57 protein-coding genes and 1 pseudogene (2 of these 58 running past the window's edge) are annotated in these 57,671 nt (G+C 42.1%); 51 read left to right on the forward strand and 7 right to left on the reverse strand.

Annotation, left to right across the window (positions count from 1 at the left end; translation table 11 throughout):
• Positions 1-332, forward strand: the final stretch of a protein-coding gene (locus tag KP625_RS00490; protein ID WP_238298612.1) for an FHA domain-containing protein. 2,236 nt of this gene lie to the left of the window's left edge; 332 of the gene's 2,568 nt are visible here — the last part of the coding sequence; the start codon falls outside the window, past its left edge; the stop codon is at positions 330-332.
• A gap of 198 nt (positions 333-530) precedes the next feature.
• Here the strand turns inward: KP625_RS00490 and KP625_RS00495 are convergent, their stop codons facing one another.
• Positions 531-1,613, reverse strand: a complete 1,083-nt coding sequence (locus KP625_RS00495; RefSeq protein WP_238298614.1) for a lytic transglycosylase domain-containing protein — start codon at positions 1,611-1,613, stop codon at positions 531-533.
• Positions 1,614-1,804: 191 nt separating this feature from the next.
• On the opposite strand from KP625_RS00495, the gene KP625_RS00500 reads away from it, so the two are divergent.
• The 8 genes from KP625_RS00500 to KP625_RS00535 all read left to right on the forward strand — a co-directional run bounded on the left by KP625_RS00500 (position 1,805) and on the right by KP625_RS00535 (position 8,397).
• Positions 1,805-3,313, forward strand: a complete 1,509-nt coding sequence (locus KP625_RS00500) for an NAD(P)H-hydrate dehydratase (protein WP_177969782.1) — start codon at positions 1,805-1,807, stop codon at positions 3,311-3,313.
• Positions 3,314-3,427: 114 nt separating this feature from the next.
• On the forward strand, positions 3,428-3,769 hold the full coding sequence (locus tag KP625_RS00505) for a type II toxin-antitoxin system PemK/MazF family toxin (protein WP_021985263.1): 342 nt from the start codon (positions 3,428-3,430) through the stop codon (positions 3,767-3,769).
• A gap of 17 nt (positions 3,770-3,786) precedes the next feature.
• Positions 3,787-4,617 (forward strand): hemolysin family protein, encoded by an 831-nt coding sequence (locus KP625_RS00510; RefSeq protein ID WP_177969783.1) that lies wholly within the window; start codon positions 3,787-3,789, stop codon positions 4,615-4,617.
• A gap of 6 nt (positions 4,618-4,623) precedes the next feature.
• Entirely contained in the window at positions 4,624-5,352 is a 729-nt protein-coding gene (locus tag KP625_RS00515) for a YebC/PmpR family DNA-binding transcriptional regulator (protein WP_177969784.1), read from the forward strand.
• A 233-nt stretch (positions 5,353-5,585) separates the two neighbouring features.
• Entirely contained in the window at positions 5,586-6,494 is a 909-nt protein-coding gene (locus tag KP625_RS00520) for a tyrosine-type recombinase/integrase (RefSeq protein WP_238298616.1), read from the forward strand.
• 261 nt (positions 6,495-6,755) lie between these two features.
• Positions 6,756-7,172, forward strand: coding sequence for a hypothetical protein (locus tag KP625_RS00525; RefSeq protein ID WP_238298618.1), 417 nt, complete (start codon positions 6,756-6,758; stop codon positions 7,170-7,172).
• A gap of 30 nt (positions 7,173-7,202) precedes the next feature.
• Positions 7,203-7,661: a hypothetical protein gene (locus tag KP625_RS00530; protein ID WP_238298620.1), complete on the forward strand. Its 459-nt coding sequence runs from the start codon at positions 7,203-7,205 to the stop codon at positions 7,659-7,661.
• Positions 7,662-7,740: 79 nt separating this feature from the next.
• Positions 7,741-8,397: a hypothetical protein gene (locus KP625_RS00535; RefSeq protein ID WP_238298622.1), complete on the forward strand. Its 657-nt coding sequence runs from the start codon at positions 7,741-7,743 to the stop codon at positions 8,395-8,397.
• A gap of 40 nt (positions 8,398-8,437) precedes the next feature.
• Here KP625_RS00535 and KP625_RS00540 read toward each other — a convergent pair whose 3' ends face one another.
• Entirely contained in the window at positions 8,438-8,662 is a 225-nt protein-coding gene (locus KP625_RS00540; RefSeq protein WP_238298623.1) for a helix-turn-helix domain-containing protein, read from the reverse strand.
• A gap of 95 nt (positions 8,663-8,757) precedes the next feature.
• Here KP625_RS00540 and KP625_RS00545 point away from each other — a divergent pair, with 95 nt between their 5' ends.
• The 9 genes and pseudogenes from KP625_RS00545 (at position 8,758) to KP625_RS00585 (ending at position 15,848) form a co-directional block, all read left to right on the forward strand.
• The gene (locus KP625_RS00545; RefSeq protein ID WP_238298625.1) at positions 8,758-9,453 is read left to right on the forward strand and encodes a hypothetical protein; all 696 of its coding nucleotides are present in this window, start codon (positions 8,758-8,760) and stop codon (positions 9,451-9,453) included.
• Between the two features lie 230 nt (positions 9,454-9,683).
• Positions 9,684-10,244 (forward strand): recombinase family protein, encoded by a 561-nt coding sequence (locus tag KP625_RS00550; protein WP_238298627.1) that lies wholly within the window; start codon positions 9,684-9,686, stop codon positions 10,242-10,244.
• A gap of 336 nt (positions 10,245-10,580) precedes the next feature.
• Positions 10,581-10,784, forward strand: coding sequence for a hypothetical protein (locus KP625_RS00555; protein WP_238298629.1), 204 nt, complete (start codon positions 10,581-10,583; stop codon positions 10,782-10,784).
• Between the two features lie 96 nt (positions 10,785-10,880).
• Positions 10,881-11,459, forward strand: a complete 579-nt coding sequence (locus KP625_RS00560) for an NUMOD4 domain-containing protein (protein WP_238298631.1) — start codon at positions 10,881-10,883, stop codon at positions 11,457-11,459.
• Positions 11,456-11,878: a hypothetical protein gene (locus KP625_RS00565; RefSeq protein ID WP_238298633.1), complete on the forward strand. Its 423-nt coding sequence runs from the start codon at positions 11,456-11,458 to the stop codon at positions 11,876-11,878. The genes KP625_RS00560 and KP625_RS00565 overlap by 4 nt, the downstream gene beginning before the upstream one ends.
• 57 nt (positions 11,879-11,935) lie before the next feature.
• Complete coding sequence (locus KP625_RS00570; protein ID WP_238298635.1) at positions 11,936-13,042, forward strand: helix-turn-helix transcriptional regulator; 1,107 nt, start codon at positions 11,936-11,938, stop codon at positions 13,040-13,042.
• A gap of 150 nt (positions 13,043-13,192) precedes the next feature.
• A pseudogene (locus KP625_RS00575) lies at positions 13,193-13,369 on the forward strand (YebC/PmpR family DNA-binding transcriptional regulator); the annotation flags it as partial.
• Between the two features lie 197 nt (positions 13,370-13,566).
• A complete protein-coding gene (locus KP625_RS00580; RefSeq protein ID WP_238298636.1) occupies positions 13,567-14,331 on the forward strand; it encodes a hypothetical protein in 765 nt (254 codons plus the stop codon).
• A 179-nt stretch (positions 14,332-14,510) separates the two neighbouring features.
• Positions 14,511-15,848 carry an IS4 family transposase gene (locus KP625_RS00585; RefSeq protein ID WP_238298638.1) on the forward strand — a complete coding sequence of 446 codons (1,338 nt, stop codon included), beginning with the start codon at positions 14,511-14,513 and terminating at the stop codon, positions 15,846-15,848.
• A 218-nt stretch (positions 15,849-16,066) separates the two neighbouring features.
• Here KP625_RS00585 and KP625_RS00590 read toward each other — a convergent pair whose 3' ends face one another.
• Positions 16,067-18,370: a clostripain-related cysteine peptidase gene (locus tag KP625_RS00590; protein ID WP_238298640.1), complete on the reverse strand. Its 2,304-nt coding sequence runs from the start codon at positions 18,368-18,370 to the stop codon at positions 16,067-16,069.
• A 139-nt stretch (positions 18,371-18,509) separates the two neighbouring features.
• Between KP625_RS00590 and KP625_RS00595 the strand changes: the two genes are divergently transcribed.
• The 5 genes from KP625_RS00595 (at position 18,510) to KP625_RS00615 (ending at position 23,579) form a co-directional block, all read left to right on the forward strand.
• Entirely contained in the window at positions 18,510-19,454 is a 945-nt protein-coding gene (locus tag KP625_RS00595; RefSeq protein WP_238298642.1) for an AAA family ATPase, read from the forward strand.
• Positions 19,451-20,572: a DUF58 domain-containing protein gene (locus KP625_RS00600; protein WP_238298644.1), complete on the forward strand. Its 1,122-nt coding sequence runs from the start codon at positions 19,451-19,453 to the stop codon at positions 20,570-20,572. Before KP625_RS00595 ends, KP625_RS00600 begins: the two co-directional genes overlap by 4 nt.
• Entirely contained in the window at positions 20,562-21,791 is a 1,230-nt protein-coding gene (locus KP625_RS00605) for a DUF4129 domain-containing protein (protein ID WP_238298646.1), read from the forward strand. Before KP625_RS00600 ends, KP625_RS00605 begins: the two co-directional genes overlap by 11 nt.
• A gap of 120 nt (positions 21,792-21,911) precedes the next feature.
• Positions 21,912-23,351 (forward strand): glycogen synthase GlgA, encoded by a 1,440-nt coding sequence (glgA, locus tag KP625_RS00610; protein WP_238298648.1) that lies wholly within the window; start codon positions 21,912-21,914, stop codon positions 23,349-23,351.
• A gap of 45 nt (positions 23,352-23,396) precedes the next feature.
• Positions 23,397-23,579, forward strand: a complete 183-nt coding sequence (locus tag KP625_RS00615; RefSeq protein WP_238298650.1) for a hypothetical protein — start codon at positions 23,397-23,399, stop codon at positions 23,577-23,579.
• 291 nt (positions 23,580-23,870) lie between these two features.
• On the opposite strand, the gene KP625_RS00620 is transcribed toward KP625_RS00615, so the two are convergent.
• From KP625_RS00620 to argH, 3 genes are all read right to left on the reverse strand, one after another.
• Complete coding sequence (locus tag KP625_RS00620) at positions 23,871-24,953, reverse strand: GGDEF domain-containing protein (protein WP_238298652.1); 1,083 nt, start codon at positions 24,951-24,953, stop codon at positions 23,871-23,873.
• A 265-nt stretch (positions 24,954-25,218) separates the two neighbouring features.
• Entirely contained in the window at positions 25,219-25,413 is a 195-nt protein-coding gene (locus KP625_RS00625; RefSeq protein ID WP_238298654.1) for a hypothetical protein, read from the reverse strand.
• 76 nt (positions 25,414-25,489) lie between these two features.
• A complete protein-coding gene (argH, locus tag KP625_RS00630) occupies positions 25,490-26,869 on the reverse strand; it encodes an argininosuccinate lyase (RefSeq protein ID WP_238298656.1) in 1,380 nt (459 codons plus the stop codon).
• A 157-nt stretch (positions 26,870-27,026) separates the two neighbouring features.
• Between argH and KP625_RS00635 the strand changes: the two genes are divergently transcribed.
• The 21 genes from KP625_RS00635 (at position 27,027) to KP625_RS00735 (ending at position 49,895) form a co-directional block, all read left to right on the forward strand.
• Complete coding sequence (locus KP625_RS00635; RefSeq protein WP_238298658.1) at positions 27,027-27,203, forward strand: hypothetical protein; 177 nt, start codon at positions 27,027-27,029, stop codon at positions 27,201-27,203.
• Positions 27,204-28,283 carry a transglutaminase domain-containing protein gene (locus tag KP625_RS00640; RefSeq protein WP_238298660.1) on the forward strand — a complete coding sequence of 360 codons (1,080 nt, stop codon included), beginning with the start codon at positions 27,204-27,206 and terminating at the stop codon, positions 28,281-28,283.
• Positions 28,284-28,286: 3 nt separating this feature from the next.
• Positions 28,287-28,751, forward strand: a complete 465-nt coding sequence (locus tag KP625_RS00645) for a DUF5721 family protein (protein ID WP_238298662.1) — start codon at positions 28,287-28,289, stop codon at positions 28,749-28,751.
• A gap of 162 nt (positions 28,752-28,913) precedes the next feature.
• Positions 28,914-30,902, forward strand: a complete 1,989-nt coding sequence (gene htpG, locus KP625_RS00650) for a molecular chaperone HtpG (protein ID WP_238298664.1) — start codon at positions 28,914-28,916, stop codon at positions 30,900-30,902.
• A gap of 323 nt (positions 30,903-31,225) precedes the next feature.
• Positions 31,226-33,010: an Rqc2 family fibronectin-binding protein gene (locus tag KP625_RS00655; RefSeq protein WP_238298666.1), complete on the forward strand. Its 1,785-nt coding sequence runs from the start codon at positions 31,226-31,228 to the stop codon at positions 33,008-33,010.
• Positions 33,011-33,182: 172 nt separating this feature from the next.
• Complete coding sequence (locus KP625_RS00660; RefSeq protein ID WP_238298668.1) at positions 33,183-34,061, forward strand: YicC/YloC family endoribonuclease; 879 nt, start codon at positions 33,183-33,185, stop codon at positions 34,059-34,061.
• A gap of 15 nt (positions 34,062-34,076) precedes the next feature.
• Positions 34,077-34,694, forward strand: coding sequence for a guanylate kinase (gmk, locus tag KP625_RS00665; protein ID WP_177969814.1), 618 nt, complete (start codon positions 34,077-34,079; stop codon positions 34,692-34,694).
• A gap of 44 nt (positions 34,695-34,738) precedes the next feature.
• On the forward strand, positions 34,739-34,945 hold the full coding sequence (rpoZ, locus tag KP625_RS00670) for a DNA-directed RNA polymerase subunit omega (protein ID WP_370641379.1): 207 nt from the start codon (positions 34,739-34,741) through the stop codon (positions 34,943-34,945).
• An 85-nt stretch (positions 34,946-35,030) separates the two neighbouring features.
• Entirely contained in the window at positions 35,031-36,530 is a 1,500-nt protein-coding gene (locus tag KP625_RS00675) for a UDP-N-acetylmuramoyl-L-alanyl-D-glutamate--2,6-diaminopimelate ligase (protein ID WP_177969812.1), read from the forward strand.
• Positions 36,487-38,517 (forward strand): replication restart helicase PriA, encoded by a 2,031-nt coding sequence (gene priA / locus KP625_RS00680; protein ID WP_238298669.1) that lies wholly within the window; start codon positions 36,487-36,489, stop codon positions 38,515-38,517. Before KP625_RS00675 ends, priA begins: the two co-directional genes overlap by 44 nt.
• 47 nt (positions 38,518-38,564) lie before the next feature.
• A complete protein-coding gene (def, locus tag KP625_RS00685; RefSeq protein ID WP_177969810.1) occupies positions 38,565-39,044 on the forward strand; it encodes a peptide deformylase in 480 nt (159 codons plus the stop codon).
• Between the two features lie 42 nt (positions 39,045-39,086).
• Complete coding sequence (gene fmt / locus KP625_RS00690; RefSeq protein ID WP_238298671.1) at positions 39,087-40,061, forward strand: methionyl-tRNA formyltransferase; 975 nt, start codon at positions 39,087-39,089, stop codon at positions 40,059-40,061.
• A gap of 13 nt (positions 40,062-40,074) precedes the next feature.
• Positions 40,075-41,382, forward strand: a complete 1,308-nt coding sequence (gene rsmB, locus KP625_RS00695) for a 16S rRNA (cytosine(967)-C(5))-methyltransferase RsmB (protein WP_238298673.1) — start codon at positions 40,075-40,077, stop codon at positions 41,380-41,382.
• A gap of 37 nt (positions 41,383-41,419) precedes the next feature.
• Positions 41,420-42,466, forward strand: a complete 1,047-nt coding sequence (gene rlmN, locus KP625_RS00700) for a 23S rRNA (adenine(2503)-C(2))-methyltransferase RlmN (RefSeq protein WP_238298675.1) — start codon at positions 41,420-41,422, stop codon at positions 42,464-42,466.
• On the forward strand, positions 42,456-43,178 hold the full coding sequence (locus KP625_RS00705; protein ID WP_177969806.1) for a Stp1/IreP family PP2C-type Ser/Thr phosphatase: 723 nt from the start codon (positions 42,456-42,458) through the stop codon (positions 43,176-43,178). The genes rlmN and KP625_RS00705 overlap by 11 nt, the downstream gene beginning before the upstream one ends.
• A gap of 41 nt (positions 43,179-43,219) precedes the next feature.
• Positions 43,220-45,439: a Stk1 family PASTA domain-containing Ser/Thr kinase gene (gene pknB, locus KP625_RS00710; protein WP_238298677.1), complete on the forward strand. Its 2,220-nt coding sequence runs from the start codon at positions 43,220-43,222 to the stop codon at positions 45,437-45,439.
• A gap of 18 nt (positions 45,440-45,457) precedes the next feature.
• The gene (rsgA, locus tag KP625_RS00715; protein ID WP_238298679.1) at positions 45,458-46,342 is read left to right on the forward strand and encodes a ribosome small subunit-dependent GTPase A; all 885 of its coding nucleotides are present in this window, start codon (positions 45,458-45,460) and stop codon (positions 46,340-46,342) included.
• Positions 46,343-46,344: 2 nt separating this feature from the next.
• Positions 46,345-46,998, forward strand: a complete 654-nt coding sequence (gene rpe / locus KP625_RS00720; RefSeq protein ID WP_238298681.1) for a ribulose-phosphate 3-epimerase — start codon at positions 46,345-46,347, stop codon at positions 46,996-46,998.
• A 13-nt stretch (positions 46,999-47,011) separates the two neighbouring features.
• The gene (locus KP625_RS00725) at positions 47,012-47,692 is read left to right on the forward strand and encodes a thiamine diphosphokinase (protein WP_238298683.1); all 681 of its coding nucleotides are present in this window, start codon (positions 47,012-47,014) and stop codon (positions 47,690-47,692) included.
• A complete protein-coding gene (putP, locus tag KP625_RS00730) occupies positions 47,693-49,243 on the forward strand; it encodes a sodium/proline symporter PutP (RefSeq protein WP_238298685.1) in 1,551 nt (516 codons plus the stop codon).
• Between the two features lie 193 nt (positions 49,244-49,436).
• Positions 49,437-49,895 (forward strand): 23S rRNA (pseudouridine(1915)-N(3))-methyltransferase RlmH, encoded by a 459-nt coding sequence (locus KP625_RS00735; protein ID WP_238298687.1) that lies wholly within the window; start codon positions 49,437-49,439, stop codon positions 49,893-49,895.
• On the opposite strand, the gene KP625_RS00740 is transcribed toward KP625_RS00735, so the two are convergent.
• Complete coding sequence (locus KP625_RS00740; protein WP_238298689.1) at positions 49,879-50,316, reverse strand: 23S rRNA (pseudouridine(1915)-N(3))-methyltransferase RlmH; 438 nt, start codon at positions 50,314-50,316, stop codon at positions 49,879-49,881. The two genes, KP625_RS00735 and KP625_RS00740, sit on opposite strands and share 17 nt — an antisense overlap.
• A 138-nt stretch (positions 50,317-50,454) precedes the next feature.
• Here KP625_RS00740 and KP625_RS00745 point away from each other — a divergent pair, with 138 nt between their 5' ends.
• The 7 genes in view from KP625_RS00745 to KP625_RS00775 are tightly spaced (at most 58 nt apart) and all read left to right on the forward strand, a layout consistent with a single transcriptional unit that may run on beyond the window.
• Positions 50,455-51,264 carry a Cof-type HAD-IIB family hydrolase gene (locus tag KP625_RS00745; RefSeq protein ID WP_238298691.1) on the forward strand — a complete coding sequence of 270 codons (810 nt, stop codon included), beginning with the start codon at positions 50,455-50,457 and terminating at the stop codon, positions 51,262-51,264.
• 26 nt (positions 51,265-51,290) lie between these two features.
• Entirely contained in the window at positions 51,291-53,648 is a 2,358-nt protein-coding gene (locus KP625_RS00750; protein WP_238298693.1) for a PEP-utilizing enzyme, read from the forward strand.
• A 58-nt stretch (positions 53,649-53,706) separates the two neighbouring features.
• A complete protein-coding gene (locus KP625_RS00755) occupies positions 53,707-54,864 on the forward strand; it encodes a polymer-forming cytoskeletal protein (RefSeq protein ID WP_238298695.1) in 1,158 nt (385 codons plus the stop codon).
• A gap of 20 nt (positions 54,865-54,884) precedes the next feature.
• On the forward strand, positions 54,885-55,589 hold the full coding sequence (gene pyrH, locus KP625_RS00760) for a UMP kinase (RefSeq protein ID WP_441316602.1): 705 nt from the start codon (positions 54,885-54,887) through the stop codon (positions 55,587-55,589).
• A 30-nt stretch (positions 55,590-55,619) separates the two neighbouring features.
• Positions 55,620-56,165: a ribosome recycling factor gene (frr, locus tag KP625_RS00765; protein WP_238298698.1), complete on the forward strand. Its 546-nt coding sequence runs from the start codon at positions 55,620-55,622 to the stop codon at positions 56,163-56,165.
• A 5-nt stretch (positions 56,166-56,170) separates the two neighbouring features.
• Entirely contained in the window at positions 56,171-56,899 is a 729-nt protein-coding gene (locus KP625_RS00770; protein WP_238298699.1) for an isoprenyl transferase, read from the forward strand.
• A 3-nt stretch (positions 56,900-56,902) separates the two neighbouring features.
• Positions 56,903-57,671, forward strand: partial view of a phosphatidate cytidylyltransferase gene (locus tag KP625_RS00775; RefSeq protein ID WP_238298701.1) — the 5' portion only. 53 nt of this gene lie beyond the right edge of the window; 769 of the gene's 822 nt are visible here — the first part of the coding sequence; the start codon lies at positions 56,903-56,905; its stop codon lies off the right edge, out of view.

The following is a 57,671-nucleotide window of genomic DNA, read 5'->3' on the forward strand; positions in this document are numbered from 1 at the left end:
GCGTGGAAGAACAGTTTGACGATCTTGTAGCTACCTGTAATGATGCGATTGCAGAGATGCAGGAAGCTTATGATGCACAGATCAATGAATTACAGGATGCGGTTGAGACATATTCCGCATTAGCGAATAATCCGCAGACATTCGAAGAGTATACATCAGAGCCACAGACAATCGAGGCAGAATATGAAGCTGCTGAGACAGAAGAAAACAAGATGTATGTTCGCTCGAAGGCAAGAACTGCCCGTGCATGGCTGATTCTGTATGGTTCAACATTTCTGTGCGCAGGAATCAGTGTGTTAGTGTTACGAAAATTGAAAGATGAACAGAGATAACAGAATAGAATAAGATAAGGGGGATTTGTTTCCCTGTAAAGTGTAAAAAGAGTTGGTTGTTTCATTCATATTCTAAAGCAGACCGTTGAAGCACGTCGGTACTTAATGAGCGCGAAGCACGAATTTAGTACCGCTACGTGCTGAACCGAGCGGGAGCACGTCTGCGTAGAATTGAATGGACAACCAACTCTTTGTATTTTATAGAAGGGAAGTAGAATTCCCCATGACGTTTATGACTTTACGCATATTTTGCTGTGTCGCAAGTTCGAATAGATGCGACAGGGAGTCGTCCGAATCACTGTCAGAGCTTAAGCTTGTGCTGCCGAGGACGGAGATGATATCAACCATGTTCGCATAGTGACTGGTGAGTAACTGGTATTCTGCATAGGATAATACCTTTTGCAGGCTGTCAGTGTCCGTTGTATCTACATTCTGCAAGGATGACAGAATCGTAGAAATCGGATTCCCATAGGAGGAAAGCAGACTGCCTGCACTGAAATCGGAAGCGGATGTTCCGTTTAATGCAGAAAGTCCGCTCTGTAAATATGTATTTGAATATGTGCTTTGATTTGCCGTAAGTGTGGAAATGGCAGAGATGATCTCTTTAATCTCTGCGACGATTTCCGCATTTTTTTTCGCTGTTTCTGCGGAAACCGTGGTTTCGTTAGTTGTATTGAAATTTCCGCCTGTTGCCGTTTGGGTATTGAAAGCGGTATTTGCGGAAGGAGTTACGGTGACTGTGTTTGCCGGAACTGATACACCGGTCTGCATCAGACTCGTCACCTTAGCAACATAGTTCTGTGTTTCTGTATATGGTGGTATGCCGCCATATTTTTTTACATTGCCACATCCGGCATTATAGCCTGCAATCGCAAGCGACTGGTTTCCTTGAAACATATTCAGAAGATCCTTTAAGACGGCTGCGCCTCCCATGATATTCTGGTAGGCATCGTAAGGATCAGATACCCCATATGCGCTTGCTGTGCTTGGCATGAGCTGCATGATTCCCATTGCACCCGAAGAGGAGGTAATGTTTGATTGAAAACCGGACTCTGTATAGGCAATTGCTTTTAAGAGACGTTCAGACACGCCATATTTATCTGCGGCTTCTTTGAAAATGGAATCAAGGTTTGTTGTGATGGATGCCTGATTCAATTTATCCGTCTCTGTGCGAAGCATACCATCAAATTTCGTTGTTGTTTCCGATACTGCCTGGGTACGATTCGGAACTGCAACGGCACTGCTGTCGTTCACATAACCAACACCTTCGATAAATACCATGATTCCTTCCTCCCTTCGTGTCCTTTATAGATACTTCAAAAGTAACTTAGTTCCTAAGAATTGTCAAGGCGAAAATCGACAAAAATGTAGGGGAAATGCAGAGAAAATAGGGATTCCAAAACCGGATATTGTATTTATGCGACAATTGGGGTAAAATGCCTATATACTTAGTCAATTCGGGGGACGAAGAAATGAGATACATTGCAACTGGACAGGAAGTGTTCAGAATTGATGAATTTACAACCAATGTAATAGGAATTCCACAGCTCGTACTGATGGAGCGTGCGGCACTCCGGATCGCGGAGCATGTCAAGGAACGGTTCCCGGCAGGTGCGCATGTCCTGATCGTAGTTGAGAGCGGAAATAATGGTGGAGATGGAATCGCAGCCGGAAGAATCCTCATGATGGAAGGATATGATGTCGAGATCTACTGGGTAGACGGATTGAAGTCAGCCAGTACCGGTTTTGATGCACAGTATGCGATTGCCAAGAAGCTGAATATGAAGTTTGTGGATGAGCTTGTGAATGCCGGATATGATGTGATTATCGACGGCATCTTCGGTGTAGGTCTGTCACGTGCCGTGATGGGTAAGCAGGCAGAAGTGATCAAGGCATTAAATGATATGGATGGTTATAAGTTAGCCATTGATGTACCATCTGGAATCGATGCGACAACCGGGTTCCTGCTCGGTACGGCGTTTCATGCGGATGCGACTGTGACATTTGGCCTGATGAAGCTCGGACTTCTCATGGGTATGGGATATGAGTACGCAGGAGAAGTATCTGTGGTGGATATCGGGTTCCCGAAGCAGGCGATTGATTTTGTAGAGCCGCGGTTATACACCTATGATGCAAAGGATGCAGAAGAACTGCTTCCACATAGAAAAAGGGATTCCCACAAAGGAACCTACGGTAAGGTCGGAATCATCGCGGGCAGCAAGAATATGGCAGGTGCGGCACTGTTTTCCGCAGAGGCTGCTTACCGTATGGGCTGTGGACTGGTGCGCGTGTGCACCGTAGAGGAAAATCGCGAGATTATCCAGTCGAGACTTCCGGAGGCATTGCTTACGACATACAGAGAAGATGATATCGACACGATGCGCAGTGCGATGAAGATGGTCATGGGCTGGGCAGATGTGCTTGTGTTAGGTCCGGGACTTGGAACCGGGGAGGCGGCACAGTATCTGGTTGACAAGGTACTTCGAAGCTTCGATGGTACAGTTGTTTTAGATGCCGATGGTATCAATGTGTTATCCGAGCATATGGATTTGTTTGAGACGATGCATTCGAAGCTGATCCTGACACCTCATCTGATGGAGATGTCAAGACTTACGAATCAGTCAGTGACAGATATCAAGGCGAACAAATACGATCTTGCAAGAGAGTTTGCCAAGCGCCATAATGTGGTCGTTGCATTAAAAGATGCGCGTACGGTGGTGTCCGATGGTGGGCTTCAGGCATATATTAATATAACAGGTACGAACGGCATGGCAACAGGCGGATCCGGTGATGTGTTAACCGGAATAATCGCAGGTCTTCTGGCACAGGGAATGGATCGGTTTGAAGCGACAAAACTTGGTGTCTGCATGCATGGGATGGCAGGGCAGGCTGCCGCAGAAGAAAAGGGACAGTACAGCATGATTGCCGGAGATATTGTACGAAGCATCGAGCAGATTTTAGCGAAGGAAGCAGCAGAGTAAAATAAAGGCTGGAAGAATACACAGTTTGATAATATAGTTTTAAATGGTTGCATACACAGAAGAATTGTTGGAAATACTTGTAATAGTTTGAACAACAATAGGAGTGTGATGGCATTGATTATCAGACGTGGAGATATTTATTATGCAGACCTGCGCCCGGTCGTAGGATCTGAACAGGGTGGTGTCCGCCCGGTACTTATTATTCAAAATGAAGCGGGAAACAAATACAGTTCCACTGTGATTATTGCGGCAATCACGTCGCAGATGCACAAGGCAAAGCTTCCAACGCATGTAGAACTTGATTCCAGGTATTGCGATATTGCCAAGGATTCTGTTATACTGTTAGAACAGGTGCGCACGATTGACAAACAGAGACTGAAAGAAAAAGTCTGTCATCTGGACAATACGATTATTCGCCGCGTGAATGAGGCGTTGCGTATCAGCTTAGAATTATAAAAGGAGAAACAATAACTATGTCACAGAGTGGCCCCAGTGGTTTTCGGAAGTTTTTTTCGAAGAAGGTGGACGAAGACAAAGTAGAAGAAGAGATTCTTTCCATGGTTGAGGAAGGACATGAACAAGGCTTGATCGAAGAAGGCGAGATGGAGCTTATTAACAATATCTTTGAATTCGGAGATAAAGAAGCGAAGGATATCATGACACCGCGGCAGAAGATTGTTGCCGTAGAGAACACCCAGACGGTGGAGCAGGCGTTGCAGCTTGCAGTCGAAAATAGTTTTTCAAGATATCCGGTTTATGAGGAGGATTTGGATAATATCATCGGACTTGTACATATCAAAGATCTGATCGCGGTGTATATGAAAGATCCAAAATCACCGATTGCGGGAATTGTTGATAAGGCAATTGTCACACATCCGACGAAGGATGTGTCAGAGCTTTTACAGCGGATGCAACGTGAGAAGATTCATATGGCAGTCGTGGTGGACGAATACGGTCAGACTGAGGGTATTGTCACGATGGAGGACATCTTAGAAGAGATTGTCGGAAATATATTGGATGAACACGATGAGGAACAGCCGGAGGAGATTCAGAAAAAGTCCGAGGACGAATATCTGGTCGATGGCGGAGCAACGTTAGAAGATCTGGAGGATCTGCTTGGAATCGAATTTCCCGATGAGGATTTCGAGACGGTAAATGGATTTTTGCTCTATGAGCATGGACGGTTGCCGGAAGAGGGTGAATCCTTTAAGATAGAATATCAGGGATATGAATTTATCCCGGTAAAAATAGAAGATAACAGGATTATCACTGTTAAAATTACGAAACTAAAGGAAGAGGAGTAACAAACAATGTCAGGACATTCAAAATTTGCGAACATTAAGCACAAGAAAGAGAAAAACGACGCTGCAAAAGGAAAAGTATTTACGATTATTGGTCGTGAGATCGCAGTTGCCGTAAAGGAAGGTGGACCGGATCCGGCGAACAATAGCAAGTTGCGTGATGTCATTGCAAAGGCAAAAGCAAATAATATGCCAAACGACACGATCGATCGCGGTATCAAGAAGGCAGCCGGTGATGCAAATTCCGTAAACTATGTAACGATTACATATGAAGGCTATGGTCCAAGCGGAACTGCAATTATCGTAAATGCGCTTACAGATAACAAGAACCGTACAGCATCCAATGTAAGAAATGCATTCACAAAGGGTGGCGGAAATGTCGGAACCACAGGTTGTGTATCTTATATGTTTGATGAGAAGGGACAGATTATCATCGCGAAAGAGGACTGCGATATGGACGCAGATGATCTGATGATGATCGCACTTGATGCAGGTGCAGAAGACTTCAATGAGGAAGAAGACAGCTTTGAGATTTTAACTTCTCCGGAAGAGTTCACTGCTGTACGTGAAGCCCTTGAGAAAGAGAATATCCCGATGGCTGAGGCAGACGTTACAATGATTCCGCAGAACTACGTAGAGCTTACATCTGAGGATGACATCAAGAAGATGAACCGCATCCTTGATATGCTTGAAATGGATGACGACGTCCAGGACGTGTACCACAACTGGGATGAGTAAAAAGAGTAGCAATTTTTATACAACAAAAGAACGAAAAAACAACGTGTTTTCAACGTTTTTTAACATCTTTTCATCAACTTTTTAACAACTTTTTTAATCAAAATTGAGTGAAAAAATCGCTCAGTGATGATAAACAAAAGGAAAAAAGATAGATTGAATGATGGATGTACAAATGAGATGCCTCTTTCTAATTTGGTTTATATAATTCACAAATTAGAAGGAGGTTTTTTTATATGATTTTACAGGATGTTTTGAAGGAGTTTTTATTTGATTGCCGCTTGCGGAAGTTGAGCGATCGGACATTAAAAGGATATCGGAATAATAATCTGGCTTTGTTCCGGTATCTGAAATCGGAGTATCAAGTGACAATGTTGGAGGATGTTTTGTATCAGATGATTCAGAGTTATATTGAATTGTTGATGAATAAGGGATTGAAGGAAACATACATCAATGGATTGATAAAATGTTTCCGTGCTTTTTTCAGTTATTGTGTAGATGAAACATATATACCTAAAAATCCTATGGATAAAGTAAAGTTTCAAAAGCAGCCAATCACATTGATACATACATTCTCAGACAGAGAAGTGGGAGATATGGTGACGTATTATTCTGGAAGTCGATATTTGGATGTACGGAATAAATTGATTATGATATTGCTTTTTGACACCGGTATTCGTAATTCAGAACTGTGTGGATTGAAAATGAGCGATATTCAAGGAACACATATCAATATTATTGGAAAAGGTAATAAACAACGCTTTGTGCCGATCACACCAATGATTAACAAATATCTGATAAAATATCTTAGAGTGCGGGAACAGTATATAAAAGATAAATTTCGATATGAAACGGAATATTTGCTGCTTTCCCAGAAGGGCAGGAAATTAACTATTGAAACAATAGAAAGATTAGTATTGGATGCGGGAACCGGCGTAGGGGTTCATAACGGTGTCAGAATCAGTCCGCATACATGTAGACATTTTTATGCACAGGCACAGCTTAGAAACGGATGTGATCTATATACGTTATCGAAGCTGCTGGGGCATAGCAATATCAATATAACAAAGATTTATCTACAATCAATGGATGATGAAAATTTCCTCAATATGGCGATTCGTACAAGTCCGTTAGAAAATTTATGATAATTATTTTGAGTGCTTATTATTTTAATAGGCACTCTTTTTTATTTATATATACATGTGCCATTATAATGACTTGTTTTAGAATGCAGGATGATATTATAAATACATAAGGAACAGAGATACAGAAAAGGAGGTAACAAAAGAAAAAAACAAAATGCAAATAATAAATCAGTACCATTAAAGTGACTGATAAAGAAGAACCAAGTGATATGATAAACATGTAAACAAAAAGAAAATCAATTTTGAAAAGGAGATTTAATTATGGAAAAGATGAATGGTATTAAGGTTATTAACAAGAATCGTGTGATTGAGATTACAAAGAAGTTTGAGAAGGCAGCAAGCTACTATGGAACAGAAGAGTATGTGGCTTTGCAGGAGATTAGAAGAGACTATCCAAAGTATCGGATTACGGTTAAGAAAACGGCTAAGAAAACCAAGGATACTTGTAAGGGGTTGACATATAAGTATATGGAGTTGTACATCAAAAACCATGATGATGAGGGTTCTATCATGGAAATGTATCGCAATAGACGCGAAAGAGGTGATGAGGTGGATGAGAAACCATATACATATGCTCAGATGAAAAAATGGTTCTTGGAAACTTATCCGAAAATGGCAGAGTTTTCTAAAAACAAAAGCAATGTATTTGAGAATACAACAAATAATGTAGCAGCTTAAATATAAAAATAAAAGAAAGAGGTGTTTAGTATGTGTAAGGGTAAGAAGAGTGGTTTAAGAATTGATATGGTTCATGGAGAGATTGTTATGAATGCTTCGTTTGCAAAGCAGGCTGAGATTTTCGGTACATATGAGTACGAGTGTTTGCAGGAAGCGCGAACGGCATATCATGAATACAGTGTGGTTCGTAGACAGATTAAGAAAAATAGCTCACAGCAGAGATATAAGGGGTTGAACTACGATTTTATGAGAGACTATATTTGGACACATGAACCTGTTGAAGAGCGGTTGAAGGTGTTGGATGGATTTGAGGATTTGGTTATTCGCACAAAGTGTCATAGTGCGGCATTCCGATATCCGTATGTCAAGCGTTGGTTCCTCAATCGCTATCCGGAGGTTGCAACGTTGGAATTTAGAACTATCGGACAGGAGAATGCTGCTGCCGCAGCATTCTCGTTAGAATCATCAAGAGAAGGAACAGCAGCATAGGGAAATTAGATCATGCATTTAACATCATATATAGATATGTTATATCATGTTAAGAGTTTGATTCAAAAAAGGAGGTTTTATGTTAGAATTAAAAAGCTATACCATAAATGAATTAGCAAATGAACTGAATAAAAATGCTTCTAGGCAATCATTGAAAAAATGTTTAGATCGGTATGAGGTGGCATATGAGATTGAAGGGCGCGGAAGCGCATGTATATTCAAAATTCAATCAATCAAAAACTCATTCAAAGTATTTTGTATCACAGAATTGAATATCCCTGCAACAAGTGATTTTGATAGAATGTTGTATTTTTATCATTGTTTCTTGGGGGATGATGAATTTCCGAATTTGACAAATGAGGAAATGCAAGATTATTTAGATAAGAATTATGAGCGGGTTTCAAGACAAACTATTCGACATTGGATTGGATATTTAGAAGAAGCTGGATGGTATCATGCCTCTTGTGATTTCATTTATTACTTTTCAAAAGAGGGTACACATTTTAGAACCACAAAAGAAAAATATTGTGAAGCGTGGAGATTATATTTTTATTATACATACCAAGGCGAAGAGTGCGGAAAGGCGATGGGAATTGTGTATCAAAAATATAATGGTGTTCCAAGAAAAAAAGCAATTATGCAACAAAATATTTTTTATACAGAAAAACTTGAAGCATTTATGGATGTTATATGTGCGGAAGTTGAGAAGAAAATAAAAACAACAGAAAATTTATAATCAGACATTTAACACGATATAAGATAATAATTATATGGTGTTAAGTGTCTGATTTATTTATATCAGAGGAAGGAAGAAATTGCATAATATCCTCCACGTTGCAATGTAATATTTCACAGAACATATCAATCGTATGTGTGCTAACACTTTCATTTCTTTTTAGTCTTGTGATCTGTGCAGGACTTATCCCATATTTTTTTATAAGAGCATATTGAGAAACGCCCTTTTCTTTCATGGTTTCCCATAATCGATCATAACGAATCATTTTATCACCACCTATTACTTGAATATTAACCGCATATGGTGTATATTAGTATTTACCAATATCGGTTAATGCAAAAGAATATGAGGAGGGAAAACATGAAGAAGAGAATTTTGTGTTTATTGATTGGAGTAACAATGTTGTTTTCTGTTGGTTGTGGAAAGAAGGAGGAAGAAATAGATCCTATTGCACAAGATACAATAGATAAAATTGAAACATTGGGCGACATTACTTTAGATGATGAGGATATGATTGTGAAACTTGAAAAAACATATTCTGAAATGACAGAAAAACAAAAGAATCAAGTGAAAAATTATATTGATCTGAAAAATGCGCGGGAAGAGTTGGATGAGTTAAAAGAGCAAGAAGAAGCCGAAAAGGAAGCAGAAAAAGATGCATCTTTTGAAGCTATAAGACCGTATTATCCTAATGTAAGCAAGATGATAAAGAAATTAAAAAGTCAATTATCAAATCCGTCATCATTAGATATTAAAACTATTGTATATATTACACATGAGAATACTACGGAAGCAGATATGATTGTAGTTGCATATGTCGCTCAGAACAGCTTTGGAGCAGAAATAGATGAGCTTGCAAGATATATGGTTGCGAGTGATTCTATATCTTTTGATGAGAAATATGATGATTTTGAAATTCAAATTGTCACAGGAGATAATGAAAAATATGGTTATACTTCGACAGATGGTGTGATGTATAAACAAACGGATGGTTCTGCTATAATGTTTATGATTGATTTGGACGATTACCAAGAGCAGGGAAATTCTTTGAAATAAAAAAATGTGACAATGTACCGACTATCAAATGCTAGATTATTGATCTGGCTTTTGATAGTCGGTTTTTTGTTAAATAAGAGTATAATCTAGCTTTACGCATAAAATGCCTCCAAAAACGTAAAATATAAATATAAAAATGATTTATTTTACCAAACGTAAAGAAAATGCTTGAATTATAATTTACACTATGATATATTATAGAAAAGGAAACAAAGGAGCGTGTAAAGAGTATGAATGTTGCGTATGTTAGAGTAAGTACAGTTGAACAGAATGAGAGCCGCCAAGTAGAGGCTTTGGAAAAGTATAAGATAGATAAATGGTTTACTGAGAAGGTAAGTGGAAAAGACACCAATAGACCACAGTTGCAGGCAATGATGGATTTTGTGCGGGAAGGTGATACCGTATATATACATGAATTTAGCAGACTTGCGAGAAGCACAAAGGATTTGCTTGAAATTGTAGAAGCTATGAATAACAAAGGCGTGCAGCTTGTAAGTAATAAAGAAAATTTAGATACAAGCACACCAACCGGAAAATTGATGTTGACTATGATTGGTGCGATTGCAGAGTTTGAAAGACAGCAGATTTTGGAGAGACAGAGAGAGGGTATTGCGATCGCTAAGCGTGAGGGGAAATATAAAGGCAGACAGGTAAAGGCGATTGATGAAGATAAGTTTTCATCATATTATAAAGAATATCAGACACGTAAAATAAATAAGAAACAGTTTGCAGAGGCTTTGAATGTAAGCCGACCTACATTGGATAAGTTACTGAGAGATAGAGGGGTATAGATGTAAAGGGCGGCGTTGCCGCCTTGCTTTTTATAGGAAAGTTGGGTAGAAAAAATGAATTTGAATGATATCGGCTATTATATATTTATGGAAAAGCAGGAATAGGTGCGAAAACAAGAAAAATCTAATGTAATACAAGAGCGCTATTTGGAGGACACACAGACCACCAAAGACGAAAATACAGAGAAACAATAGAAAAATCCTATAATATACCCTCCGTAGGTAAATAGGTATATAAAGGCTGCTGCCGCATGATAGATCAAAAAACTATTATGCGGCTTTTGTTATTTCGTGAATACATTAGATTTTTATAGAAAACAGAGGGGAGACAGAAAAATGGATAAAAAATTATATAATAGACAATTAAGACAACAGGTTCGCATGGTAGTAGCATTGAATGATGATTATAATTACAAAATGCTTGCATCTGAAATAGATATAACGCAAGCTGCTTTTTATAATTGGCTTGCAGATTATTATGATTTTGGATGGAGCAGAGCGAGAAAATTATATAATCTAACGATTGATTTATTAGATTAAGATGCCGGATTTATTATAAAAAATCATAAATATTAGGGCAAATTCATATAAATAAAAATTTGCATTTTTCACATTCCTTTGAGAGGAGTGTGTGAAATGGAAAAAATAAATGATAGCTTTTGTTCTTACTATTATTTTGATCGAGAGAAAAATATGATCTATAACAGCAGGACAAACAAATATCTTAAATTTGATAATAATACACGAAGCATCAAATTAAAAACAATAGATAACAAATATAAAAGAATCAATTTGAAACTGATTTATCAGTTATTATACAATGAGAACTATTGTATTGATAATGTGAAGAATTTAGAACATGAAGAATGGAGAGAAATTGAAGGAACGAAAAAGGCATATTATGTTAGTAATAAAGGCAGAGTAAAAAGCATGTTGGGATATGAAGCAATAATATTAAAACCTTTGAATTTGAATGGTTATTTAAGAGTTGATTTAATGATAGAAGGGCATAAGCAATCAAAGCTGATAAGTAGGTTGGTTGCTTATGCTTTTTTAGATAGACCAACACCAATGCAGACAAATTTACATCACAAGGATAGAAACAAGAAAAATAATTCGGTGGAAAATTTGTTGTGGTGTACACCACAGGAACATAAAAAAATACATATGCAGTTAGAACAAGAGAACATGAGAAGGGAGAATAACGAAGAATGAATGTAAGCAGACATGTAAATAACCTGAGAAGAGCGGCGGGTGTAGCGGTTAGTGGTACAAATGGAAGGTATGAGGTTATCACAAACACGGATGAATTAACAAAGGCATTTTTGCAAAGTAAATCTGATCTTGCTTATTCTTTGAAGAAAGAACGGACGCGAGATCGTTACGTGGCAAATAGAGCAGGTTTAGAAAAAGCAATAGCAGATGTAGTAAATCGAGAATTACAAGGTGCGGCATCGGATTTGTCACAGTATACGGCAGCAGAACTTGTAGACAATATCAATGAGGCTTTCGGAGCGACAAGCGGAAACCGCAATAAAACAAATTCGTTTGAGACAGCCATAGGCAGAACATTTGGAAAAGCAATAATTGAATTACCATTAAATCTGTTAGATGATATTCTCAATGATGAATGATAAACGTTTGAGATTTGCTATTGTGAGTGCTAGAATGGCTTTGTATGGAGGTGTGTTATGAAAGAAACAAGTGGGAGAAGATCAAACCAAAAGATGAAGCCATATCTGGTGTATCAATATTTGCTTAAAGAATCTGATGAGAACAATGTTGTAACAGCACAGGAAATAGTTGCTTATTTGCAGGAAAAGGGCATTGATGCTGAAAGACGGTCTATTTATCGAGATATAGATGAGATTAACAAGGCTTTATATATGATTGAATATGAGGCAGATTTGGACGAGGCAGAAGAGGCGTTTGAAACAGATGAGTATGACACAGAAAAAGCAATTATATATGATAAACATAAAAAGGGATTTTATGTACGGCAAAGACATTATGAGGTATCGGATATACGTTTGATTTCAGAGTGCATATATTCATCAAAATACATATCCCAAGAAGAATCAAAAAGGTTAGTGGATATTATGCGGGAGTTTGTGAGTGAGAAGCAGGCAGAGACAATCCGAACCGATGCACTTGTTACATCAAGAGTAAAAACATTAAATAAGTCTACGCTTGGTAATGTATCAACGATTTATGATGCTATGAGTAAAAAAATTGAAGGGGAAAAGCACGTACCGGAAAAAATAAGTTTTCAATATCTGAAATATTCAATCAATGATTTGAATAAGCAGATTGAAAGAAAACATGGAGCGCGGTATTTAGTCAGTCCGTATAAGCTGATTATAAATGATGGAAACTATTATTTGCTTGCTTTTGATGATGATTCACAGGCAACCAGAACTTATCGTGTAGATCGAATGAAGAGCCTAAAACGAACCGGACAGCCGCGCGAAGGGGCAGCGCAGTTTGCGGAAATTGATCTAAACAGTTACACCCAAAGAGTGTTTTCTATGTTCCAAGGAGAAGATGAACGTGTGAGACTTCGATTTACCAACTATCTGTTAGATACGGCGGTGGAACGATTTGGAAGAAGCGAAAAGGTTGTGTACACAAAAGCAGATGATACACATTTTATGGTGTTTGCAGATGTAGAGATAAGCGATCAGTTTTTCGGATGGCTTTGTGGGTTTGGAAATAAGGTTGAAATTGTAGCACCAGAACATGTTAGAAATCAGTTTGTTAAATTTATAGATAAGATTCGATCAAATTATGATGAATAGTTGTAGAAAAGTTGTTAAAAAGTTGTAGGAAAGACGTTAGAAAGTTCTAATAAAATTGTATGTATTTCATCACTGAGAAGATTGTTTTGCACGTTCAGTTATGATATACTATCACTCAGATGTGTATTATATAAACTATTCAGTTATGGTGTACGTGAAGCCCTTGAGAAAGAGAATATCCCAATGGCAGAGGCAGAGGTTACAATGATTCCACAGAACTACGTAGAGCTTACATCGGAGGATGACATCAAGAAGATGAACCGCATCCTTGATATGCTTGAAATGGATGACGACGTCCAGGACGTGTACCACAACTGGGATGAGTAAAAAAATGCGGCTTGCCAGCATTTTTTTACGAAGACCTTTCTTACCAGCGTAAGCTGGTAAGAGGGATGAGTAGGTAAAGGAGTAACATGCCACTTTTATTTATATTCTTTATTTGGTATGGAATGTATGGCAGAAACAACCCGAAGATATACAGTAAATTGCACGACAAATTTGGTTTGATCGTCTTTTTGCTATTTATGATCAGTAGTCTGACGAGTTTTAGTTCTGGTTTTGGCGTATTGTTGATGGTTTCGTTAATCATAGCTGTTGTCGGTGCCCCGATTTGGCTTATTGCATGGCTGATTGCAAAATCAGCCAAGGGAAAAGCCAGACAGAAGCAGAATGACTATGATTATTATAAGCAGCATTACAATCAGGCGGCAACCGCGAATACCGGAACCACGGTAACAGGACTTACAAAGGCTGTACCAAAGCGAAGAAAGATTGTTCAAAAATTTAATCAGAAGTATGATTTGTATCTGACCAATGAGGAGATTGACCGGATCGTGGATGCATCGTATATGTCAAACTGCTGGGAACGTGAGATTTTTGACATGGATCAAAAGTACGATACCGTCTCACAGTGGTATCGCGGAGATTCCGCATGGTTAAGGGCATATCTGCATGCATTTCCGGTGCAGAATGTCACTTCAGATTTTGAGAGTCAGAGAAGTATTTGCCTTGACACTTTTTATCAGGTGTTTGCAGAGATCGATCCTGGTAAGTACGAGAGCATCGAGAGTTGTGTCAAAGAGATCAATAATCGGTATATGACGAATTTTGATGATATTACATTCTCAGTTGCACATCGTTTCTTAGCGGACAATGGTTATAAGTTTGAATTACCACATTATGATGTACATGGAGTCAAATCAGATATAGACAGATTAAAAGACAAATACGATCAGGAGACTGCCAGTAGTGGAAGTCAGACTGGATATGAAAAAATGCGCCGGCGTTAAGCTCAATGGCATTAAGTTAAGGAAATCTCACATCACAGAAATGTGGTGTGGGATTTTTTTGCAATAAACTATTGACAAATCAGTCATAAAATGCGGCCGCTTTAGCTACTGAGAATTTTGAGAGGTAGCTAAAGCGGCTCTTGTAATTAGAAAACATCTATTTACAAGGAGGAAATCGCATGAATAGGAACCCACAGAAATTAAGGGACTTATTATTGAATCTCATTAATAAGCAGAAGCAGGATTTAACAGGACTTGTTTCTTACCCCGATGTGAATTTTACAAGAAATAGGAAAATTCCATATGAAAATATGATTTTGTCATTGCTAACGATGGAGGGGGCCACTTTAACGAACGAACTATTACGACAGTTTGGTTGCAGTACCACTACCGCAACATCGTCAGCATTTGTTCAGCAGAGAAAGAAAATCCTACCAGCTACACTGGAAAATCTTTTTCAAGAGTTCGCTTCCCAAACAGCCCGAAGCGATAATTATAGGGGATATAAACTTTTAGCTATTGATGGTTCAGATATTCAAATTGCAACTAATCCTAGGGACAAAGCGTCTTTTTTTCAAACAAAAGAAGGTGTAAAACCCTACAATCTCCTTCACCTGAATGCTTTATACAACCTTCTCTCTCACACATATGAAGATGCTATAGTTTATAAAGCTAAAGAAGCCGGAGAAAACAAAGCATTAATTGAAATGGTTGATAGATCTGATTTTACCACAAAGACCATTGTTACTGCGGACAGAGGGTATGAGTCGTATAACAACATGGCACATATACAAGAAAAAGGTTGGTTCTACCTTATACGAGTAAAGGATTTTGGCAAGTACAAAACAGGCATTTTGCACGGCTTAGACTTACCTGACACAGAGGAATTTGATGAGTATATAGATTTAAATTTAACTCGGAAACAGACAAATGAAATGAAGAATTTATTGCAGCAGAAGAATACATATCGATGGATACCACATAGATGTACGTTCGATTATCTGCCGTCAAAAAGTAAAAAATCAGATCCTGCAGTATTGTATCATCTACCATTTAGAATTGTACGTTTTCCAATATCAGATAATTCATATGAAGTTGTAGTAACCAATCTGGACGCAGTAGAATTTCCTTCAGGTGAACTAAAGAAACTATACGGCATGAGGTGGGGAATTGAAACATCTTTTAGAGATTTAAAATATACTATAGGATTACTTCATTTTCATTCGAAAAAGGTGGACTATATACTCCAAGAAATTTTCGCAGGGCTAATAATGTATAACTTTTCTGAATTGATTACCTCGCACGTAGTCATAGAAAAGGGTTCCAGAAAATATGAATATAAAATCAACTTTTCTGTTGCTGTACATATATGCCGTGATTTCCTGTTAAGTATAAATAACCCACCTGATGTTGAACTGCTCATTGCCAGATATGTACTACCCATTCGCCCCGGGCGCTCAAGACCACGAGAAATGAAAGTCAAACAAGCAATAAGCTTCATGTATAGAATAGCATAAAATATCGAAAAATGTATCAATTTTTGACAAGGGTATTGCTCTTGTCTATTTGTCGTACATTTTTTTGATTTATGTATGGAATTTAATCTGTGACAAGAAAATGAAAAGAGAAGTCAGTATCCAAAAAAGATACCAACTTCTCTCATAATTAGCCTTAACTTAATGCCATTGGGCGTTAAGCTGGCGCATTTTTGTATGCATTTATAACATATATGTGATTATTGAATCTGTACGAGACTTGAACAATGTCGGTTTCCCTGCATATCTTCAAAGATGAACATACCATAGTATTCTTCACCGACAAGCAATGCATCCCGTACAGGTGTGAAGCCTTCGGAGATTGGGAAAGAACTGTAGTTGATCATAAGATCTGCCCAGTCTGCCTCGTTGAAGTTCGTCAGATCTTCGTTCGATGTAAAACGGTGGGAGAAATATCCGAATGCTACATTCTGATAATCATCAATGTTGATTTCATATCGCTCCGGGAAGATCTCATTTCCTTCGGTATTGATATAATTGTCGATTGGATAAGCACCGAGAATCTGACCTTCCGGATGTTCGTCTGATACTTCTAATACAAAATACGCATACATGCTGTCGTCTCCTTCAATATCGTCATTGTAGAGGATACTGGAGAGAAGATAGCGGGTATAGGTATCTGTTTTTTCCTGCACGGTGTACATCAGTTCATAATTCTCTTTTGTTGTGTCATTCTGCATATAAGTGATCTGACCATCAAAATCTGCGGTCATTTTTCCGGTTCCGTCATCGGATACTGCGGAGCTTAATGCAACCAGATCATACATACCATCCTGTTCATGATCTTTCTTGGCTATTACAAAATAAGCATTCTGCAATGCAGCAGACTGTTCACTGTTTAAGTCAACAGAGAAGGTAGAATCCTCATTCATGACAGGCACAAGATCCTCTGGATTCCATGTAACCGTAAATGCGTCTGTATCTGTCAGCATACCTGCAAAACGAGATATGAAACTAGTATAATTATCAGCGAAATCGAAGGTCGTGTACATAGGAATCAGGGAAGATACATATTCCTTCGTATAATAAGGGTGGTAGATGGACACACCATTAATCCGTTTTTCATTTGCGCGTGAATATACAATGAGGCTGCCTAATGCATTAGAAAGTGCAGTCGATTCTGCCGGATGCAGTGACTGCATACGCATAGTATAATCCGTGAGATCTACAACATCATAGGATCCTTCCGCATAGGAATAGCTGGCGGCAATTTCCTTTGCACTTGTCCGAATTGCAGAATACCGGGCATAGGTACTCTCATCAAAGTTATCGTTTACGACAGCGAATAAGTCGTTAAGCGCAGTTTCACATGCACCCACCTGACTTAAATCCAGAACAGACAGGCAGACAGGCGTGTACGAGAACGGGAAACTGTTCATGTAATCGGTTGTTTCCTGAATATAAGAATCTACAATTGCCTGTCCGATTTGTGTACCATCCTGTATGGTGTCAATGTCATCCAGAAAGCTGTAATGCCATCCACAGCCTGGCTCCGGTTCCTGCGAGGCAACCATATAGTTTGCGTAGGAACTTAACGCGTGCGCTGTTTCAATGTTTGCCATCAGGCAGGCATCAAAACCAATGAGATTCAGCTTATTTTCATCGTGGAAAGGAGAGTCCGTAAAAGCCTGCTGCAGCTCATCCAATGTCAGACTGTCACTGGTTGTCTCATCGTAGCCGTATCCGAAGAATGCGCCGCCGCCGTGATTCCATAAGATTAGATCATATTGCTCTGCCGGATAGTTTGAATATCCATAATTTAAGAATTCGGTCAGATTTGCAGGATCTCCCATATTGGAAGCGTCCTTGGAAGTAAGCTCTTTCAGATTTCCGTTCTCAATCTTGAAAATAGTGTTGGCATTTTCCGGAATGCTGCTGTTATGCCAGTCTCTGCATCCGCCGGTATAGAGTAGTACATTCATGGCGGATTCATCAAAACCGGAATCTAACATTTCGTCAATGTCTGTGGAAGCTGCCAGATGATCACTCTCAAGATCCGAGCCAACCATGTAGATCATAACAGTTTTGGAACCGGATGATACAGGTTGTTGTTCGGTTGTTACAGATTCAGTGGTAGGAAATGAAGTTTGTTGCTCCGTTGTTACAGCGGCGGTTGTCTGTGTCAGATCCTTGACCGGACGTTTGGTGGTGATGAGGGCAATTCCAACTGCGAGAACTACCACACATCCGCTGATACCGGCAATCAGAGGCCATCTTTTCTTTTTAACGGTCTTTGGTGGTGCTGCAGGCGGTACATTTCCCTGCATATTCTGATATGGATTTGGTTGTCCGCTGTATTGCGGAGGATTATATGGTGTTGGCTGTCCGTACCCATACGACATTGGCTGCCCACCATATCCCGATTCGTTGTTATATGGAATCTGCTGCCCGCTTGCCGGCTGGCTGCTCTGCGACGCCTGCCAGCCACATATCGGGCAGACACCATTCTCGTTTAATGCGTGTCCGCACTCATTACAAAACATATTGAACCTCCCGAAAGTTAATAAATTAACTATATCATACAACCTGTGATTCGTGTGAAAAAAATTTCCATTTTTACCACATTATGCTAAAATAAAATGAAATAAAACAAACTGTGCAGATGGTGCAATGGGAGGATATATGGAAGTTACAGAAGTACGGGAAATAACACAGAAGATCATAACAGAAGCATCCGGAGTTGTGATTGGCAGTGAATCAGTGATAGAGAAAATGCTTGCCGCATTTTTAGCAGGAGGTCATGTATTACTGGAAGACCGTCCGGGAAGCGGTAAGACAACACTTGCAAAGACTTTGGCACGTCTTTTGGATGTGGAACAGAAACGGGTACAGTTCACACCGGATCTGATGCCGAGTGACATTACCGGATTGAATGTATACAGTCAGAAGGATGGAGAGTTTCATCTTGTAAAAGGCCCGGTTTTTACCAATATCTTACTGGCGGATGAGATAAACCGCGCGACTCCGAGAACACAGTCGAGTCTGCTAGAGGCAATGGAGGAAAAACAGGTGACGATAGATGGACAGACGATGCCGCTTGCAGAACCTTTCCTTGTGATAGCAACTGAGAACCCGATAGAGACAACCGGAACCTATCCGCTTCCGGAAGCGCAGGTGGATCGATTTATGATGAAACTGTCTATGGGAGAACTGGATGAGAAAGCAAAGCTTCGGGTGATGGAGACGTTTTTGGATGGAAGTATGCTGCAGGAATTACAGCCGGTCTGCACATCGGAACAGATTCTTGCTATGCGCGAAATGATAAAGACTGTGACGGTCAATCAATGTGTACGGGAGTATATAGTAGAGATTATCAGTAAAACAGGCAAAAATCAAAGTATCATGGCAGGGGTAAGTACGCGTGCTATGCTGGCCCTTGTGCGTGTTTTGCAGGCATTTGCAGCTATGCAGGGAAGAACCTATGTGATACCGGATGATGTCAAGGCGCTTGCTCCATGTGTTTTGGCACACCGTCTTTTGACATATGGAAATGCAAAAGACAATGTGGAAAAATTACAGGAAATTATCAGTATGGTGGAAGTACCGGTGGAGGATTGGAAGCAGTGAGTCTGATTGTAGCACTTGTGATTGCGAGTCTTGTATATATATTGCAGAAACATTTGTATGCGGTATGGTGGAATCGGAATCTGGATGTGACAATTTCATTTGCGGACCCGTATGTGCGGGAAGGGGAAAAAAGTGCATTGAAGGAAGTAATCTATAATGGGAAAATTCTTCCATTGCCGGTGTTCCATGTCAAGTTCTCGGCAGATCGTTCATTTCAGTTTGAAGATACAGAGAATACGGTTGTGACGGATAGTTATTACAGAAACGATGTGTTTTCTGTGCTTGGTTATCGAAAGATCACAAGAACGCTGCCGTTTCAGACATCAAAGCGTGGATTGTACGGGATTCCGAATTTGAATGTAATCGCACGTGATTTTTTCATGACAACGAATTTTGCGTACAGTAAAAGTGGCAATGCATGGATATATGTGCTTCCGGAACGGGTTTATACGCCGGAACTGTCGATGTTTTGCACGCATCTTCTTGGGGAACTTGAAACCCGTAGAAACCGTATGGAAGATCCCTACACATTTCGTGGAATCCGGGAGTATGCGTATGGCGATACGATAGGGAAGGTCAACTGGAAAGCGACAGCAAGAACGGCACAGCTTATGGTTAATATGTATGGATATACATCGGAACAGCGTGTGCGGATTCTGCTTAATCTGGAGACGAATATGATGGGAAAAACGGAGAATCTTCAGGAGATGAGTATCCGTATGGCGGGAACTGTGGCTGAGTATTTTTTGAAAAATAAAGTTTCTGTTGAGATCCTGTCGAACGGTATCGACCAGACAACGGGCGATTGTGAACGTGTGGAAGCAGGGATGTCTATGGAACATGGAGTTACGATAGATAAATATCTGGCTCGAATTATGGGAAATGCAGGAATAGATCGTTTTATGAACATTGTAAATGATGAGCTTTCGCATATGGAGGAGACAGTGACTTATGTGGTTATCTCGCCATACTATAAGGATGATCTGCTTGTAAAGCTGGATTATATGCAGAAAAATCATATGGCAGTGCAGATGCTGGTGCCTTACTATGATATTCAGGATAAAGAAAACTGGAGAAATTACATGCATGGGGTGGAGGTGAAGTGGAATGAAGTATAAACTGCTGCAGATAACAACGCTGCTTCATCTTCTCTATGAATGGACTTGCTGTAGTCTGGCATTTGCATTTGTGGAAGTGGTATTTACAAAGCAGGCACCGCACTTTTACCTGATTCCGGTTACGGGAGTTTGGTTCGTGATATCGTATATTCTGCGAGCAAAAGCGGGAAATTACCTGGTGTTGCTTGTGGGGCATTTACTGATGCGGCTTCCGATTTATCTGCTGCCGATCTCAAGAGAACTGCAATGGGTATATTTTATCATTCCGTGTTATCTTTTCTTTGCATCTATATCAGGCGTACGAAAAAAGACAAATGAGAGTGGGTATAGCGGGGAAAATGAATTACCGTGGCATTCATTTTTATTTTGCCTGGCTGCGTATCTGGTCGGCGGGCATCTGGAGCAGCCGGGATTGCAGATCTATGCATATATTACAACGCTTGTTTTGCTGCTGCTGTATCTGGCAATTGTATACACAGACGGAATGGAGCATTATCTGGACGCTGCGGGCCATGTATCAAAGATGCCGCTGCGGCAGATACTGTCCGTGAATACGATTATGGTCGGCGCTATTATCATAGTTTTAATACTTGGGTTAGGCCTTGGAGAATTGCTGGGATTTCAGAAGCTGGTTGCTTTGGTATGGGATGCGATGCTTGCGGTCATACGGATCGTAGCGATGATATTTGGTGCAATTTTTGAGTTTATTGGACGCTGGTTTAAGAACGGAGATCCGGGTGCAAGTGATTATGATGAGAATGCAGATGGAAATATGCCGGAGCGTATGCATTCAATCGGTCAGATGCTGATGCCGGTATTATATGTGTGCCTGATTGCGATTGGAATATATCTGTTATATAAAATTCTCGCAAGACTGGTTCGTTTTCTTATGACGAAACGTGTGATATCGTCGGATCAGATAGAATTGGTGCCGGCACAAAAAACAGACGAGGAGAAAAAACAGCGTAAAAAGAAGGACCGTCTTATCATGTCGCGCGATTGGCGGGCAAGAAAATATTATAAGGATTATATTGAGAGGTATCGTTATGACATTACGCTGAAACAGACGGAGACAAGCCGTGAAATTCAGGATGAATTGCAAAGGAAAGATCTGACGGATGTAACAGAACTTACGGCTTGTTATGAAGAAATACGGTATGGAAATTCGGACGTAGACCGTGCAATGCTTCAGAAGATACGCCGGTTGGCAGGAAAGTAGGAAAAGACGGATTTTAGCATATTGTGGTACAAAATGGATTGAATAATCAGAGTGCTTATGCTAAAATTAAAATAACTTTGTTACGAGACTTTTAGGGTCGGATATGGGAGGACAAAAAACATGAAGAAAGTGGCTTATATTGCATCGGAGTGTGTACCGTTTATCAAGACTGGAGGGCTTGCAGACGTTGTTGGTACACTGCCGAGAATTTTTGATAAAAAGGAGTATGACGTGCGTGTCATCATTCCGAATTACATGTGTCTGCCGGCAAAATTCAAGGAGAAGATGCGTTATCTGACACATTTTCATATGGATATTGGCTGGAAGCAGCAGTATGTCGGGGTTATGTATCTGGAATATGAAGGGGTTCCGGTATACTTTATTGACAATGAGTATTATTTCAATGGATTCAACATTTACAGTGATGATATGAAATGGGATATTGAAAAGTTCTGCTATTTCAGCAAGGCAGCACTTTCTATCCTGCCAAGTATCGGATTCCAGCCGGATATTGTACATTGCCATGACTGGCAGGCTGGACTGGTTCCGGTATACTTGAAGACATTATTTGCAGATAATCCATTTTACAGTGGCATGAAGTCAATTATGACGATCCACAATCTGCAGTTCCAGGGAAGATGGGATATCAAGACAGTCCAGGAGTATTCCGGACTTCCGGATTATCTGTTTACACCGGACAAGCTAGAGATCGATAAGGATGCAAGTATGCTGAAAGGTGGTCTTGTTTATGCAGATAAGATCACAACGGTATCGAATACTTACGCACAGGAGATTCAGACGGCTTACTATGGTGAGGGATTAGATGGCTTGCTCCGCGCGAGAAACCAGAGCCTGTGGGGTATCGTAAACGGTATCGACTACAAGGATTATGATCCGGCTACGGATAAGAAAATCTACAAGAATTATACATTGAAGAACTTCCGCAAGAACAAGGTGGCAAATAAGCTTGCATTGCAGAAGGAACTCGGACTTCCGGAAGATAAGAACGCTTACATGATTGGTATTATTTCCAGACTGACAGACCAGAAGGGCTTAGATCTGGTTGACCGTGTCATGAACGACATCTGTACCGATGGTACACAGTTTGTCGTGCTTGGTACCGGCGAGCGCCGCTATGAAGATATGTTCCGTTATTATCAGGGCATCCATCCGGCAAAGGTATCTGCAAATATTTATTACTCAGATGAACTGTCACACAAGATGTATGCAGCGTGTGATGCGATGTTAGTACCATCCCGTTTTGAACCGTGTGGACTGACACAGCTTATGGCACTTCGTTATGGTACATTGCCAATCGTAAGAGAGACGGGCGGACTTAAAGATACGGTTATTCCATACAATGAATTTGAGGGAAGCGGAACCGGATTTTCGTTCGCAAACTATAATGCACATGAGTTACTGAACACGATCAACTACTCAAAGCAGGTATTCTTCGACAAGAAGGATGCATGGGAGAGTATGCAGGAATGCGCAATGCAGCAGAACTATAGCTGGTCTAATTCTGCAGAGATCTATCAGAGATTGTATGAGCAGGTGTAGGAAGAATTATATAATGGAGCACACATGTGATGGAGTGAGTTACATGTGACGAAAGACGGTGTGAAGTTGTACGTATCGGAAGATTCTGCTCTGATGCCACAGGTTGTGAGAACCTCATGCAGCCATAAAGATGTGTTCCTTGTTGACCTTGACAGACTATTTGGCAATTCCGGATGTATCATCATGGCTTCAGGGCAGGGAAAGATATATATGGAGAACGTGTTATGATAAAACATCAGGGGCAGCTGATCTCTTTATCTGAAATATGTTGGATCAGCGCCGAACCAGGTCTGTATATCGTTCTCCTCTGTAGCATCTACTATCCATGCAACACCAAATACATATGTACTTACCTTTGTATTTCCAGTTATCACATACTGAACTCCATCACGCCCATGTTCTGTGCTGTATATTTAATTGTTTTTCCATCTATGCATATTTCTATATCTCCCAGTGGCGTGGTCATTCAATTCTCCCATATCTAACATTTAAGGTATCTATTTTCTGCTACTTTAATTACTAGCGAATCGTATCTTCGCCTTTTAATTGTTTTTTATTTGCATACATGGCTGCATCTGCAATAGAACATATATGTTCAAAATCCTCGTCTGCATCCGGCGTGGCAAAACCAATGGCGCAGCAATAAAGAGTCTTAGAAAGCTCCCTCCGTATATGATCGATTAGAACAGGGACATCATCTTTTGAAACCCGTGAACATAAGATCATAAACTCATCACCACCGGTTCGATACAGGTGGCATCCCCTCGGCAGTATATTTTGAATGCACGCTACAATCGTACACAAAGCCGTATCCCCGGCCGCATGGCCATTCTCGTCATTGAGCCTCTTCAGATCATTTAAATCAATGGAAATTACCGCTGTCAGACATTTGCTCTCCATCAAATGATCCGCATCCAGATAAAAATACCGACGGTTGAGCGCACGCGTAAGTGGATCCCGCTTGAACTGCTGTGTCGTCAAATACATATAATAAAATGCAATACTCACAGCTCCCGTGGTATTGATGAGTCCGTCATAATGGAAAAACGCCTCCAGAATGACAGCTATCGTGTTCGTCACCGCAATGAAAATTGCGATCAGCGATTCGTATGTATGCTCCGTCTTATATAACTTATTAGTCAGGATAACCAACAGAATTAAATAAAAACCGGAGGCAGCAAATGCCGAATATCCAAGTGGCCCCCGCACAAATTCATTCTTATCCGAGTAGGAAAAACAAACACCTGAAAATAACGCAGTGGAAGCGATCAACGTATTCAGAATTCCCGGAAGCGCAATAAATTTCTTAAACTTTTGCGACACTCTGTTACCACAGGAAAGAATGATCACAAAGCATATATTGATTGGTCTAAGCGCATACCCAATAATAGATACTGCCACACGCAGCATTGTCGGATACGGAAGTGTCGCACACCAGTATTCTATACTGTCAACGATAACCAGACACAGTACTGAGCTTATCGCAATGGAAAACAACCGAATTACCTTTCTCTGAAATACAGGATTTACATTGACAAAAATCAACATAAAAAAGGATATTAAGATCGTCGAAAAATTCAACTGTAAAAAATAATGAAACATAAACTCCTCCCCCCTATTCTATCTGTAAATATATAAATTACACATTATTATAACACAGAAAAGGGAGAATGTCTTTATAGGGACGTTCCTTTTGTCACAAAAAGTGTCCCTCTGTCTTCGTTGTGGAACACTGAACGTGATACAATTTAAGCATATTTTCCCTAGAGGTGTTCAAAGGGGGGGCATTTGAACACTCCTAGGAAAATGGCATTTACAGGCACAAAAGAAGGCAGGCAGTCTCGTTATAAGACCACCTGCCTGTTTATTACTTGTCCTTGGACTTTCGTGCTTTCTCTGCGAAGGCTGCCTCGTCAATAATCTCTTCCGGTTCAATCCCGGCTTTTAACTTCTCAATCTCATCTACCGTAAGTCCAGACATCAGGGCCACTTCATCTACCGAAATATCTACCTTCAACATACGTGTCGCAAGGTCATACTTCGCCTTAGTCGTCTTATTCATAAGGTTTAACTCCCTTCAAAAAATATTCTATATGTACAACTCACATATATGAAAAACTTTTGCATTTACGTATTTATTATAGTTTTTCTAAGTATGCTTCATTGATGGCGAGCACCTGTTTCATCGCTTCTTCTCCCGGTGCACCAATCGTATTTCGCTTGCTGACACAGGTCTTCAGGCTGATTGCATCGTAGATATCATCTTCAAATACCGGGCTGATTGCCTTATACTCATCGATTGCCATATCAAGCAGGGACTTGTCATGCTCGATGCAGTAGAGTACAAGCTGACCGACAATACCATGTGCATCACGGAATGGAACGCCGTGATTAACCAGATAATCAGCCGCATCGGTAGCATTCGTAAATCCGTTCATGGCACTTTTCTCCATGACAGGTTTGTTTAATTTCATTGTGGAAATCATACCTGTGAACAAAGCGATACATCCTTTGACGGTATCAATCGCATCGAAGGTAAGTTCCTTGTCCTCCTGCATATCCTTGTTATATGCAAGTGGAATGCCTTTCATCGTTGTGAGAATGGAGATCAGCGCGCCATACACACGTCCGGTTTTACCACGGACAAGCTCGGCGATATCCGGGTTCTTCTTCTGCGGCATGATTGAACTTCCTGTGCTGTAAGCGTCATCTAATTCAACAAACTGGTACTCGTTGGAGTTCCAGATGATGATCTCCTCAGAAAAACGGGACAGATGCATCATAATCGTAGAGAATGCGGAAAGCATCTCAATTACGTAGTCACGGTCGGATACGGAATCCATACTGTTTAAGGTTGGACCGGCAAAATCCAGAAGGCTGGCAGTCAGGTCACGATCTAACGGATAGGTTGTTCCTGCCAGTGCACCTGCACCAAGCGGACAATAGTTCATACGTGCATAGATATCTGTCAGTCTGCTGTAATCACGCTTGAACATCTCCATGTACGCACCAACATGGTGTGCAAAAGTAACAGGCTGTGCTTTCTGCAGATGTGTAAAGCCAGGCATATAGGTATCTACATTTTCCTTCATCAGTGTATGCAGTTCTTTCATGAGTGATACGAGCAGCTTTTTTACTTCGGTGATTTCATCGCGTACATACAGACGCATATCAAGTGCAACCTGATCATTTCTCGAACGTCCAGTGTGCAGCTTCTTGCCGACATCACCAATCCGGTCAATCAGATTCGCTTCAACGAAGCTGTGAATATCTTCATATTTGGAAGAAATCTCCAAAGTTCCATTTTCCACATCGGCAAGGATACCGTTTAATCCATCGATGATCTGGTCGCGTTCCGCATCTGTCAGGATGCCGCTTGCTGCAAGCATTGTCACATGTGCAATGCTGCCACGGATGTCCTGCTTGTAGAACTTCTGATCGAAACTGATCGATGCATTGAAATTATATACTAACTGGTCTGTCTCCTTTGTGAAACGACCGCCCCATAACTGTGCCATAATCTACCTCGCTTTATCTATTTTATTTCACGAATACTATACAACAAATCCCAAGAACCGACAAGACAAACGAGAAAAAAGGTTGCGATTTATACTTAGATAATTTAATATAATATAAATATATTAATATGACCTGTATGTAAAAAAGGAGATAAAGATGAACACAATTCTTGCAAATATAATCGCAACCGGCGACAGTGGTAAACCTTTGCTGGTCGCAATCTGCCTGATCGTATCCATTGTATTGATGGTGGTATTGATTATGGTGGGAAAGAGTGGAAAAAATGAAGAAGATGAAGAAGATGAAGAAGACGATGATAGGAGCAGACGTTAGATGAGAAAACAAAGGGGCAAACAGCATATTATAATCCCTGTTTTGGTTGCTGCGGTGATTCTCATATTCTATTTTTTTAATTTTCGGATTGGGGCATATCTGCATCCGGACGAAACCGCATACAATATGGAAGATCTGACGCAGATGGTGACAGAACAGATCAATGAAGGAAAACAACGCGGGGATTTTTATGTGTCCGGAATCTCAGAAGCGGATATCAACAATATCAATGAAAATGTCTGCAGCATGAATGGCATGGTGGATCAGTATATGGTGACTGAGAAAAGCAGAGATGGAATGCGGATTCAGTTTCGGTATGAGATATCGGACAATTATTATGTGTGGCAGAAATATGTAAATCATGCAGAGATACCATCCGATCATGCACTTGCATATAAACTGTATGATAAAGTAGTTGAGGTTTTGGATTTGATTATAAAACCGGACATGACGGATTATGAGAAAGAACTGGCAATCCATGATTATATAGTAGTGCATTGTAAATACGGGTATGTAAATGATTCCAAAGATTATGCATATCGGGCATATGGTGCGCTTGTGCAGAACAACGCAGTCTGTAATGGGTATGCAGAGGCGATGGCATTGCTTATGTCCTGCGTAGGAATTGAGAATAAGATCGTTACCGGAACCGCTGATGATGAACTGCATGCATGGAACCAAGTGTGCCTCGATGGGAACTGGTATCAGGTGGATGCAACCTGGGATGATCCGCTGCCGGATCGCGGTGTGTTTGCCGGACATGAATATTTTAACGTGACGGATGAGATTATGGAAGACCGGCATAATTGGAAGCAGGATGCATTTCCGGAGTGTAACAGTTTTGATTATAATTATTATGAACAAAATAATCTGATCTGCGACAGAGATACATTCCGCACATTGATTGAGGACCGGGCGGCCCGTGACAGCACAGCTACTATAGAGGTGGTTGTGACAGATTATGAATCCGGGTTTGATTATTCTTTCATGCGGAATATCAATGCGGTCCAGTATTTTCAGTATACGGAAGAACCGTATGGTGAGTATGAGTTAGTAACGATATATTTGAATCAGAGGTAGAAGATGGAGATTTTTTCAATCGATGAAAAAACAGAATATTTGAAGGAGCTGTTTGAAAAAGAAAAATATGACAGTTTTTATCTGTATGAGGCACGGGTGAAGACGAAACTGGATTATTATGTAAATGGCAGGTTAAACCGGGAATATTTTGATACGGAAGAACAGGCAGACTTGCCGGAATATGTGGAGTGGAAGGATATAAAGCAGATTGTATATTCCTATATCAAGGGAAAACGGCTGCCGATCGGATTCAAGATCATATTGATGTTTAACCGCGAGAATATCTTACGGCTTTTGGAGATGAATAACCTGCCCGTGAAAACGGAAGATGTAAGTGCGCTTTTCATGAATGTGGTTTATGAGCATGAAGCATTGTCTGTGACAACCGGGACATCCTTGAAGATATTTACGATGGACAAGACATTGGAACATGTGTGGGATGACACAGTTAAGAAATATTATATTTAAAGTAGAATTATTAGCACTCAATAAAATTGAGTGCTAATTTTTCTTGACATTCAAATTTCCAGGTATTATTATCTTATTTATAAAATGTTAATTTGCAAAATAAATCTGTAGGATAGAACAGCAGATTTGTATTAGTGATGCATATTTAGGAGGTAATAAGACATGGAACGACAGGGTAATTTATCAATTAACAGTGACAACATTTTTCCGATTATTAAGAAATGGCTTTATTCCGATCAGGATATCTTCATCCGGGAGCTGATTTCCAATGGTTGTGATGCTATTACAAAATTAAAGAAGCTTGCAGTGATGGGCGAATATGAGGAAGTCGAAGGCGAGGAATACAAAATCGAGGTATATGCGTCTGCCAAGGATAAGACTTTGACATTCGTAGATAATGGTCTTGGTATGACCGAGGAAGAACTTGACAAGTATATTAACCAGATCGCATTTTCCGGTGCGACGGACTTTATCAACAAATATAAGGATAAATCCGGTGACGAGCAGATTATCGGTCATTTCGGACTTGGTTTTTATTCCGCATTTATGGTTGCGGATAAGGTAACGATCGAGACATGCTCTTATAAGAAGGATGCAAAGCCGGTATATTGGGAGTGCGATGGCGGAACGAATTACACGATGAGTGAGAGCGATGACGATATCCGTGGTACAGCCATTACATTGTATCTGAACGAGGATTGCTTAGAGTATGCAAATGAGTATCGTGTGAAGGAAGTCATCCAGAAATATTGTGCATTTATGCCATACAACATCTACTTTATCAATGAGGATAAGGAAGAGGAAGAGGCAGCCAAGAAGGAAGCCGAAAAGAAAGAAAAAGACAAGGTAATCGAGGTCGATACAACACAGGAAGATGAACTTGTCGGCGATGCACCAAAGAAGGATGAGGCAGAAGAAAAAACAGAGGATGCTCCGGAAGAAAAGGAAGAAGAGAGAAAACCGTTAAATGATACGAATCCGCTCTGGATGCGTAATCCGAAGGATTGTACGGATGAGCAGTATATTGATTTTTACCAGCATGTGTTCTTAGACTTCAAGAAGCCGCTCTTCTGGATCCATCTGAATATGGATTATCCGTTTAACCTAAAGGGTATTTTGTACTTCCCGAAGATTAACACACAGTATGACCAGTTAGAGGGCACGATCAAGTTATATAACAATCAGGTATTTATCGCAGATAACATCAAGGAAGTTATTCCGGAGTTTTTGCTTCTGTTGAAGGGTGTGATTGACTGTCCGGATCTTCCGCTTAATGTATCCCGTTCCGCATTGCAGAATGATGGATTTGTCAAGAAGATATCCGATTACATCACAAAGAAGGTTGCTGATAAGCTGACCGGCATGTATAAGAACAACAAGGAAGATTACGAGAAGTATTGGGATGATTTGAGTCCATTCATCAAGTTTGGCTGTCTGAAGGATGAGAAGTTCTGTGATAAGATGACAGACTATATGCTCTTTAAGGATATCAATGGTAAGTACATCACGCTTCCGGAGTATCTTGAAGAGGGCAAGGAGAAATACGAGAACAAAGTATTCTATATCTCTGACGATGTGGCACAGTCCCAGTATATTAACATGTTCAAGGAAGAGGGCATGAATGCGGTTTATCTGACACATAACATTGATAACCCATATATCACACATCTGGAAGGTAAGAATGAGAATGTGAAGTTCCTGCGTATCGATGCAGACCTTGCCGATAACTTTGTCGGTGAGAAGCTTTCTGAGGAGCAGACGAAGGAATATACCGATAAGCTTTCTGAGGCATTCAAGAAAGCAACCGGAAATGATAAGCTTGTAGTCAAGGTTGAGAGCATGAAGAACGAGAATGTATCCTCTGTCCTGACGGTATCCGAGGAGTCCCGTCGTATGATGGAGATGATGCGTGTGTACAACATGGATGGTATGGATCCTGCTATGTTTGGGGCAGGTGAAGCAGAAACGCTTGTCTTGAATGCAAACAACAAGCTTGTAAAATACATCTTGGATAACCCGGAGGGTGAGTACAAGGATATGATCTGTAATCAGCTTTATGATCTGGCTGTCCTTGCAAACAAACCACTCTCAGCCGAGAAGATGACAGCATTTGTAAAGAGAAGCAACGATCTGCTTGGATTGTTGATTTAATCATAATCACATAAGGTGGTCAAAATGCATGTCAGATGTAAATATGCATAGTAGATTCATTCGTAATATAACATATTGTGACTAAGAAGTAATATTCGTGTTCTGGGATATATTTATTACCGTACGCAACCGCTGCCAATTCGCCATCCATGGCTCAGTGGCAGCTTGCGAAAACATCGTGTTTTCGCATTGCTGATATGCACAGAACACGAATTACTTCTAAGTCACAAATGTATCATATTACTTCATGAATCTATATGCTCATTTACATTGACATGCATTTTTGATATTATGTGATTATTGGAATGAAAAGGAGTAAGAAAATGGCATTTGACGGAGTAACCGTATCTGCAATCGTCAGTGAACTGAAGAAGAATCTGACAGGCGGACGTATCTATAAAATATATCAGCCGGAAGTGGATGAACTGTGTCTGGTCGTGAAAAACCGGACAGAACAGGGAAACACAACCAGTCGTCTGGTGATCTCTGCAGATGCCAGTCTGCCCCTTATTTATCTGTCCGGGCAGACAAAGGAGAATCCGACGACAGCTCCGAACTTCTGTATGCTGCTTCGGAAGCATATTGGAAATGCACGGATTTTGTCCGTGACACAGCCGAATTTTGAGAGAATCGTAGAGATGGAGTTAGAGCATCTTGATGAGATGGGAGATTTGTGCCGGAAGAAACTGATCGTTGAGATCATGGGAAAACACAGCAACATCATCTTCACGGATGCAGAGGGTACGATCATTGACAGTATCAAACATATTTCCCATCAGGTAAGTTCGGTGCGGGAAGTGCTGCCCGGAAGGACGTATGTATATCCACCGGCACAGGAAAAGGAAAATCCGCTTGATATAGATATCAATTATTTCATGAATCATGTTCTGCGTAAGCCGGTATCTGTAACGAAAGCCATCTATACATCCCTAACCGGATTATCACCGGTGATCGCAAATGAAATCTGTTATCGGGCCGGTGTCGATGGTGGGATGAGTACGGCGGGGCTTTCCATGCAGGAACAGGAAACGTTATATGGCGCGTTTGATACTATGCGTCAGAGTATAAAAGAAGAACAATTTACACCATGTATCGCATACCAGGGTTATGCACCGAAGGAATTTGCGGCGTGCACATTGACGATGTATGGAGAGGAAGCAGACGACCTTCCGAAGAAGGATATGGATGGTCTGAAAGCATTTCCGTCGATGTCTCCGGTCATTGAAGAATACTATCAGGCAAAAAGCGTAGTGACACGTATCAGGCAGCGGTCGACCGATCTTCGAAAGATCGTCAGTAATGCAATCGAGCGGACCGCAAAGAAATACGATTTGCAGCGGTCGCAGCTAAAGGATACAGAGAAACGGGATAAATATAAGGTCTATGGAGAACTATTGACTGCATATGGATATTCGTGCAAACCTGGCGATAAGGAAATCACCTGTGAGAATTACTATGATGGCAGTATGGTTACGATTCCGCTTGATCCGGAGCAGTCGGCGATGGAGAACGCAAAGCGGTATTTCAACAAATATAATAAGCTGAAACGAACCTATGAGGCTTTGATGGAGCTTACGGTAGAGTCAAAGGAGGAACTGGATTATCTGCTTTCTGTGCAGAATTCTCTGGAGATTGCCAAGACGGAGAATGATCTGCAGGAGATCAAACAGGAACTTATTGAAAGCGGTTATGTGCGTGGCAGATTCGATCGTAACAAGCAGAAGAAACAGGCGAAAGCAAAGCCGCTACATTATATATCCGGCGACGGATATCACATGTATGTCGGAAAGAATAATTTCCAAAATGAAGAACTTACATTTAAGTTTGCAGAAGGAAATGATCTCTGGTTTCATGCGAAGCAGATGCCGGGGTCTCATGTGATCGTCAAGACGAACGGAGAGAGAGAGATTCCCGACCGTACATATGAAGAGGCGGCAAGACTGGCAGCATATTACTCAACCGGAAAGGATGCACCGAAGGTAGAGGTTGACTATACGATGAAGAAAAACCTGAAAAAACCGCCGAAAGCAAAACCGGGATTTGTGATTTATCATACAAATTATTCGATGAGTATGGAGCCGGATATCCATGGAATTGCAGAAGCCTGAATCAAGAAATTAAACATGAAAACACCTTGATTTTTAGGGGTGCCTATACTATAATAGTGTAGATTATCGTTCATAGATAAGAAAGAAACGATAATCTGCATTATTTTTATGTGTGTGTAGGCACAGTGAGAAAATGGAGTCGCTTGGCGGCGGATGTATACAGGAGACTATCGTGATAAAAAGTATGACAGGCTTCGGAAGAGGCGAACAGGTAAATGACGATCGTAAGATCGTGGTAGAGATTAAGGCGGTGAATCACCGGTTCTGTGACATGAACGTGAAACTGCCGAAGAAACTGAATTATTTTGAGACAGATATCAGAGCTTGTCTGAAGGAATATATTCAGCGTGGAAAAGTTGATGTATTTATTACATATGAGGACTATACAAAGTCCAACGTGTGTGTAAAATATAATAAGGAAATTGCAACAGAATATGTGAATTATCTGAACAGTATGGTAGATGATTTTGACCTGCAGTCGGATGTAAAGCCATCCGTGATCGGCAGATTCCCGGAGGTGTTTACATTGGAAGAACAGTCCGTGGATGAAAATGAAATCTGGTCTCATTTAGAGGGAGTTGTACGGGAAGCAGCAGAGAAGTTTGCAGAGTCCCGTATCCGTGAGGGCGAGAACCTGAAGAAGGATCTGCTTGCAAAGCTTTCTGTAATGTCAGATATCGTGGCGTATATCGAAGAAAAATCACCGCAGATTATCGAGGATTACAAGAATCGGCTGATTGAGAAGGTGGATGAGCTCGCCATCAATACCCAGATTGATGATCAGCGTATTGCAGCCGAGGTTACGATGTATGCGGATAAGGTCTGCGTGGATGAAGAAGTTGTGCGTCTGAGAAGTCATATTGACAGTACGATTAAGATTCTGACAGAGGGTGGCGCTGTTGGTAGAAAGCTTGATTTTATCGTACAGGAGATGAATCGCGAAGCAAACACGATTTTATCGAAAGCGAATTCCCTGATTATTGCAGACAAGGGAATTGATTTGAAGACAGAAATCGAAAAGGTTCGTGAACAGATACAGAATATTGAGTAGGAGGAACCAGATAATATGGCAAAGAAAGGTTCTTTGATTGTTATTTCCGGATTCTCCGGCGTGGGTAAAGGTACGGTTGTCAAGAAGATGGTTGCCGAATATGGCTATAGTCTGTCTGTTTCTGCGACAACGCGTGCACCACGGGAGGGAGAAGTTGACGGAAGAGAATATTATTTCAAAACCGTGGATGAATTCCGGAATCTGATTGATTATAATGGGTTTATTGAGTGGGCACAGTATGTAGAAAACTACTATGGTACCCCTAGAAAGTTCGTAGAGGATGAGATGGCGAAAGGACATGATGTGATCTTAGAGATCGAAGTGCAGGGTGCCATGAATGTCCGTGAACAGTATCCGGATGCGATTCTTATATTCATCACAGCACCGAGTGCAAAAGGACTTCGCGAACGTCTTGCGGGGCGTGGCACCGAGAGTGAGGAAGTCATCAATAAGCGTATGCAGCGTGCGGTGGAAGAATCCGAGGATATGCAGCAGTATGACTATATCGTTGTAAATGACGATTTAGATACATGTGTACACAGCGTACACTCGATTATTGTAGGCAGAAAATGTCTGCGTGAAAATAATCTTGAGTTTATGGAAGAAATCAAAAATGAGCTGAAAGCTTTATAGGAAGGGAGATATAGACAATGATACATCCATCTTACACAGAATTAATGGAAGTAATTAACAGCGACGTGGAGCCGGGTGAACAGCCGGTTGTTCAGAGTCGTTATTCCGTAGTTATGGCAACTGCAAAGAGAGCCAGACAGATTATTGACGGTGCAGAGCCGCTCGTAAAATCTGAGAGTGGAAAGCCTCTTTCAACTGCAGTCGCAGAACTGTACAGCGGAAAAGTTAAGATTGTCGGTGATGACGAGTAAGACCCACGAAGGGGTTCAAAGGCTGCAGAACAAAAAGCTGTAGCCTTATTTACTTTTTGTTTGTATTCATTCATGGAGGAAGATTATGAAATTATCAGAAGTATTACAGGGACTTACCTACGAAGTATTGCAAGGAAATGCGGATGTAGAAATCAGAGAAATTCAGAATGATTCGAGAAAAGTAGAAACGGGAGATTTGTTTTTCTGTATCACAGGTGCTGTCTCAGATGGACATAAATATGCGGAAGATGTAGCAAAAAAAGGAGCAAGTGTGCTTGTAGTTGAAAAGCCGGTGCCGGTGCCGGACACTGTGACTGTGATCCGTGTGGAGAGTACCCGGTATGCGATGGGTATGATCAGTTCGGCGTTCTATGGAAATCCTTCTGGAAAACTGAACGTGATAGGATTGACAGGTACAAAGGGAAAGACGACAACAACGTACATGATCCGGGATATGCTGGAACGTTCCGGGATTAAAACCGGATTGATCGGTACGATTGAGATTATAGATGGAAAACAACATATCCATGCGAACAATACAACTCCGGAATCTATGATATTACATAAATATTTGCGGGATATGGTAGATAATGGATGTAAGGCGGTTGTTATGGAAGTTTCTTCCCAGGGACTGATGCTCGATCGTGTAGCGGGCGTGGATTTTGATTACGGTATCTTCACGAACCTGTCAAAAGATCATATCGGACCGAATGAACACGCAAGCTTTGAAGAATACCGGGATTGGAAAGCAAAACTTTTCACATTGTGTAAGGTTGGTATTTTCAACGTGGATGATGCGAATGCTGCCTATATGATGGAACATGCAGCCTGTGAAAAACTGACCTATGGAGAGACTGCAAATGCGGATTACCGGGCAGCGGATGTGAAGCTGTATCAGGAAAAGGGTGTGCTTGGAATCCAGTATGCGTTACATGGAAAACTTGAAGCACAGATGATGGTAGATCTGCCGGGCGAGTTTTCTGTACATAATTCACTCGCAGCCGTTGCTGTAGCAGATCAGATGCATGTGGCAGTAACCGATATACAGACAATATTGAAAGAAGTGAAAGTCCGTGGACGTGTGGAGATGATACCGATTTCCGATGCATTTACACTGATGATTGATTACGCACACAATGCAATGGCACTGGAAAGCCTGCTTACTGCGCTTCGTGCGTATCATCCGAAGCGGCTTGTTACTTTGTTTGGTTGTGGCGGAAACCGTTCAAGAGACCGTCGGTTTGAGATGGGGGAAGTATCTGGCAAGATGGCAGACTTCACAATTATTACGAGCGATAATCCAAGAGATGAAGAGCCGCTTGCAATCATTGCGGATATTGAGACAGGCATGAAGAAAACAGATGGTATATATGTGATGATTGCAGACCGGAAGGAAGCAATCCGGTATGCAATTATGAACGCGCAGGAAGGAGATGTGATCGTTCTTGCAGGAAAGGGACATGAAGATTATCAGGAGATTCATGGCGTAAAGCATCACATGGATGAGCGGGATTTGATCCGCGAGATTTTGGAGGAAGAGGATGTCACAACTATATGCGGATATAATAATCGATATTTCGCATAGCGCAATCGACCGGGTGTTTCAGTACCGGATTGGTGCCGAATGGGAAGAACAGGTGCAGATTGGAAGCCTGGTGACAGTTCCTTTTGGAAAAGGAAATGCGCACCGGCATGGATATGTGGTAGGCATCACGCAGACACCTTCTTATGCTCCGGATAAGATCAAGGAGATCGCAGAGGTGCCCCAGAAGGGAATCCCAATCGAAGGAAAGCTGATTCAGCTTGCTGCATGGATGCGGGAGACCTATGGTACAACGATGAATCAGGCACTGCAGACGGTGATGCCGGTGAAACAGACGGTAAGAAAGACCTCTCAGAAGGTGGAGGAGACGAAACTTTCGGAAGACCAGTGGGAGTTTGTGACACTTAACGAGGAACAACAGGCATTGGTGGATGAATTTACAGAAGATGTTCAGATGAGCATGCGAAAGACATATTTGCTGCATGGCGTGACGGGCAGTGGTAAGACAGAAGTCTATATCCAGTGCATCAAAGAAGTGATTCGGGAAGGAGGACAGGCGATTGTTTTAATCCCTGAGATTTCACTTACGTATCAGACACTGGCTCGGTTTCGGAAACATTTTGGTACGCGCGTGGCATTTGTCAATTCCAGACAGAGCAAAGGCGAGAAATATGAGCAGTTCCGGAAAGCAAAGGATGGCGAGGTTGACGTTGTGATTGGTCCGCGCTCGGCACTTTTTACACCGTTTCAAAACCTGAAGCTGATTGTGATGGACGAAGAACATGATTCTGCATTCAAAAGTGATCAGGCACCTCGCTATCATGCCCGGGATGTGGCAATCAAGAGGGCGGAATTAGAGAATGCAAGTGTAATTCTTGGATCAGCGACACCGAGCGTGGAGAGTTATGCAAGAGCGGAAACGGGACAATACCGATTATGGGAATTAAAAGACCGGCCGGATGGAGTGAAAGCACAGAAAATCGAAGTTGTGGATCTGCGCGAAGAGCTGAGGCTTGGAAACCGGAGCATTATCAGCCGTTGTCTGTATAAGAAGATACAGGAAAGTCTTGCAAGAAAAGAGCAGATGATGCTGTTTATCAACCGGAGAGGGTTCAATAGCTTTGTATCATGCCGGGCATGCGGGGAGGCGATCAAATGCCCGCGGTGTGACGTGGCGTTAACATATCATCAACATACGCTGCAGGCGACCAGACAGCTTGTCTGTCACTATTGTGGATACAGTATGGCGATGCCGCAGGCGTGTCCATCGTGCAAATCAAAGATGATCGCAGGATTTGGAACCGGAACCGAGAAGGTGGAGGAAGAAATCAAAAAGCTTTTTCCACAGATTAAAACATTGCGTATGGATCGGGATACAACGATGCGTAAGGATGCGGGTGCCAGAATCCTAAAACAATTTGCGGAAGGAAAGGCGGATATGCTGATTGGCACGCAGATGATTGTCAAAGGACACGATTACAGCAATGTGACATTGGTTGGCGTGATACTTGCGGATTTGTCACTGTATGCGAACGATTACCGCGCCGGAGAACGTACCTTTGATCTTCTGACACAGGCAGCCGGGCGTGCCGGACGTGGTGAAAAAGAAGGCGAGGTCGTGATACAGACTTACCAGCCGGAGCATTATGCGATAGCAGCCGCCGCCAATCAGGATTATAAAGCATTTTATGATATGGAGATGGCGTACAGACGGATGCTTCGATATCCGCCGGTGTATGATATGTTACAGATTCTGTTAACCGGGGAATCCAAAGGAAAAGTGGAGAGCTACGCCGGAATTTTGTGCCGGAACTTAAAAGAAAAGACGAACGCATTACAATATACACAGACCAGAATTATCGGACCGGGTGAAGCGGCAATTGGGAAGATTAACGATGAATACCGTTATGTGATCTATGTGAAGGCACCGGGGCTTGGTGCAATTACTACATTGCGTGATTATGTTGATACATGCAGCTGTGAATGTGTGACAATCACTGTAGATATGAATCCGATGACAATCTGTTAATTTAAGAGAAATATGGTTTATAAATTATAATATAAATGGAGGGCATTATGGCAACAAGAAAGATACGTTTAGATGGTGATGATGTATTGAGAAAGGTCTGCAAACCGATTGAGAAGATGACACCGCGGTTACAGACTCTGATTGATGATATGTATGAGACGATGTATGAGGCAAATGGCGTAGGACTGGCTGCACCACAGGTCGGCATATTAAAGCGCATCGTTGTAATCGATATCGGAGATGATAATGCCTATACATTAATCAATCCGAAGATTATCGAGGCAGACGGTGAGCAGACGGGAGAGGAAGGCTGCCTGAGTCTGCCGGGACTGCAGGGAACTGTTACAAGACCTAATCATGTGATCTGTGAGGCGTATGATGAGGATATGCAGCTTCGTCAGATCGAGGGTGAGGGATTACTGGCACGTGCCATCTGTCATGAATTAGATCATCTCGATGGAATTCTGTACAAGGATAAGGTTGAAGACGGACTTTATAAGGTAGAGCCGGTTAATCCGGAAGAGTAGCAAAAAACGGATGCACGGCAGGGTAGAACATGGAGGTAGAGCATGAGAATTATATATATGGGAACACCGGAATTTGCAGCCATTGCGCTTGCGGCAATTGTAAAAGAGCATGAGGTTGTTGCGGTTGTGACGCAGCCGGACAAGCCACAGGGAAGAAATCGTAAGCTGGTGCCAACACCGGTTAAGGTGAAGGCACAGGAATATGCGATTCCTGTCTATCAGCCGGAGAAGGTGCGGGAAGCAGAGATGGTAGAGACGCTTCGGTCATACAAGCCGGATGCAATCGTGGTAGCTGCATATGGACAGATATTGCCGGAGAGCATTTTATCGATTCCACCGTATGGCTGTATCAATATTCATGCGTCATTGCTTCCGAAATACCGTGGCGCGGCACCAATCGAGCGTGCAATCATTGATGGTGAGACCGTGACGGGCGTCACAACGATGTATATGGAAAAAGGGCTCGATACCGGAGATATGATTGACAAAGTAGAGGTTGTTATCACGCCGGAAGATACCGGAGCCACGCTGCATGACAAGCTTGCTGTGGCAGGAGCATCCCTGATTTTAGAGACACTCATGAAGCTTGAAAATCATACAGCAACACGGACGAAGCAGGATGATACGCAAAGTTGTTATGCTTCGATGCTCTCCAAGGACATGGGACAGATGGATTTCTCAAAGCCTGCAGAAAAGCTGGAGCGGTTGATCCGCGGACTGAATCCATGGCCGTGTGCATATACACAGATTGATGGTAAGAATGTGAAGATCTACAAAGCAAAGGTGATCACAATGGATGCTGCATATCAGGCGCAGGCACAGGCAAAAGTGGAACAGACACTGGCCTTTGCTCCGGGCGAGATCGTGGAGGTTGCGAAGAAGTATTTCGTGATCGCGTGTGGTACAGATGCATTGCAGATTCAGAACCTGCAGCCGGAGGGCAAAAAGCCGATGGATGCGGCTGCCTATCTGAACGGTAATCCGTTAAAAGCGGGAATGTATGTAAATCAGGATTAAAAAGGAGAACCGGATGGATTCAAGAGACGTGGCGTTGACCGTATTATTGGATATAGAGACAAATCACACATTTTCAAATATAGCACTTGGAAATGCACTTCGCAAAAATCAGTTTACCGATAAAGTAGAACGTGCCTTTTTATCCAGGCTGGTGGAGGGCGTAACAGAGACAAAGCTGCGGCTGGATTATGTAATTGATCAATTTTCAAAGACGAAAGTGCGGAAATGCAAACCTGTGATTGCCTGTCTGTTGCGGATGGGGTGCTATCAGATTCTCTTTATGGATGGTGTTCCGGATTCTGCCGCATGCAATGAGTGTGTGAAGCTTGCGAAAAAACATGGTTTTGCGGGCCTTTCCGGATTTGTAAATGGTGTGCTTCGGACAATCGCACGGGAGAAAGCTGGGATCACATATCCGGATCAGAAAAAAGAACCGGAGAAGTATTTGTCTGTGCTGACATCGACACCGCATGGACTTGTGCAAAAGCTTGTTTCGGAATATGGTGTAGAAAGTACAGAGACAATTTTACAAGCGGCATTTACAGATCGGAAGACGAGCATTCGTTTGAATATACATCAAATCAAAGAAAACGGAGAGACACCGGATTCTTATAAGAAACGACTCGAAGAGGCAGGCATAATGGTTGAACCGGGAGCATATTATGAAGGTGCATGGCTGTTATCCGGATATGATTTCATTCATAAAATTCCGGGGTATAAGCAGGGATATTTCACCGTGCAGGATGAAAGTTCGATGTGTGCCGTTTCGGCAGCAGACATCAAATCAGGGGATCTGGTTATGGATATCTGTGCGGCACCGGGCGGCAAAACGACAGCGGCAGCGGAATCTGCACGGGAAGGGCACGTGCTTTCAATGGATATTGCAGAGGATAAACTGGAGCTGATCGAAGAAAATGTTGAACGGTTAAAACTTACAAATGTTGATATCCGTTGTCAGGATGCGACAGAATATATGCAGGAACAGGAGGAAAACGCGGATGTTGTTATCGCGGATCTGCCTTGTTCCGGACTTGGTATTATGGGACGGAAAAACGATATCAAATACCGGGTGACAGAAGAGCAGATAAAGTCTCTTGTGGAATTACAGCATACGATACTGCAAAACGCCTGCCGTTATGTGAAAGCAGGCGGGACGCTGTTGTATAGCACCTGCACGATTACAAAGGAAGAAAATGTATTACAGGTGGAACGATTTTTGAAAGAACATCCGGAATATACATTGAAAGAACAGCGGCAGTTTCTGCAGGGCATCGATGCCTGTGACGGATTTTATTATTCGGTGCTGCGCAGACAGAGATAAAATTTTGGATATATAAAAGGAGAAGTGTCAGATCAAAATGGACATCAAATCAATGTACCTTGCAGAAATTGAACAATGGATGAAAGCACATGGACAGCCGGCATTTCGGGCAAAACAGGTGTTTCAGTGGATGCATCAGAAGTATGTGGAATCGGTGGAGGATATGTCGAATCTTCCGAAAACACTGCGTGCACAGATGGACGAAGAAGGATTTATCCATATCGAGGCAGAGACAAGTCAGGAATCCAAATCGGACGGTACAATCAAATTCTTATACCGCCTGTCGGATGGACAGATGATCGAAACGGTGTTTATGCGTCACAACTATGGAAATTCGGTATGTATCTCGTCGCAGGCAGGATGCCGGATGGGATGCAGGTTCTGCGCATCAACGATCGGAGGGCTGGTGCGGAATCTGACAGCATCGGAGATGCTCGAACAGATCTACGCAACGAGCCGTATCACCGGGGAACGCATCAGCCATGTGGTCGTGATGGGAACCGGGGAACCACTCGATAATTACGAGAATCTGATCCGCTTTTTACGTCTGCTTATCGATGAGAATGGTTATAACTTAAGTGCCAGAAATATCACTGTATCGAGTTGCGGAATCGTGCCGCGTATCTATGATCTGGCAAAAGAGGATATCCCGATTACATTTGCACTTTCTCTGCATGCACCAACGGATGAAGAACGAAAAGAACTGATGCCCATAGCACATCAGTATACGCTGGCAGAAACATTAGCTGCCTGTCGTGCGTATTTTGATCAGACCGGACGCAGAGTGACGTTTGAATACAGTCTTGTCAAGGGGAAAAATGATACGATAGAACAGGCAGGAAAGCTTGCAAAGCTGCTTGCCGGCATAAACTGCCATGTTAATTTGATTCCCATTAATCCGGTGGAGGAACGGGAATATGAAAGCAGTGACAGTAGTTCGATTGAAAAATTTAAATCCACTCTTGAAAAATATCACATAAATGCTACAATAAGGAAGAGTATGGGTAGCGATATAGACGCTGCTTGTGGTCAGTTACGAAGGAAATATGCGTTTCATCATCAGGAGGATCCCCATGCATTCTAGTGGAAAGACGGATACCGGGATTAAACGTAATAACAATCAGGACAGTATTTTTTTCAGTGACACTCCGGTCGGCCCACTTCCGAATCTTTACATCGTAGCAGATGGAATGGGCGGACATCGCGCGGGGGACAAAGCATCGAGGATGGCGATTGATATTACAGTGGATTTTGTAGAGAAGTCCACAATAGAAAATCCGGTAGCACTGTTAAAACGGGCAATGTTATTTGTAAACAATGAAATATATAAGGCGGCGTGCGCCGATCCCGATTTAAATGGAATGGGAACGACGATGGTAGCGGCGGTTGCACAGGATGGAAAGCTGTATGTGGCGAATGTCGGTGACAGCAGGCTGTATGCGATTGGCGGGGAGATACATCAGATTACGATGGATCATTCCCTGGTAGAGGAACTGATCCGAAAAGGTGAATTGGAACGTAAAAAAGGTCGTAATCATCCGGAGAAGAACATTATCACGAAGGCGATGGGTTCGAGAGATGAGATGATGCCGGACTTTTTTGAGATAGAGATCAACACGGAAGAAAAATATCTGTTATGTTCAGATGGGTTGTCAAACATGGTTGAGGATGACGAAATAAGGGATATTGTTTCCGAGGAAGACGATTTAGACCGGATTGCACAGGAACTTGTAGACCGGGCGAATTACTATGGTGGATCGGATAATATATCCGTGATCATTATATCGGCAGATTGATGACCGAGTAGAGAACGAAGATAGCAGAAAGGGTTGAAATCATGTTAAAACCAGGAATGATATTATGTGATAGATATGAGATTTTGGACGTGGTTGGCGCAGGCGGAATGTCTATTGTCTACAAGGCAAGAGACCACAGACTGAATCGTAACGTAGCAATTAAAGTACTGAAGCCGGAGTTTAGCAACGACAAGAATTTTGTGACAAAATTCCGTATTGAAGCGCAGGCTTCCGCGGGACTGACACATCCGAATATTGTAAATGTATACGATGTTGTCGATGATGAAGGAATCTACTGTATCGTGATGGAGCTTGTAGAGGGCATCACATTAAAGCAGTATATCGAGCAGAATGGCCGTCTCAATATGGAGACAGCAATTGATTTTTCTATTCAGATTGCATCCGGATTGGAAGCGGCACATGAGAATCATATTATCCACCGCGATATTAAACCGCAGAATATTATCGTATCGAAAAACGGAAATATCAAGGTCACGGATTTTGGTATTGCGAAGGCAGCAAGCAGCAACACACTGACATCCGGCGCGATGGGAAGTGTGCATTACATATCCCCGGAGCAGGCACGTGGAGGTTACAGCGATGAGAGAAGCGATATTTATTCTCTCGGTATCACGATGTATGAGATGGTAACCGGAAGAGTTCCGTTTGAAGGGGATAACAACGTATCGGTTGCACTCATGCATATCCAGAATGAGATGATTCCTCCGAGACAGTATTATCCGGATATCTATTCCAGCTTTGAAAAGATTATTCTGAAGGCAACACAGAAAAAGCCGGAGCGCAGATATCTGACCGCGAGTGCATTGATTGCAGATTTGAAGCGGGTACAGAATAACCCGAATATTGATATTGTGGTTGCTCCGACATCGATTACGAACAGCCCGACACAGGAGTGGACGAAGGAAGATGTGCAGGCAATCCGGAACGGCAGCGCCAACCGTGATATGTACAGTCAGCCGTATGATAATCCACCGGTATCGCAGGAGATGGGAGAGATTCGTCCAATCGGCTATAATTCTACTCCGCAGGCGAACAGTGGAAGAATCAATGAACTTCTGCAGGAAGATGAAGATGAATGGGAAGATGAGTATGAACCGGAACCACAGCCAAAACGTGGCAGCTTGAAGAAGGTTCAGGATTATGACGAAGATGAAGATATTGAGGACGATGAGGATCCGGATGATATCGATCCGGGTATCCGTAAGGCAGTGACGATTGCAGGTGTTGCAACAGCTGTTATCATTGCAATCATCATTATAGTTGTGCTGGGTAACGTACTTGGCTGGTTTAAGTTTGGATCTAAGAAGGATAATAAGAATAAGATTACATCGGAAGAAGTACAGTCTGTTGCAATGCTTAGCGTAACCGGTATTTCAGAGGAAGCAGCTTTGAAGATGCTTACAGATGCAGGATTTACGAATGTCAAGACAGAGCATGTAGAGGACGAGAAGACACAGGAAGGTTATGTATTTGAGCAGAGCGTCAAAGAGGGCGAGATGATACCGGTTGATCAGGAAATCATGCTCAAGGTCAGCGCAGGTGCGGAAGAAATTGATGTACCGGATGTCAAAGGGTATGAGGATTCGCAGGCGGTAACATTGTTGACAGAAGCCGGTTTTCAGGTAAGCCATGCTTACGAATACAGTGAAGATGTTGAAAAAGATAAGGTTATCAAGACCGATCCGGAAGGTGGCACAAAGGCTGCCAAAGGGTCAAAGATTATCGTGACAGTCAGCAACGGCTCTGAGAAAAAGGAAGTAGAAGTTCCAAACTTAGGCGGACTGACAGAGGCACAGGCAAGAGATTCGCTGTCAAGCAAGAAGCTTTCTGCCGGAAGTGTGACACATGCAAACAGCGACAGTGTCGCAGCAGGTATGGTTATCAGCCAGAATCCTTCGAGAGGAACAACCGTGACAGAGGGAGACAGTGTTGACTTCGTCATCAGTGATGGACCGGAAGAGAAACAGAAGACATACAAAGCAAGTATTTCAGGTACGATTACCTGCAATGATCCCGCCTTGGATGGTTCTGCAGTTACAGTTCAGGTTATCTTCAACGGTGGTGCTGTTTATGAGCAGACAATCACGGTTAATTCGGGCGGTTCTTATAATGTATCTGCCAATGTACCAAATCTGTCATCCCAGAGTGGCAGTGCAAGTTTTGTGATTCTGGCAGGAGGAACGGATGTGACATCGTCCTTTACGGTACCTTCGCCAACTGTTTCGTTCTCTGAGGAATAAATAAAGTATAGGAAGTCTATGCAGGGAAAGATTATGAAAGGTGTGGGTGGATTTTATTATATCCACCCACATAATACTGTAAATACCATATATGAATGTAAGGCCAAGGGTGCATTCCGCAACCGGAAGATCAAACCGGCGGTCGGTGATAATGTCGAGATTGAGATCATCAGTGAACAGGATAAGACGGGAAATATCGTCGAGATTTTTCCGCGGGAGAATCTGCTGATCCGGCCGGCAGTTGCGAATGTTGATCAGGCAGTGATCGTATTTGCGCTGGCAGATCCAAAGCCGAATTACAATCTGTTAGACCGCTTTCTGATTATGATGGAACAGCAGGGCGTTGACACGCTGATCTGTTTTAACAAGTCGGATCTGGTCAGTGAGCAGGAAGCACAGGAAATCTGTGCTATCTATGCAGGCGCCGGCTACCGGGTGTTCCTGACGGTTGCAAAGGAAAATGTCGGAGTCGATGCATTCCGGGAAGCTATCCGTGGTAAGACAAGTGTCTTTGCAGGACCTTCCGGTGTCGGGAAATCATCGATGTTGAATGCATTGCATCCGCAGGCACAGGTACAGACCGGAGCAGTCAGTGAAAAGATCCGCAGGGGTAAGCATACAACGAGACATTCGGAACTGATCTATATTGAAGAAGACACGTATATCATGGATACGCCGGGATTCAGCTCACTTGCGATTGAAGATATGGAACCGGAAGATTTAAAGGAATATTTCCGGGAGTTTGAAAGCTGTAACGGTCGTTGTAAGTTTCATGGCTGTGTGCATATACATGAGCCGGCGTGCTTAGTGAAAGAAGCATTGCAGGAGGGAACAATCTCGCAGCTTCGCTATGATAATTATATACAGCTATATGAAGAATTAAAAAATAAAAGGAGATGGTAGACATGAATATTCTTTCACCGTCATTGTTATCAATTGATTTTAACCACATTGAACGAAATGCAAAGGTATTGGATGAAGCAGGTGTCAAATGGTTTCACTTAGATGTTATGGATGGAACCTTTGTACGAAATATCTCCTTTGGACCACCGGTTATCAAATGCATCCGGAAGATTACGGAAAGTTTCTTTGATGTACATCTGATGATTAATGAACCAATTCGTTATATCGATGCATTTGCGGATGCGGGAGCAGACATGCTGACCGTACATTATGAGGCATGTAAGAATCTTCAGGAGACGATTGACGCCGTTAAAGAGGCAGGCATGAAGGTTGGAATTGCTGTGAATCCGGAGACACCGGTGCATTGGTTAGAATATTACATCAATCAGGTAGATATGGTACTCATCATGAGTGTCAATCCGGGTTTTGGCGGACAGAAGTTTATGCCAATCGCTCTTACGAAGTTACAGGAAGTAAAGGCACTTGCCGAAGAAAAAAATCCGGAGCTTTTGATTGAAGTTGATGGTGGTATCACGGTTGACAATGTACAGGATGTATTAGATGCAGGTGCCAATGTTGTCGTTGCGGGTTCCGCTGTATTCAAGGGTGACAAGAAAGCAAATATCGCAGCGTTTATGGAGAAGTTGAACGCGTAGAACATAAATGAAAATGAAAAACAAATATTGTCTCATAGTCACGGGTGGCTCTGTAGATCAAGATTTACTCACAGCTGTTTACGAGGGTGCATATGGATATCCGGTTCATCCGTATGTGATCGGTGTAGACAAGGGGCTGGAGATATTACAACAATTGGATATCGAACCGGATTTGATAATCGGAGATTTTGATTCCGCAAATGACGGCATCAGAGCGAAATATGTGACAAGCCCTGATGCCGTTGTGCGTGAGAAGTGTATTGTGTTAAACCCGGAAAAAGATTTTACCGATACACATGTTGCGGTCTTAGAGGCGGCAAAACGTGGATTTGCACGGGCATTACTGCTTGGTGCAACCGGAATCAGACTGGACCATACATTGGGAAATCTGAATCTGCTTTATTTATGTTATCAGGAGGGAATCTATGCAGAAATCTTAGATCTGCATAACCGCATATCCCTGATTGAAAAAGAAAAGATAGTTCGTGCAGAAAACCTGTATGGACCTTACATATCTTTACTGCCCTTTTCGGAGTGTGTGAAGGGCATTACCCTCAAAGGTTTTAAATATAATGCGTATGACCTGTCAATCAGAAAGGGAGAGACGATAGGCATAAGCAACGAATTAAGAGAGGAGGAAGGTCACATAACGATTGGAGATGGGTACCTGTTTCTTATGGAGACCAAAGATTAAATGTCAACATGGGTAATACTTGCATTTGTGATTTACATGATTTTCATGTTGGGAATTGGTGTTATTACAGCGAGGAAAAACAAAAGCTCGGATGATTACTTCTTAGGAGGTAGAAACTTAGGAGGATGGGTGACAGCCCTCTCCGCACAGGCATCCGATATGAGTGGATGGATGCTGATGGGACTTCCCGGCTGTGTCTATGCATTCGGTGCGAATCAGGCATGGATTGCAATCGGACTTCTGATCGGTACGATTTTGAACTGGGTAATCGTAGCAGGACGTCTGCGCCGCTATACAATCAAGGCAGGCAATGCAATGACAATTCCGGAATACTTAAATAACCGGTTTCGCGATAAGCACAGTATTTTGATTACGATCTCTGCGATTGTTATCGTAATTTTCTTTGTAGTATATTCTGCATCCGCATTTGCATCCGGTGGAAAACTGTTCTCATCCATCACAAAGATGGATTATCATCAGGCGTTGATTGTAGGTGCTGTTGTTATTTTGATCTATACGTTCCTTGGAGGCTTTCTTGCTGTTTGTACAACGGATTTTGTACAGGGTATGATGATGCTGGTTGGTGTACTTGCTGTTCCGATTCTGGTTGTCATCGTACTTGGAACCGGAAATATTGTACCGAATCTTGTAAAATCCGGTCTGGATGTCGATGCAAAAGATTATTTGAACATCTTCATGCAGGATGGCAAGCCTATCTCAGGAATCAGTATTGCGTCTCAGCTTGCATGGGGACTCGGTTATTGTGGTATGCCTCATATCCTTGTTCGATTTATGGCAGTCCGCGATGAGAAGGAACTTGCAAAATCCAAGAAGGTTGCTATTGTGTGGGTACTGATTTCGCTTGTACTGGCTTGCGTAATCGGTGTACTTGGCCGTGCATATCTGTATCCGATGGTACTTTCAAATGAGGGTGCCCAGTATGAGAATGTTTATATTGAGATGATTAAGAAGCTTTTCATGACGGATTATACATTGCCGTTTATCGGTGGCCTGCTGTTATGTGGTATCTTAGCAGCAATCATGTCAACGGCAGATTCTCAGCTGCTTGTGTCTTCGTCCGCTGTGGCAAATGATTTGTTCAAGGGTGTATTCTTCAAGAAATTAAAGGATAAGCAGATTCTGATTATTGCGCGTGTAACGGTATTTGTCGTAGCAATCATTGCAATCATGATTGCATGGGATCCAAATTCCTCTATCATGAATCTGGTCAGTGATGCGTGGGCAGGACTTGGTAGTGCTTTCGGACCGGCAATCCTGATGTCACTTTACTGGAAACGAATGAATCTGGCAGGTGCCGCTGCGGGTATGGCGAGTGGTGGATTGACCGTTATTATCTGGGATTATGTCAAGTGCTGTACACTGGATGGCGTTCGTGTGACACCTTCGGTTTATACAGGCGTATATTCTCTGCTTGTTGGATTTGTTATAAGCCTTGTGTTTATCGTGGTTGTATCACTGGTAACACCAAAGGTCAGCGATGAAATTATGCAGGAGTTTGAGGATGTAAAGAACGGAAACGTCGATGCATAAATAAAACAAAAAGAAAATGCCGGATGCGAGCCGGCATTTTCTTTTTGTATTTTTTAAAAGAGAGGATTTATGAAAAAACTATGGTTATAATATAATCTATAATTATGAACAAATTATGACATAAGTTGAAAGTTTGTGTAAATATTAAGCTGAAATGTAAAAATTAACATGCAAAACCGGGAGAAAATGAGCAATGCAGATTAAATTAATTGTGGTAGGCAATGTCAAAGAGGTTTTTTATCAGAAAAAAATAGAGGAATTTCAAAATCGGATACAGAAAAAAACACCCTTTCAACTCATTTGCCTGAAGGATGAAAGTATTCCGAAGCAGGTGTCGGATGGTGTAATCCGGAAAATCAAGGATACAGAAGGAGAGAAGATATTAAGTCAGTTACAGAATACGGATTATGTTGCTGCACTTTGTATTGACGGCAGGAAGATGGATAATTCAAAAATCCAAAAAAGTATAGAAATTGCCGAACAGCGTGGAAAAACAAGTATTGCATTTGTAATCGGTGGTTCTCTCGGGTTATCCGATGCGGTTGTAAAACGAGCAGATGAGAGGATAAGCTTTTCCGATATGACATTCCCGCATCAGCTTATGCGGGTGATGCTTTTAGAGGTGCTTGCAGATACTATTTGTGGTATGTAATATGGTTCAAGATAGTATAGGCACGGTAGAGCTGCTCTGTCAGGACAACTGTGGTGAGATCCGGAGACATCGTAAATCCGGAAAGTGAAAATGATGGAAAATCAGAGCGCCCGGTGGAATCTGCCCCATTATTATCAGATAAAACATCAAAGGATTTTTTTTGGATTATAAACTCGATTCTGGAGATACCGGACAGACCGATCTGCTCGATTTTGGAAGCAAACTCTTCCGAAGAAATCGTGTCTTTTCCCGGCACTACAAGGAAGCAGGCAGATGAAGCAGACAGTGCGAGTCTGGAAAAATCTTTATAATAGATACATTTGACACGACAAAAAGCGGAGAGCCGTTTGACATACTCCGCAACTGCTTTTGCATACTCGATATCTAATTTCTTTTTTTCGATATGTATCAAAATTTCCATGCAAATATTGTAACATAATTCTTTTCATATGTCTTTGAAAATGGTAAAATATATTTAATCGTGCCTATGGATAATTATAAAGATTCGATCGGGATAAAATACAAGATGAATAAATGCTTGAATATATAGAGGATAATTATGACAGAGAAAAAGATTTTGGTATTGGATATTGATGGAACACTGGTGAACTCGAAGAAGGAGATTACTCCGGAGACACTCAAATACTTAAAGATGATACAGGAGCAGGGACATGTTGTTGCACTGGCTTCCGGAAGACCGTTTCCGGGATTAAAACAGTATTCCGATGCGATAGGACTTGCGGAATATGGTGGTTATGCTTTGAGCTTTAATGGTGGAAAGGTGATTTCATGTGCCACGCAGGAAGTAATCTATACAAAGGCAATTCCGAACCGTTATGCAAAGATTCTCTATGAATTTGCGAAAAAACGCCATATTGGAATGGTAACATACAAAGACAATCAAGTGATTACCGGAACAGATACAGATGGATATATGGAATTTGAGGCAAGACTGAATCATATGGAATTGCGGCAGGTGGATGATTTTCTTGGATTTGTTGATTTTGACATGATCAAATGTCTGATGACGGCGGAACCGGAAATGGCTGAACAATATGAGAAGGAACTGTCGGAACTGGTATCTCCGGATCTGAATGTATTCCGTTCGGAACCATATTTTATAGAGATTACGGTAAATGGTGTGGATAAGGCGGAATCAATTGCCAGATTGTTAGAGCATATTGGTATGACACGTGAACAGTGTATCTGCTGCGGGGATGGCTTCAATGATAAAACGATGGTGGAGTATGCAGGTATCGGTGTCGCTATGGGAAATGCGCAGCAGGTTGTAAAGGATGTGGCGGATTACGTGACGGCAACCTGTGACGAAGACGGTGTAGTTGAAGTAATCAAGAAGTTTGTATTATAGATGGGTTATAGAATGAAGGGCAGAAGATGAAGGAATATTTAATATCAACCAAAGCTGATACTTTGGCTGATCTGCGGGAAATAGTAAAACATTCTTATATTGAAGAACTGAGTATTGTCTATGCGTCGGAGTATTTTACGAATCCGGCTGGGGTGCTTGCTGCAATTAAAGAGCAGTTCACAGGAGAAAAAATTGTAGTTCGCAGTTCTTCGAAGAGTGAAGATAATATGGAGACAAGCAATGCCGGACATTTTGAGAGTGTGCTGGATGTAGATGCTTCGAATGATGAGGCGATTGCACAGGCGATTGATAAGGTATATCAGTCTTACGTGGAAGGCACATTCACAGATGAGGCAAAGCAGAAGCTGATGGATGCGCAGGAAGAGGTGCTTGTTCAGAAGCAGACAGAGCACGTGAAGATTTCGGGCGTTGTCTTTACAAGAGACATCATTTATAACCGTCCGTATTACATGGTGACATATGATGATAATGGAAGTACAGATTCTGTGACAAGCGGCGTACGGGGAAAGACGAAATGGATTGCGAAAAATGCGTCCAGAGAGTTTCTGGAGTATGAATTTGTGGATCTGATCACAGCGATCAAGGAGATCGAGGCAATCTATGATTATGTGTCGGCACTGGACATAGAGTTTGCAATTCTGGAAGATGGAACGGTTGTTATTTTCCAGGTGCGTCCGCTTGCGGCTGCGCTGAAGATCATTGCTCCTATGACAGACCGGGAGTTTAAGGATACAAAGGCACTTGCCAAATGCATGTATCTGGATACCTTTCATATTCTTTCAGATATGGCATTCTGGAATCCGGCGGAGATCATCGGAAGTAATCCGAGACCACTTGATTATTCTCTGTACCGAGAGCTTATCACGGCTCATATCTGGTCGGCAGGATTGCAACCGCTCGGGTATCAGCCAGTGCGTGGCGAACTGATGCAGAAGGTAGGAAATAAACCGTATATTTCGGTGAATTATACATTTGATGGGCTGACACCTGCGGGACTGCCGGAGGATCTGTGCTATAAGCTTAACCAGTATTATGAGCAGAAGTTAAGACAGGATAAAACGGCACATGATAAGATTGAATTTGAGATTATCTTTAACACGTATGATTTCATGACGGATACACGTCTGAAAGAGCTTACAGAATATGGATTCAGTGATGCGGAGATATCGCAGCTTCGCAATGCATTGTTTGAGATTGCGAGACAGACATTGGAGCATTATGATGAAATCTGCGAGGAAGATCTGCGTTCTCTTGGGCAGTTGACGGAGCTTCGCCATGAACTTCGTACCCATACACCGCTTGCAGAGACGAATGTCATGAAATTGTACAGCTATATTGATGAACTGCTTGATTCCATCAAGGATCATGGAACACCGCAGTTTACAAGACAGGCACGTTGTGCGTTTATGGCACGCAGCTTTTGCCGGACACTTGTGGAAAAAGGATATTTTTCAAAACAGGAAATGGATGATTTTATGTTGTCTATTCCAACCGTTGCATCTGAGTTTGAACGTGATTTTGATCTGTACAGTCATGGCAAGATGAGCCGGGAGGATTTCAATCATCTGTATGGACATCTGCGTCTTGGCACTTATGATATCCGTTCAGACAGCTACCGGAATATCTATTTTGATGTGGCAACTGCGAATCTGAAGGGCAACAACAAAGTGAAACAGGAAGCGAAGAGTCTGGATGAGAACAAATTGCAGATCGCTTTGGATGAGGCAGGAATTCCTATAACACCGGAGAAGTTTATAGATTTTATCAAGCGGGCAACGCAGAACCGGGAATATTTCAAATTTGAATTCACGAAGTCTCTGTCGCTCATGCTGGATGTGATCGTGAAGCTTGGAGAGGTGATGGCGATTGCAAGAGAGGATATGTCGTATCTGGAGATTCAGGATCTACTGAGCTATCATAGCCGGGATTCTTATATTCAGACGATTGAGACACGGAGACGATTCTACCATGTGAATTCTTATCTTGTATTGCCGGAAGTAATCTTTGATGTCGGGGATATTGATGTGATCGACATTGATGAGGCAAGACCAAACTTTATCACGAACAAAGTGGTGGAAGCTCCGATTGTGAATCTGGATGAAGATCATGATTCTGATATCACAGGTAAGATCGTGGTTCTTACAAAAGCAGATCCGGGGTATGACTGGATATTTGCGAAGGATATCGCCGGCTTTGTGACGAAATACGGAGGTGCTGCTTCCCATATGGCAATCCGTTGTGCGGAGTTTGGTATTCCGGCGGCGATTGGCTGTGGGGAGAAGATCTATCAGCGGATTCACCGGATGCAGGTGATGCAGTTGGATTGTGAGAATGGAAGAATTACAGAAAAGACAAGTCAATAAATTGATTTCATATTAGGCATGGTGTATAATAAAATGATGAGACAAGGAGGAAGTCTACATGGGATTTTTTAAAGATTTCAAGCGTGATTTTGCGCAGGCGGTCAATGAGCTTATGCCGGATAAAGATGAGCTTGGCGCAGAATACGACGATGAAGATATGGTAAATACATTCGATGAAAATGACCAGATGGATGTAGCGCCGGAAGATCTGCTCGAGAATCTGGATGAGATCCGGATTGACAAGCCGGAAGATACGATGCCGGAAGTGTCAGAAAATCTGGAACATTTTTCAAATGTAGAGACAGCAGAAGAATCTGGCGGCAGCGAAGAGACATCGGTGTTTGACACAGTTCCTGAAGCAGAAGTGATAGCAGATGATCTGGAACTGGAACCGGAGCCTTTTTCAGAAGATGAACTGAATCCAAAACCGGATATGGAATATCTGCAGGCAGAAACTGTAACAGAAGAAACAGAAGAGCCGAATGCAGAACCAGAAACGGGAGATGACGAATTAAAGGCACTGGATGCACTTGATGAAGAGAATATGCTGGAGCATACAGACGAAGCACTACTGACAGAGCCGGACACAGAGGAAAAACAGGAGGAACTGTCAAGTTTTCTGACTGCAGACCTTGGAAAAGCGGTCGAGGATACTTTGGCAAAGCAGGCGGAAGAAGAACTTGAAGCGGAGAAAGATCAGATACAGGAGGATATGACCGTGGAGACAACAACAGCAATGCCAGAAGAAAAGACAGATGTGAATACTTTGATAGAAGCAGACACGACGTATATTACGAAGGCGACTGTGATCAATGGCGATTTACAGACCGATGGATGCATTGATCTGATCGGAACAGTCAATGGAGCAGTAAGCTGTGATGGAAAACTGATCGTTGGCGGCTCAATTACAGGTGATGTACAGGTGGGTGAATTATATGCAAATGCAGCCCGTATTGAAGGTGATGTACATGTGGTTGATGCGGCAAAAATCGGAGTAGGAACTGTAGTGGTAGGAAACGTGTTTGCAGGTTCTGCTGTGATCGCAGGCGCAGTGAAAGGCGATATCGATGTGCAGGGACCGGTAATTGTGGATTCCACAGCCGTTATCATGGGAAATATAAAGTCAAAATCTGTACAGATCAACAATGGTGCTGTGATTGAAGGTATGTGTTCCCAGTGCTATTCAGAAATTGATGTTAAAAGCTTTTTTGAATAAAAGATAAGGAGTATCAAACGATGAAGATGGACAGAATTTTATTAAAACTTTCCGGAGAGGCACTTGCCGGAGAAAAGCACACTGGATTTGATGAGGCAGTTGTCCGTGATGTTGCAAAGCAGGTGAAAGCAATCTGTGATAAGCATATTCAGGTAAGTATTGTCATTGGTGGAGGTAATTTCTGGAGGGGAAGAACATCTGACAATATGGATCGTGTGAAAGCGGATCAGATTGGTATGCTTGCAACTGTGATGAACTGTATCTATGCAGCAGATGCCATGCGTGCAGAAGGGTTGAAGACACATATCATGACACCGTTTGCCTGTGGCAGTATGACAGAACTCTTCAATAAGGATAAGGCAATTGAGTATCTGGAAAATGGGGAGGTCGTGTTCTTCGCAGGTGGAACCGGACATCCATATTTTTCAACAGATACAGCAACTGTGCTTATGGCGATTGAGGTTGAAGCAGATGTGATCCTGTCTGCAAAGGCGATTGATGGTGTCTATGACAGTGATCCAAAGACCAATCCCAACGCAAAGAAGTATGATACAATGCCGATATCAGAGATCGTGGATAAAAAGCTTGGTGTGATTGATCTTGCGGCAGCCGTACTTGCTATGGAGAACAAGATGCCGATGATGCTGTTTGGATTGAATGATGAAGGAAGCATCGAGAAGGCAGTAACTGGTGGATTTACAGGAACTACAGTGACAGTGGAATAGTTTGATAATAAATATATTGGAGGAAAAAACATGTTAGCACAGTATGAAGAGAAGATGAAGAAGACGATTGAGAGCCTGCAGAAGGAGTATACAACGATTCGTGCCGGACGTGCAAATCCGCATATTCTGGATCGTATCACAGTATTATATTATGGGGCACCAACACCATTACAGCAGGTTGCAAATATTACAGTTCCAGAGGCAAGAACAATCATGATCTCTCCATGGGAGTCCAGCCTGATCAAGGAAATTGAGAAAGCAATTGTATGTTCAGATCTTGGTATCAATCCAAACAACGATGGTAAGAACATTATCATTAATTTCCCGGAACTGACAGAGGATCGCAGAAAGGAACTTGCGAAGGATGTTAAGAAGAAGGGTGAGAATGCGAAGGTTGCAATCCGTAATATCCGTCGTGATGCAAACGATGCATTGAAGAAAGCAAACAAGGCAGCAGAAATGTCTGATGATGAACTCAAAGGTAATGAAGACAAAGTGCAGAAGATGACAGATAAGTACATCGCACAGGTTGATCAGGCAATCGACGAGAAAACAAAGGAAATTATGACTGTATAAGGCGTATGAAGAAGATAATTGATGGCGAACAATTGGAAATACCGACCCATGTAGCAATCATTATGGATGGAAATGGAAGATGGGCAAAAAAACGTCTGCTTCCACGTAACATGGGACATAAGCAGGGAGCGAAGGTGTTGGAGCAGATCTGCCGGGATGCGGCGGATCTTGGAATCCGGTATCTGACAGTCTATGCTTTTTCAACGGAAAACTGGAAACGTTCCACAGAGGAAGTAACCGGTATCATGAATCTGCTGCGCAGCTACTTGTCAAATTGCGTAGAGCGCGCTTCGAAGGATGGGCTGCGTATCCGTGTGATAGGAGATCGGAGTGCACTTGATGCGGACATCGTGGAGATGCTGGAAAATGCAGAGCGTGAAACAGCGAAGTTTGATAAACTTGATTTCACGATTGCATTAAACTATGGTGGTAGAGATGAGCTTCGCCGTACGATGACGAAGCTTGCAAAGCAGGTACAGGATGGAACACTTGCACCGGAAGATATTACAGAAGATGTGATATCAGATAATCTGGATACGGCAGATCTGCCAGATCCGGATCTGCTGATCCGTACAAGTGGAGAACTGCGGCTTTCGAATTATCTTGTCTGGCAGCTTGCGTATGCAGAATTTTATTTCACGGATACCTTGTGGCCGGATTTTAACAAGGAATCCTTAAAAGAAGCAATCCGGTATTATAATGGCAGAGAGCGAAGATTTGGTGGAGTGAAATAATCTATGTTTAAAACACGTTTTTTGAGCGGTGCAGTTTTAACATTGCTCACAATTGGAATTTTATATTTGGGCGGTTATGTGACAGGCGTGGCAGTTATGCTGCTGAGTCTTGGAGGCGTATTCGAATTGATGCGCGTGTACAAGCAGGAGAAGTCGGCGATGGCAGTGCTTGCCTATGCTATGACGGTAGCATATTACTGTTTCCTGTTTTTCCATTTGGAAAAATACCTTCTTCCGCTTATGATTTTGTACGTGTTACTGGTTCTTGCGGTCTATGTAATTACATATCCAAAATACACAGATAAAGATGCGATGATTGCGTTATTGGCATTTTTCTATGTATCTTTGCTTTTATCGTTCCTGTATCAGGTTCGTATTTTGAAGTATGGTGGAGCATTGGTCGTTATGGTATATATCTGTTCTTGGATTAACGATACATTTGCCTACTGTGTCGGTGTCAAATTCGGTAAACACAAGATGTCACCGAAGCTCAGTCCGAAGAAAAGTGTGGAAGGTCTGCTGGGCGGTATTCTCGGTTCAGCACTGATTGGTGGGTTATATGGTATATTCTTCAATGCGAAGGTATATGAATTACCAAAAGCACCACTTATTTTTGCTGTGGCAGGTGCGATCGGCGCTGGATTCGCGGTCATTGGAGACCTGACAGCGTCAGCAATCAAGAGAAATAATGACATTAAGGATTACGGAAAACTGATCCCGGGACATGGCGGTATCATGGACCGGTTTGACAGTATTATATTTACAGCACCAA

Source organism: Eubacterium sp. MSJ-33 (assembly GCF_022174665.1).
In the GTDB taxonomy this organism is placed as follows: domain Bacteria; phylum Bacillota; class Clostridia; order Lachnospirales; family Lachnospiraceae; genus Coprococcus_C.

Bases quoted from the DNA above. Each gene is read 5' to 3' on its own strand.
- KP625_RS00535 (WP_238298622.1), top strand. From the start codon at position 7,741: ATGTTAGAATTAAAAAGCTATACCATAAATGAATTAGCAAATGAACTG.
- KP625_RS00625 (WP_238298654.1), bottom strand. From the start codon at position 25,413: ATGAATAAGACGACTAAGGCGAAGTATGACCTTGCGACACGTATGTTG.
- KP625_RS00735 (WP_238298687.1), top strand. From the start codon at position 49,437: ATGCAGATTAAATTAATTGTGGTAGGCAATGTCAAAGAGGTTTTTTAT.
- rlmN (WP_238298675.1), top strand. From the start codon at position 41,420: ATGGACATCAAATCAATGTACCTTGCAGAAATTGAACAATGGATGAAA.
- KP625_RS00560 (WP_238298631.1), top strand. From the start codon at position 10,881: ATGGAAAAAATAAATGATAGCTTTTGTTCTTACTATTATTTTGATCGA.
- priA (WP_238298669.1), top strand. From the start codon at position 36,487: ATGTCACAACTATATGCGGATATAATAATCGATATTTCGCATAGCGCA.
- rsmB (WP_238298673.1), top strand. From the start codon at position 40,075: ATGGATTCAAGAGACGTGGCGTTGACCGTATTATTGGATATAGAGACA.
- KP625_RS00540 (WP_238298623.1), bottom strand. From the start codon at position 8,662: ATGATTCGTTATGATCGATTATGGGAAACCATGAAAGAAAAGGGCGTT.
- KP625_RS00705 (WP_177969806.1), top strand. From the start codon at position 42,456: ATGCATTCTAGTGGAAAGACGGATACCGGGATTAAACGTAATAACAAT.
- KP625_RS00510 (WP_177969783.1), top strand. From the start codon at position 3,787: ATGTCACAGAGTGGCCCCAGTGGTTTTCGGAAGTTTTTTTCGAAGAAG.
- KP625_RS00645 (WP_238298662.1), top strand. From the start codon at position 28,287: ATGGAGATTTTTTCAATCGATGAAAAAACAGAATATTTGAAGGAGCTG.
- gmk (WP_177969814.1), top strand. From the start codon at position 34,077: ATGGCAAAGAAAGGTTCTTTGATTGTTATTTCCGGATTCTCCGGCGTG.
- KP625_RS00565 (WP_238298633.1), top strand. From the start codon at position 11,456: ATGAATGTAAGCAGACATGTAAATAACCTGAGAAGAGCGGCGGGTGTA.
- KP625_RS00595 (WP_238298642.1), top strand. From the start codon at position 18,510: ATGGAAGTTACAGAAGTACGGGAAATAACACAGAAGATCATAACAGAA.
- rpe (WP_238298681.1), top strand. From the start codon at position 46,345: ATGAATATTCTTTCACCGTCATTGTTATCAATTGATTTTAACCACATT.
- putP (WP_238298685.1), top strand. From the start codon at position 47,693: ATGTCAACATGGGTAATACTTGCATTTGTGATTTACATGATTTTCATG.
- KP625_RS00675 (WP_177969812.1), top strand. From the start codon at position 35,031: ATGAAATTATCAGAAGTATTACAGGGACTTACCTACGAAGTATTGCAA.
- pknB (WP_238298677.1), top strand. From the start codon at position 43,220: ATGTTAAAACCAGGAATGATATTATGTGATAGATATGAGATTTTGGAC.
- frr (WP_238298698.1), top strand. From the start codon at position 55,620: ATGTTAGCACAGTATGAAGAGAAGATGAAGAAGACGATTGAGAGCCTG.
- KP625_RS00640 (WP_238298660.1), top strand. From the start codon at position 27,204: ATGAGAAAACAAAGGGGCAAACAGCATATTATAATCCCTGTTTTGGTT.
- KP625_RS00515 (WP_177969784.1), top strand. From the start codon at position 4,624: ATGTCAGGACATTCAAAATTTGCGAACATTAAGCACAAGAAAGAGAAA.
- pyrH (WP_441316602.1), top strand. From the start codon at position 54,885: ATGAAGATGGACAGAATTTTATTAAAACTTTCCGGAGAGGCACTTGCC.
- KP625_RS00755 (WP_238298695.1), top strand. From the start codon at position 53,707: ATGGGATTTTTTAAAGATTTCAAGCGTGATTTTGCGCAGGCGGTCAAT.
- KP625_RS00590 (WP_238298640.1), bottom strand. From the start codon at position 18,370: ATGTTTTGTAATGAGTGCGGACACGCATTAAACGAGAATGGTGTCTGC.
- KP625_RS00605 (WP_238298646.1), top strand. From the start codon at position 20,562: ATGAAGTATAAACTGCTGCAGATAACAACGCTGCTTCATCTTCTCTAT.
- KP625_RS00740 (WP_238298689.1), bottom strand. From the start codon at position 50,316: ATGGAAATTTTGATACATATCGAAAAAAAGAAATTAGATATCGAGTAT.
- KP625_RS00585 (WP_238298638.1), top strand. From the start codon at position 14,511: ATGAATAGGAACCCACAGAAATTAAGGGACTTATTATTGAATCTCATT.
- KP625_RS00545 (WP_238298625.1), top strand. From the start codon at position 8,758: ATGAAGAAGAGAATTTTGTGTTTATTGATTGGAGTAACAATGTTGTTT.
- KP625_RS00770 (WP_238298699.1), top strand. From the start codon at position 56,171: ATGAAGAAGATAATTGATGGCGAACAATTGGAAATACCGACCCATGTA.
- KP625_RS00525 (WP_238298618.1), top strand. From the start codon at position 6,756: ATGGAAAAGATGAATGGTATTAAGGTTATTAACAAGAATCGTGTGATT.
- fmt (WP_238298671.1), top strand. From the start codon at position 39,087: ATGAGAATTATATATATGGGAACACCGGAATTTGCAGCCATTGCGCTT.
- KP625_RS00500 (WP_177969782.1), top strand. From the start codon at position 1,805: ATGAGATACATTGCAACTGGACAGGAAGTGTTCAGAATTGATGAATTT.
- KP625_RS00655 (WP_238298666.1), top strand. From the start codon at position 31,226: ATGGCATTTGACGGAGTAACCGTATCTGCAATCGTCAGTGAACTGAAG.
- KP625_RS00580 (WP_238298636.1), top strand. From the start codon at position 13,567: ATGATCAGTAGTCTGACGAGTTTTAGTTCTGGTTTTGGCGTATTGTTG.
- htpG (WP_238298664.1), top strand. From the start codon at position 28,914: ATGGAACGACAGGGTAATTTATCAATTAACAGTGACAACATTTTTCCG.
- KP625_RS00495 (WP_238298614.1), bottom strand. From the start codon at position 1,613: ATGGTATTTATCGAAGGTGTTGGTTATGTGAACGACAGCAGTGCCGTT.
- KP625_RS00635 (WP_238298658.1), top strand. From the start codon at position 27,027: ATGAACACAATTCTTGCAAATATAATCGCAACCGGCGACAGTGGTAAA.
- KP625_RS00620 (WP_238298652.1), bottom strand. From the start codon at position 24,953: ATGTTTCATTATTTTTTACAGTTGAATTTTTCGACGATCTTAATATCC.
- KP625_RS00550 (WP_238298627.1), top strand. From the start codon at position 9,684: ATGAATGTTGCGTATGTTAGAGTAAGTACAGTTGAACAGAATGAGAGC.
- KP625_RS00570 (WP_238298635.1), top strand. From the start codon at position 11,936: ATGAAAGAAACAAGTGGGAGAAGATCAAACCAAAAGATGAAGCCATAT.
- KP625_RS00555 (WP_238298629.1), top strand. From the start codon at position 10,581: ATGGATAAAAAATTATATAATAGACAATTAAGACAACAGGTTCGCATG.
- KP625_RS00750 (WP_238298693.1), top strand. From the start codon at position 51,291: ATGAAGGAATATTTAATATCAACCAAAGCTGATACTTTGGCTGATCTG.
- KP625_RS00530 (WP_238298620.1), top strand. From the start codon at position 7,203: ATGTGTAAGGGTAAGAAGAGTGGTTTAAGAATTGATATGGTTCATGGA.
- argH (WP_238298656.1), bottom strand. From the start codon at position 26,869: ATGGCACAGTTATGGGGCGGTCGTTTCACAAAGGAGACAGACCAGTTA.
- def (WP_177969810.1), top strand. From the start codon at position 38,565: ATGGCAACAAGAAAGATACGTTTAGATGGTGATGATGTATTGAGAAAG.
- KP625_RS00745 (WP_238298691.1), top strand. From the start codon at position 50,455: ATGACAGAGAAAAAGATTTTGGTATTGGATATTGATGGAACACTGGTG.
- glgA (WP_238298648.1), top strand. From the start codon at position 21,912: ATGAAGAAAGTGGCTTATATTGCATCGGAGTGTGTACCGTTTATCAAG.
- rsgA (WP_238298679.1), top strand. From the start codon at position 45,458: ATGCAGGGAAAGATTATGAAAGGTGTGGGTGGATTTTATTATATCCAC.
- KP625_RS00725 (WP_238298683.1), top strand. From the start codon at position 47,012: ATGAAAAACAAATATTGTCTCATAGTCACGGGTGGCTCTGTAGATCAA.
- KP625_RS00520 (WP_238298616.1), top strand. From the start codon at position 5,586: ATGATTTTACAGGATGTTTTGAAGGAGTTTTTATTTGATTGCCGCTTG.
- rpoZ (WP_370641379.1), top strand. From the start codon at position 34,739: ATGGAAGTAATTAACAGCGACGTGGAGCCGGGTGAACAGCCGGTTGTT.